Consider the following 57,671-nt stretch of genomic DNA (forward strand, 5'->3'; position numbering starts at 1 on the left):
TAGATGCTTTTTTGTTCCATTTAGTAATTGCCATACCTAATAACTTCCTATTCCAGCCTTTACCAAATCATCTTTTGTGATTTCGATTTTGGTGCAGCAATTCAGCAGTCTTCCGTTAACAGCAATGGCAGGAACTCTTGTAACCCCATATTCCTTCATTTTTGAAACACATATTTTACTTTCGCATTGCTCAGACAGATTATGAAATGTGATTTCGCAGTCCTTTCCTGCTGTCTCTTTTACTAATTGCACCACAGGCTCGCATACTGGGCAACCTGCTGTAAAAATCTCGATTTGTCGTTTCATCTTATTTAAAGTTTAAATTAATAATGGAACAAAGATGAGAACGTGAGGTAGGGGGTCACCAAAATTTTTTAGACATTTTTTTCGTTGTAGTTTTTTAATCTGGTTTCAATGATTTGGATTTCTTTTAAGCGATTGGTCAAATCAGATAATTCCAAGTTAGGGAATTCACTTTTTAAATATTCAATTTTATCTTCATTGCCACAATTTCCTGGGCAAGAGTCCACGGCCTTTACAATTCCAATAGCAAGCGATTTTCGATAGACTTCATCCAGCAGTAAGTAATGTGCTTTTTGAATCCCCTTATCGATGGATTTGAACTGTATGTTTATTTGTTCGGGGTCCTTTCCTTCATCAAGCATTTTAACAATGCCGCTTAATTGACCACTCAAAGTTTTTAATCTTGTTTTTATATCCAAGATTAAATCAGTGGGTAATTTGTGCTGTTCCATATTCATAATTTGTCCATTATAATGTTTAGCAACAACTTGAATTATTACATCTTTTATTTTCTTGAATTGGTGGGCAGGCCACAGTACCGTAAGAACAGAATACACAACAATCTCCCTCGTTTGGTCTTAATACTTCTTTGCAATTCTCGCATTCGTAAAAGAATTGACAAGCGTTCGTCGGCATTTCTTCTTCTGTTTTGTGGCCGCATTCAGGGCAGGTGATCGTAGATTTTAATATTGTAATTTCCATAAATAATAGTTAGAGCATATAGGTTAGGTCAGATGCCATTGTAGGATATGAAAATATCATTGTTCGCAAATCGCTTATGGTCATCTTAGTCTTTATCGCCATTGCGAAAAGATTGATGGTTTCCTCACAATGAGGTCCGATCAGATGCGCACCCAAAATGGTATTATTATTTTTATCGATGATTGTTTTATAAGCATATTCATCCACATTCAGGCGTCTCGCATTGAACCAATTATCCACTTTTTCAAAATTGACATTGATATCATATCCTTTTTCTTTGGCATCATCTTCCAATAGGCCAACGGTTGCCATAGTGGGCAAAGTGAAAACTACGGAAGGCATTGGGGGATAACTGACTTTTTTCTTATTTCCTTTAATGATATTTGAAGCTACGACGTGTCCTTCCAAAACAGCTACGGGTGTTAGGGGCAATCCTCTTGAGTCCGCTGCATCGCCAGCTGCATATATGTTCGCGTTCGATGTGCTCTGAAGGTATTCGTTGACCTCTATCCCCTTTTTTGAGAAGGATATACCTGCTTTTTTCAATTCTAAATCAAAAATGGCTGGGGGACGACCAGCAGAATTAAATACTTCTGCCGATTTGAAGTTAGTTTCCTTTCCGTTTGAAATTCCTGTGGTTATGTAGTTACCATCTTTACATTCAATTTTAGAAACTTCGGTTTCAAGAACGAGCTTGACACCTAAATTACGTGTGGCATCAACCAAATGTTTTACAATATCCTTGTCAAAGTTTTCCAATGGACGTTTGCCTCGATGTACTATTGTTACCTCGGCACCGGAACGTGCGGCAATATGAGCGAATTCAAAGGCGATATATCCACCACCGATGAAAAGCAGGGATTGGGGTAATTCCTTAAGGTTTAGAAAATCCGTACTCGTTTTCGCAAGCTGTCCGCCTTCAAAATCTAAAACTTTTGGTTTTGAACCTGACGCAATTACAACTTTATCAGCTTGAATGGTCTCGTTACCTACACTTAAGGTATTTTCATTTATAAACGTAGCGGAACTGTGAAAGGTATCGATGCCGTTCTTCTTATACCCCTTTTCTATTTTCCTCGGCATTTCATCGACAAAGGTCTGTTTGAACGCCATTATATCCTTCCAGTTGATATTCGGAATGGTATCAATGCCTTTCCCTTTAAGTCTTTTGGCGAAGTCGCGTACTTCGGTGGCACCGATAATCACTTTTTTTGGGTCACAGCCTCGTAGGGCGCAGGTGCCACCATAAGGTAGTTCATCAGTAATGCCCACCGAAAGACCTTTTGAAGCGCATTTATTTGCGATTGTCATACCGGACATACCCGAACCAATAATGAAAACATCATATTTTTTCATCTACTTATTTTCTTTAGTGGTTTTCTCGACAACTTTATAGCCGGTACTTTCTATAGCTTTTCGGATTGCGGTCAAATCGGTTTTGGTCTTGTCGAATTCCACTATGGTGTTGGCATTTTCGTAGCTGGCTTTGACCGAAATAATTCCGTCCAATTTATTGACTTCATTTTCTACGTGTGCCTCACAACCTGCACAGGTCATTCCAGCGACTTCAAAAGTCTGCTTTTTGATATTCGATTGAGAGACATAGACGATATCCTTGGTGGGCTGTGCATAAAATAGGTTGGAATAGTACGGAAAGGCCAGCATCAATGCGGCGAATAGTGTTACTATCAACAAGAAGTGTTTGGATTGCCAAAATGATGGTTTCGCATCATCTTCACAGGCGCAATCTATTTCTTCCTGTGCTTTCGGTCGCAGTTTCTGATACCAGGCAAACACCACGACAATAATGGTCAGAGCAATAAGGTAGGGTCTAAATGGTTTAATCCAAGAAAAGGTAGATGCGATTCCGCTTGTTCCGGCAATTAGTGCCAAAACAGGGGTTATACAGCATATTGATGCTACAACTGCGGTAAAAATGCCAGTATAGGCCGCGGTGTTTGAGGTTTTATTCGGTGCCATAATATAAAATTTCTAAGCTGTTTTCTTTCTTGTCGAAATTGAATTGAAAATTCCATTCAAAACATTGTCCTCACTCTTTACCAACGAATAATATAATGTTTGCCCTTCACGTCTCGATATAATAATTCCTGCATCCTTCATTTTACGGATATGTTGGGATACGGCAGGAACACTCATTTCAAGAATGTCCGCAATATCGCAAGGGCACAGTTCATTCTCTATGTTCAATAGGAATAGAATTTTCAGTCGTACCTCGCTTCCCGCAAGAGACAAAATTTTGCTTATTGCTTCTAAGCTACCTGAAGAATTCTCTATGGTTTCCTTGCATCTCGATATTTGCTTCTTGTCTGCTTCGTTCCGTGTACAAGTTATTTCCAAGCTCATCTTTTTTGATTTAAAGTGGCTGCAAATATATCATTATTATATTATTTAAGCAAATACTTAAATAATAACGGAACAAGTAACTTTGAACTTTTAAACAACCTTTGTTTTTTAATGTTCTTTAATTAAATCTCATCCAAGGATTTTCGGTTTTTTGTCACAGATTTCTTGAACTGCGTGGGTGTCATTCCTGTTACTTTTTTGAATTGATTGCTTAAGTACGCAACGCTACTATAATGTAATTGAAAAGCTATCTCACTCAAGGTTAATTCATCATAGACAATGAGTTCTTTTACACGTTCAATTTTTTGGTTGATGATGTATTGCTCGAACGTGATGCTTTCTACCGACGAGAATAGGGAACTTAAATATTTATAATCCAAGTTAAGTTCGCCAGTAACAATATCTGCCCATTTTAATTCGGTCTTTTCATTGGAATAATGTATCTTCTCAATTACCAAATTCTTCATTTGCTCGATAAGCTGACTTTTACGGTCGTCAATCAAACTAAATCCTGCATTTTGTAGCTTTTTTTGCAAAGATTTTTTTTCGAATTCATTGAGCATCGAAACCAATTCTACTTCTCCTAACTTGACAGCTTTGTAATCAATGTTCAATCCTACCAAAATTTCGGAAACCGCGGATATACATCTGGGGCAGACCATGTTTTTAATATGGATAGTATTGCTCATTTGATCCTATGTTAACCCTTGAGTTTTCATGTTGACTACCGAAAAGCGTTGATTAAAACTAATATTGTTGCTATCAAGAACAATAGTACTAAGGAAATTATACCATAAACTCTGTCTTTCTTACTAATACCATCCTTTGGCGATTTTCTTTCCTTTTTTCTTCTTTGCCTTCGATTTTCGCTCATCATCATCTGTTTAAAAATTCGGAATCGGCATGGGTTCAGAGCCGCTTCTCAATCTTCAATTTCTTGATACTACTATTTAACACAATTTAGACTTTCTCATATGAAGCCATGATGGGCAGCGTTACCAAAGTGTGTATCACAATAAATAGAATTATAGATATTAGAGTGTAAAGACCGTCTTTCTCAGCAAGCATGGTATTTGACATGGCTCTTGATTTTTCATTTTCTTACAATTGATTCTCTGAATATCTAATATGTTATCCTCTATCTTGCACTTGATTACTGTATTGTGGCCTTTACCTCTCCGCACGTTAACATCGCCTCTCCGTAATACGGATTACGAATCTCTTTCTCTAAACTCAACCAGTTTGCACCCTTGTTACTATCCGCCATTGGACAGTAATTGGTGTATACCGTTTGATCAATACCAAAAAGCTGTATGCCGCTTATCATATGGGCCGATAAATGCTTGAAATGATTTCTTTGTTCCTCAATTTCAGAAGCATTCGCAATTGCGTTGGCAGAGGCTTTTAATTCTTTTTGGATGGTCATCCAATGTTTATGGGCCTTCTCGTCTTCAAGTAATTTCATATCTACTTTGGAAAGGCTTTCTCCGATTTCTTTCGCTGAAGACTGGGCTTTACCCGCGTTGTCGGCGACCAAGGCATCTTTTATCAGTATGTACACTTCAAATACTTCTTTTAGTTGCCCTTGAAACTTTTTGGAAACCTCTAAACGCTCGTTCATTTTGGTATGGTCAACGGTAGGTTTAGACGTTTCGCCACTTTCCGGTTGCATTCCCAAATGCCCTTCGTGACCCGTCATTGTCTTACCACCTTCTGTATTCATCATCGATTTTTTTCCTTGCAATTGGGCAGCTGCATCCACAGTAAAGGTTCCGTTGGTCACTATTTCATCGCCGCTTTCAAGTCCGTTCAAAATGGTAAAGCTATCCCCGTTGGAATTTCCCAAAGCGACCTCCCTCATTTCAAAAATCGGTTCGTTGGGGTTGGTCTTTACGTAGACGACGGAACGTTCACCCGTCCACATCACGGCGGTCGAAGGAACGTTGATCACTTCATCGGACTCATCGTTCGGCATATCTATTCTGCCCTCTACGAACATGCCTGGTTTTAATAGGTCTTCCGAATTGTTGAGTACCGCGCGAACCATTACCGTTCTCGTAGCGGAGTTCAACAGTGGATCCACAAAAGATACCTTCGCCGTAAATTCTTTATTCGGATACGCATTGGTGGTAAGCTTTATCTCTTGACCTGTCTTCAGGGATGCTATCTGGTTTTCGTAGGCATCGAATACGGCCCAGACGGAATTCAGGTTTGCTATTTTATAAAGGGGCTGGCCCTGTTTGACATAGTCTCCTTCTTCGACCATCTTTTCGGTTACCGTTCCGGATACTGTGGCATATACGGGAAAGTTTTCCTGAACCTGCCCAGACTCCTCAATGCTATTAATTTGTTTGTCAGAAAGCTTCCATAATTTTAATTTGTTACGGACGGCCTTGTATAAAGCGAGCTGGGATTCTTTCAAGGATGCCGCCGTAAGTAATTCTTGCTGTGCCGATACCAGTTCAGGGGAATAGATTGTGGCAAGTAGCCTTCCTTTCGCCACCCTTTCTCCGGCATAGTTTACATATAGTTTTTCAATCCTGCCTGCAAAGTAAGTAACCTGTACGGCGTTGGCCTCTTCGTTTTCCCTAATCTTCCCTGATAGTTTCAAGGAATTTCCATCCACACCGCCCGTACCAACCACAGTAGTGCGTATGTTGGCCAAGGCCATGGCATTGTCGGTCATCTTGATTTCATTGGCACTAAGGCCGTCGGCCCCGGTCTCCGCAGGTATCAAATCCATTCCACAAATAGGGCAATCGCCAGGTTCGGGCTGCATAATCTGTGGGTGCATGGAGCAGGTCCACATTTGTTCGGCCGCTTCGCCAGAGTGGTCGTGCGTGTCCGACATATCCGACAAGTCCTTTACCGCCATCTCATCCTCCGACAAACTGCTGAAAATAAAGTATCCCGCTAACAGGCCAACGATAAGGGCCGTTCCAATATAAATGATGTTCTTGTTCATGATTTTAAGTATTAATGCTGTTTTATTGATGTAAAATTTTCAGTACAAATTGCTTGCCTAATTTTTGTTTTTCTTTTTAGTATTACTTCGTCTTTTGATTTTTATGACCGAAGGCGATGATACGTACCACAATAAAAACCCGCTCAAAACGGTTATTAGCCCTAAAAGCGAAAAGCCTCTAAGGACTATGGTATTAAAATCGTCCCTTCCCTGATAATCCATCGTATGGGTCATCCAAAGAAAATCGAACCAACGCCAATCGTGATGACGCAATGTTTGGAACGAACCATCTTTGACGGACACATAGGCTTTTATATTTTCGGGTGTTTCATAAGATATGGCAAATGCTGGAAGGGGTCTGCCTCGATATTCGCTATGACTCCCCACTTCCTCGATTCGTTCTATGCTTTTCACTTTCAGTTCGGGCAGCATATTTCTCCTCGCCACCTGAAGGGCGTCCTGTTCGGATATTTCAGCTTTTAAGTCACCTGTTTCTGCATTGACTAATTGACTTTGATTAATCCAATAATAAGGCTCTCCTGCTATTTCTCTTAATTCCAAAGAAGCTATGACATTGTCCTTGATATTTGTTGGACTAATCAAATCCGTATAAACAGCTTTTTCAACAGCTTCCTGTCGAAATTGGTCGCCGTGTATCTCATCGATATCCGTCCAACTGAAATACATGCCGCTGATGGTCCACATCAGGAACTGTATACCTAAGAAGATACCCAAGTAGCGGTGTGCTTTTCTAATCCATTTCGCTGTTTTTCTGTTGACCATTATTTTTTATCCTTTAATTGTCATTTAATTCACGAAAAATTTGACTAGTATTCCACCTGCCAACCATACATAACAGATATGGGCAGCATATTTTAAAACACTTTCAAGCACTGGGCTTTTCGGTGCCATTTCGCTCATTGAGTGCTCTACGTCTTTTCTCTTGAAAAAACCTAAGTAAATCAGATATCCTGAAATTGCGAGGAAAGCTATATTCAAATAGAAGGTATAGTCAATTTTGAAATGCTCTTTGTCCTGGATCTTGACCTGCGATGGGTCCGGTAACATACCCAACAAATCGAAAGAATAGTGTAAGGCCAAGGATGTTCCGATTAGTGCAGTAAACAGCAGGAACAAAATGAAAAATGACATCTTCCACCCGTAATATTTTGCATTGATTCGTAGTACCGGAAAGACTACCAAATCACTAAAGATGAAAGCCATGACCCCTGCAAAACTTACGCCCTTGCCAAAAAGTAATGCCGCCAATGGAATGTTTCCCATTGACCCTATAAAAGTCAGAAATGCAGCGACCGGGCCGACAATGATATGTTCCAATATTTCTAGAAAAGTGAAGTCCGTATTGCCCTGACCACTATTGACAAAGAGTGTCTGAAAGAAAGAATCGGGAACGAAGGCCGCTACGATTCCCGCAATGGTAAAGCCAACGGTAACGTCTTTCCATACCATCTGCCATTCCATTTTATATTTCTTGCCAACCCTTGCCCAACTATCTTCTTTCTTAATTTGTTTTTGCCAGTCCTTGGAATCATCCATTGCATCGTCATCTTCACCCTCTAAGTTTTTACGTGCCCTTTCTATAAGTTTTTTAGGATTGATTATTCGGATAAGAATCCAGCAAATGAGGATGAGCAATAGACCGCCTACATATTCCCCAACAACAAACTGCCATCCCAAAAAGATGGAAATTATGATTCCCAATTCGATGACCAAGTTGGTCGACGCCAATAGAAAGGTGATGGAAGAAACAAAGCTCGCCCCCTTTTTAAAAAGGGATTTTGCGCTAGCCAAGGCCGCAAAGCTGCACGAACTGCTTATAAACCCAAAAAAAGTACCCAAAAGCACACTTTTGGATTCGTTTTTGCCCATCGTTTTTTGCATCCGTTTTTCGGTCACAAAAATCTGTATCATACTACTGATGATGTAACCCAATATGAACGCCCAAAGCGCCATCCAGAAAAATCCGGTGGTCGTGTAGGCCGCTTCGCCCCATTGTTTTAGAAAATCGCTCATATTCAATCTTCGTTATTGATTCTTATCTGGTTAATATTCGCAATGCCAAAGACCAGCACAAAAAACCTTAAAGCAACCTCTAGCATTACCAATGTCTTTGAAAGTATCGATGATGGTACGATATCACCATAACCGACCGATGAAAACGTTATCGTACTGAAATAGAGGTATTCCAAAAAAACGGCTAGCTCCATACCATCGATATATTGTTCACTTTTAAAATTAGAGTCATTGAAGTGGTAGAGCGAGGTAAAATCGATGGCGAAGGATATGATTATAAGACTTATAAGCAATCCGAACAAGACCAAAATATGGCTCAACAAATGGCTTTGCCCGATTATTTTCATCAGTTGGTCAAAGGAAAGCCGGACTATGAAAAATGTCTTTATCATCGCGAAAACGAGAATCGACCAGGACAACCAGACATGACCCTTTAGCACTGGAACCACCCATAGGCTAATGACGGAAAGACCGGCAATTATAGCCATCGTCACCCAAGCCTTTGAAAAAAGCTGGGTGTAGAAAGCATCCGTATGTTCTAAATCTTTCGTATCACTCATTTTTTCTTTATATTCCCGGTCATTTCGTTATTAATTCTATTGATCAAAAATCTATTCTTCTTTAAGCAGCGCATCGACTTTCAGGTCGTGTCGGTCATTTACCTTTATAAATGTAAAGCTTGGACGCTCTAAACCGTAATCGGTAATCAATAGCGACCAGGAAGCGTTCAGTTGTATGCCTTTTTGCACGGGATTCAGTTCTAGTGGAACCGTTATTTGTCGGGTGGTTTCCGCCAAGGTAAAATCGCCTTTTGCCTTGACCTTCTGTTTAGACTTCTTATCCAGATCAAAATCGCCGACCAGTTTTCCCTCAAAAACGACCTTGGGATTTTTTTGCGCTTTTAGCAACTCGTACATGTGTTCATCACGTTTGTCTTTACCCGTCTTAATGGATTTTACAGGTACCGTAAAAGCTACTTTTCCAGTTTCAAAATTAATCGTTCCGTGTAACCGGTCAGACTCGCCGGTATAGGAATTAAGTGGCATTTTTGCCTCGAAGGAAGCATAGCCGTTTTCGGTGCCATACACCTGTGCGATTGAATGGTGAATACCCGTGAATAAGAGTAATATCAACAAATAAAAAATTAAAGTCTTGTACATAATTATGTTCTTATTAATAATTATTGCAAACTCATGTAAATTTCATCGTAAGTCTTTGTTTCGTTTTCGTTTATTCGTCTAACAATGTATTTTCTATGTATGCCCGTTCTATTTTCAAGTCCCATTGAACCCAGCAACTCCTTAAAGGCTTCCATTGTATTTTTGTGGTAATTCGCCACTTTGGTCTTCTTGTCTTCCACAACCAATGACTCTACCCTTGACGGTACCATTGTGGTAATGCCCGTGGGACAGGTGTCAAGATTACATTTTAACGATTGTACACAGCCCAGGGCTAACATCATTCCCCTTGCACTATAGCAGGCATCTGCTCCAAGTGCGAGCATACGATAGATGTCAAAAGCCGAAATGATTTTCCCTGCTGCCATCAACTTTATCTCATTACGCAGTTTGTATTTTGCTAAATTGGAATGTGCAAAATATAGAGCCTCCACTATGGGAAGACCTGCCCAATGTAGGGATTCCATATGGGCAGCTCCCGAGCCTCCTTCGGCACCGTCAATGGCAATGAAATCGGGATAATTTTGCTTTTCGGCAAAAGTTTGGACCATTCTTTCAAATTCATCCTTTTGCCCAATACACAGTTTAATGCCTATGGGTTTTCCATTGGAAAGTTTTCTCAATTTTTCAATGAAAAAAATCATTTCATTATCATTTCCAAAGGCAGAGTGATGTGGTGGCGATAGAATTTCGGTTCCCTTTTCAACATCCCTGAATTTTGCGATTTCCTCTGTGTTTTTCTTTGCAGGTAGTATGGCGCCAAAGCCTGGTTTGGCTCCTTGGGAAATTTTTATTTCAATCATTTTAACTACCTCGTGCAAGGCAATTTCCTGAAACTTTTCGGGGTTGAAATTACCTTTTTCAGTACGGCATCCGAAGTAACCGGTTCCGATTTGAAATATGATATCAGCTCCATACTCCTGATGATAGGGCGTAAAACCACCTTCACCCGTATTTTGGGCAAAACCAGCTATTTCAGCACCACCATTAAATGCCAAGATCGCATTTTTGCTTATTGAGCCGTAGCTCATTCCCGCAAGGTTCAGAATGCTTGCAGAATAGGGCTTGTCGCATTTGGAACTTCCAATTGTAACCCTTAAATTATCATTAACTTCTTTTACTGGATATGTTGAATGAACGAACCATTCCCGACCGACTTCGTCGTACGGTATTTGTGTACCAAAGGGTTGACTTTTATCGGCATCCGCCGCACGCTTATATACTATTTCCTTTTGTATCCAGTTAAAGGGCTTTCCTTCCGTCCTGTTAAGTAAAACAGTTTCTTGGACTACGTGGCGCTGTTTTTCCAGAAAGTTAGTTACTCTTCCAAATAATGGATAGGTACGCCTAATGTTATCTGATTTTTGAAAATAATCGAATAGTCCTAAAATCAAGAAAGGAGGTAATACCAATGCGAGCCACCACAACAATGGGTACAGAATGATTATGGCTGCTACTGCCAAAACCAATATGATGCTCGTAATGATAAATCCTTTTCTCATTATCGTTGTTTAATGTGAGTGCCCATCACTTTCATCGTGACCTTCTTCACTTTCGGTTTCGATATAATTTCCTTGTGGGCCAACTCCTTCTATATATACCAACTGCGAACCATAGTGTCCTGCCTCGGATACCGAATAGGCCGAAAAGGCCATAACTACAAAAACTGCTATTTCGAAACCACGTTTTAGTTTGGCCCAAAACAGGCTTACTATCTTCAGAATAGCTGCAAGAGCACTCGACCAAAGTGTCCAGTCGGCATATTTATCGTGTTGTTCCAGTACGCTTTTTGCCATTTCGGTAAGGCCTTCTGTGTGTGGATGTACAAACGTTCCGGCAACATACGCACCAATAAACCCAGAGCCTACCATTAAGAGGATGACCCAATCCATTGTCCGGTTCAAGGTAAACAGCTGTATCAGTTGTAAGACCACCGCTAACAGCAATAGTACAATAGGAAAATGTACGACCATAGGGTGCAGGTTGGGGAACGCATCAAAATCTGCTTTTACGGAATCTGACTGTGCAACCGAAGTTGAACTAGCTGATAATTCCATCTCATTGGGGTTATTTGGTTTTTCACTCAAGGCAAGGGAATTTGTCAAACTACCCAAAAAGGCAAAAATCAAAATGGCTGAAAAAAAATTTTTTGTTTTCATCTCTTACGGTTTTTAATTAGTCCCCAATTAGTTGCACTACCAAAGCCCCAAGAACTATAATGATTATGATAGCGTACACGATATAATTGAACCACTTTTTAAGTAGATATTTATCTTGCGCCTCGCTTTTACCCGTATTGCAACAATCTTTCATTTTATTTCTAGTTGTGCCTGTTGAGGGAAGGGCGGGGGAACAGACATCATCAAAAACACCAATCAGTCTACCCTTCCCGAAACAGGACTTTACCCTTTAATATCTTTGTCCGATCGGAAATGGAAACATGGGATGACAGTACATCGCAAAGACGTTCCAAGCCCGCCCGGAGCTATATCTTACCAAACTTTTTCCTTTATAAACTTCTTGCAAATCAAAAAAATCAGCCATGGCAATATTGTAAACTGAAGTACGGGAGACAGGCCCACTTCTACCATTGGCAATCGCGGCATGGCATCGGCATAGGCCCAATCGCCCCTGGCGGTATGCCATACCTCTGCTAGAATAGCCCCAAAAAATCCGACAAGGACCAAAAGCAATATTCTTTTCAACCCCCAATTTTGCATCCAATACACATCTTTATAAATCAGTCCGAAAGCAAAAAGCAGTATAAATACCATTAACATATCCGCAATGGATGCCAAGGCGCAAAAGGAAATATGTTTCAAATCGTATTCAAACCCTTCGTACAGTGGGCCCTGAGCTAGCTCCCATACAAAATTCAATGCAAAAGAAGTTACTGCCACTGCCATCACAAAACTCTTATATTCCCCTACGTCTTTTACCCGTCTCGTAAAATACAAATAGCCCAAAATGACCAAAGTCAACGCTATGGTGGGTACAACGAAAATGTCGAGGGTTAATTCTTCCATTTATTTTCTACTTAGATTTATTTTTTAAGACCACTAAATTGGCGTTCAATTCTTTGGCCAATACCAACCGGATATTACCTGAAAGGGAAGGGGCTAACCAACTAACCAAACTAAATAGCCCCTTCCCATAACAGGCTCTCATTATTCGATTACTTCCACCACTTTTCCGCAACTGAGCATTTGGGCACCGTAATAGGGATTACGGATGTCCTCAATTGATGACAACCAATAGGCGCCTCCATTCAAGGCCATAGGACAAAAGTCCTTATACAATTTACCCGATGTTATTTTTCCTCTTAAAAGAGCTTCCATTTCAGTACTTAATTCTGAAAATGCTTTTCGCTGTACCTTTAAGTTATCCGTATCGGCTATCTTTTGTGAGGCCGATAAAGCGGCATCGGCACCTTCAACTTTACCAAGTGCTTCGCTCAACATCTCCGCACCCTTTTGGGCATCTCCCGGATTTGAACCGACCAAATCATTTTTGATGTGTTCGTAATGTTCGTAGACATTGGCCACATTTTCATTGCTGAACTCAATAGGCGTTTGCTTCATTTCCATTTTGCTATGGTCATGGTTCAACTTTATCTTTTCCTGTGCGTAAGAAAAAGTGAGGGTCAGTAACAGTAGGGCTGAAACCCCGTTTTTCAAATTCTTCATTGTCATCCTTTTTAAATTATTCAATTATAGACTGTCCTTTAATTTTGATACCCAATCCAAAACGATTTTCTTTTCGGTGTCCGAAAGTCTTGCATCCCTGTGGATGAGCGTGTACGATGGAAGGGGCATTTCATCATCCTCGATTTGACTTATAATTGATTTTAACTTGCTATTCTTTCTTCGTGATGAATAGGAATCCCATTCATTAAAATTCAATTCTTCCTTGCCATGCTCCACATGGTCTTCCAAGTACCACGCAACCGGTTGTACCTTGTTGTACCAAGGATAGTCGGTATTGTTGCTATGGCAGTCATAACAGGAGGTTTTGATGACGCTCTCGATATTTTTTGGCACCTCGTTAACGACCATAAAATCCGTTTTGGGTATCAAATCGCTTTGATTGCGTTCGGTGGGCATAAACTGGATGCCCACCAACGCAACCAGCAAAATCCATCCTGTGACCTTTACCGCCTTCACTTAATTGATCTGCTTTTGTACACTACCGCAGGTCATCATTTTACTGCCGTAATAAGGATTCTTAATTTCTTCAGTGGCACTTAACCATTGTGCTCCCTTATTATCGTTGTACATAGGACAATAGGCTTGGTAAAGTGTTCTTTCCGAACCTGCTATGGCCAAAAGGTCAATGACATCTTTGCTCAATATATCAAAGTGCTCACGTTGATGCCCGATGTCGCTTTTGGCGATATGTTCCGCATGTTCTGTGGCATCTTCAATAATGTCTGTTAACTCGGCCCGTTGTTCGTCTGAAAATTTGCTCGTGTCAAAATCCTCAAGACTACCTTCCAGCTTTTCCCCTGCTGTTGCTGCACCGTCTTTGTCATCTGATACAAGGGCGTTTTTGAGCGTTAGATAATCCGCGACGACTTCTGATGACATCATGGCCATTCCGCCCTGGTTCATATTATCTTGCTCCATTTGCGAATGGTCTTCCATGGTACCGTCCATGTGGCCGCTGTCATCCATTTGTTCGGTATTGTGGCCTTCTTGGTTTTCTTGCTCCTTATTCTTGTCTTTACAAGATGTGGCCATTAGGGCTATGATTGCCATGGCCAAAATTCCAGTTGCTACATTTGTTCTTTTCATTTGTGATTTGATTTAAGATTTATTACAGTTTAAAATTTGTTCGTCCAATATTGTCAAGGACCTTCTTTAGATTTCCCTTCGTTTTTTTTGCTATTTCTTCGACATCCTTTTTAAGGGAAGAAGACCAGGTAACCGAAGTATCCTCCATTGAAACCTCTACCACCGATTCATCCTCTAACTCTTTAATGGTCACATTACAGGGAAACAAGATGCCCATTTGAATATCGTTGGCAATCAGGTCAGCGGCGGTATCTTGGTCACAGACCAAGAGAATAAGATGCTTGGGCATATCTTTCATTTTTGCGCCCAAATATTCCTTGACATCGAACTCGGACACGATATCAAGGCCCAACCTATCAAGTTGATTCTTCACATTTTTGACCGCTTCCCCAAAAGTGAGGTTATATCTTTCTGTGACACAATAGCGGGTATTCATGCTCTCGCTATAATCTTGAGTGGGAATTTCCTTTGTTTTGTCTTTGCCATTTTCCATCCTCTCGTTTTTAAAGTTTTTCGATCACATGCTCAAGCTTGGAAGTTATCTCATCGGCCACCTCGTTCAATTTTTCGTTTTCTACCGCTTGCATCGAGGCCATCGGGTTTACTGCGGCAACTTCTACCGTACCTTCCTCGATTTCCTGCACGATTACGTTACATGGCAGCATAGTGCCTATCTTATCTTCGGCTTCCAATGCCTTATGTGCATAAGGAGGGTTACAGGCACCCAGAATTTTATATTTTTTGAAATCGACGTCCAATTTCTTTTTCAAGGTCTCCTTCACATCGATTTCGGTCAGAATACCAAAACCTTCGTTTTTTAGTTCCTCGGTAACCTTTTCGATTACTTTGTCAAAGTCTTCGTTCAGCGTTTTATTGAAATAATACTTCATCATTTTAGTTTTTAGAGTTAATCGTTCGTTTTTGTTCTTCGTATTCATCTTTTGATATTTCGCCCTTTGCGAAACGGTTGTCTAGGATATCCATAGGATTTTCCTTGTTTTTAGAGCTTCGCGGACTTCCTCCTCTGAAAAGGAATATGGCCAATATCAAAATAATCGGTATCAGTATCCACCACCACATCATCATAACTATATCTTTTTAATTGTTAAATAAATTATTCTCATTGCCTATGAAGTTCTTGGATTTACTACCCTTAATTCTTCATTTTATCTTTCATTTTTTGCATCATTCCGGGATTTTTTTCCATCATCTTCTGCATCATTTCTTCCATCATTTCCGGATTCTCTTCCATCATTTTTTTCATTCTTTCCTTCATTTCCTTTTTCATCATTTCATTATTGTGCATTTTTTCCATCATCATCTTGCGGCCCTTTTCGCTTTCCATCATTTTATCCAGCATTTTGGAATGCATCTTTTTTTTCATTTCAGGGTTCTTTTCCATCATTTGCTGCATATGGGCCTGCATTTTTTCCTTCATTTCCGGATTCTTGTCCATCATCATTTTCATATTTCCCGATTCCATCTGTTCCATATGGGTCTTCATCATTATCTTTTTGGCATCTTCATTCTTTCGTGCCTCACTGATGAAATTTGTGAACTGAACAGGGTTCGAGATAATCTCTTGGTAAATGGCATTCCTGTTTTCCTCGACCTGCATGGTCTCGGAAGCATTGAAAGTTGATTTGCAACTTATTACTGTTCCTAGTATTCCAATTACCATCAAAAGTTTTACTGTTGTTTTCATTTTATTATTTTTTAAAATGTATAAATCGTCTATCTATTTTTCTTTTTCTTCACTTTTATTTTTCAGGAACCATTTTTCACCTAAAAAAATCAATACCATCAGTATTGCAGCTACAATTACGACCAATAGGTCACTAGAAGCCTTTATCCATAAGAATGCGGCCAAAACAATACAATCCAATAATATTGCAGTATATAGAATAGAGACACGGGCGTTTATGTCTTTTCTCATATTTTTAAGTACGCCCCAATGAATTCCTATATCCATAATTAGATAGAAAATAGCACCTAATGATGCAATTCTTTTAAGGTCAAAAAGAATGGTCATTGTGAGTGCCAATACCACAGTATAAATGAGCATATGTTTTTGCAACTTACCTGGTAGCCCAAAATGTTTATGGGGAATTAGATTCATCTGAGTTAGCATTGTAGTCATCCTTGACACTGCAAAAATGCTTGCCACCACTCCTGAGATAGTAGCTATGATTGCAATACCCACGGTGAACCACAATCCGTACTTTCCGAAAGCCGGCCTTGATGCCTCGGCCAAAGAATAGTCCTTAGCTTTGATTATCTCTTCAATAGTAAGATTAGAAGAAACAGCAAATGCAACAAGTAGATATACCACGGTACAGATAGCAAGTGATAGAATTATAGCACGTCCTACATTTTTATTGGGATTGGTGATTTCTTCACCACTATTTGTAATCGTAGTAAAGCCCTTATAAGCTAAGATTGAAAGGGCCAAGGCTCCTAAATAATTGGTAATAGGGTATTCCTTCAAACTCTCTGAAGGGACAACTTCAGAAAATGAAAATCCTGCCGCCCATAATCCACCAATAGCAAATATTGCTATCCCTCCAATTTTTAAGACCGCCATCGCAAAGGATGATTTACCGATAATAGTATTGCCAGAAATATTAATTAAAAAAGCAACGATTAATAGCAATACCCCAAGTATTGGCACCCAAACACTATTGTCATTAATATCAAATAACTGAAGCGTGTACGAACCAAATGTACGTGCTACCAAACTTTCATTGATGACCATTGAAAGTGCCATTAGCAACGCTCCTGAAGCTGTAACCGCACCTTTACCATATATCTTTTTTAGATAGGTAGCAATACCGCCAGCAGATGGATACGCATTGGAAAGTTTCACATACGTATATGCACTAAATCCTGAAATGATAGCACCTACAAGAAAAGCATACGGAAACCATTGCCCTGATAACTCAGCTACCTGTCCTAATAAGGCAAATATTCCTGCACCTATCATAACACCTGTACCAAGCGACACCGCTCCGGTTAAACTCAAACTATTTTTCTTGTATGGTGCCATTTCTTAAAATCTAACTAACAGACCGCCACCCCAGCCATAACGTTTATTGTAATTTCCTTGTATGGAAAAGTTTCTGGAAACGATGTATGCCAGCCCTACCAGCCATTGGGTTTCACTTTCAAAAGATTTATTGTTTTCCAAATCATTGACCCAACCAAAATCCGCTCTGTACTCATATTCTCCTTCCAAAAAAATTCTTGGAAAAATCAATAGTTCTCTATCCAAACGTATTCTTGGGCGCAGTTGATGGTCCATACTCACATCTACATTAAATCTGTAAGGCGTAAAGTATTTAATCCCAACCAATCCAACGGTATTAAATGTATCGTAAGAATCTGGTGTAGAAGTTTCGGTATTTACCCCTGCATACAGGCGTACCCAATCATTGAGGTATCGATTGTAGTTCACTTCTATCTCGGCATTTTGGTTATAATCAAACTCGCCACGTAGTCCAAATTCATTTCGGATGTTGCTAGACATCAAAAAAAGCTCATTAAAGTTTGAACCTACACGCGCAGCTCCCCAAGAATAATAGTGGTCTGTCTCGTCAATTAGTTTTTGAACTGGATAATCCTTCATTCTTTCATCCCTTGGTGTATCATAACTAAATACGCGTGCCATACCGCCCATCATATGATATAATACGTGACAATGAAAGAACCAGTCACCATATTCTTCGTTATAAAATTCGATGACCACTTTTTGCATCGGTGGTACATTAACAGTATGTTTTAAGGGCGAGCGTTCCCCGTTTTCGTTGATTACCCTAAAGTAATGTCCGTGTAAATGCATTGGATGGTGCATCATAGTAAGGTTGTTCAAGGTAATTCTTGTGACCTCCCCACTTTTGATTTTTATTTTATCAGTTTCTGATAAGGGCACGCCGTTCATACTCCAAACATAGCGTTGCATATTTCCTGTCAGATTAAGCAAAATGTCATTAACAGGTAAATCTGCTTCATATGTGGTTTTTTCTCTTGCCTTTAAAAAATCATAGTTGAAATAGGTTTTACGGGTACTGTAATCGAAAACGGAACTGTCTTTTTGCATTTTGGACATATCGTGATTCATGTGGTCATTCATTTTGTCCATTGTTTTATTATGGTTCATTGGCATAGAATCCTTTTTCATTACCATCGTATTGTCCATATTCATATTGCCGTCGTTCATGGGCATTTTCTCATCCATCTTCATGTTCATATCCATTTGCTTTTTCATTGCACCATCTTTCATGGACATCCTATCGGGCATATCCATGTTCATCTGTTCATCTTTCATATCCATCTTCATTCCATATTTCTGCATCAAAAACTCTGGTGTTTTTTTCTTTTGATTTCCTACCATTGCGGGCGCGCCCATCTTCATATCCATTTTTGCCATTTGCTTCATCATTGCCACTTTGTCCGGTCTGTCAATCGGTTTTGCAGGATAAAGTATACCTTGCCCTAAACGCACGGTAGTATGTCCGGAACCATCTTGGGCTGTAGCAGTAATTTCTAATGTGCCTTCGGGGATGGTAACGATAACATCGTAGGTCTCCGCAATGCCGAAAAGAAATCGGCTTTTGGATATAGGTTCCACATCTATACCATCACTTGAGACAACCATTGGGCTGCCTCCTCCAAAATCCATCCAATAATAGGTAGATGCTGCGGCGTTAATAAAGCGAAGCCTTACTTTTTCACCGGGTTGAAAATTTGGGTACTCTGCTAGTTTTTTACCGTTGGACAAAAAAGCAGGATAATAGACGTCTGCAATATCGGCACCTTCCATTCTATCGCGCCAAAACTTAAATTGAGCTCCCAATGCACCTTCTTTTATGACTCTACTTAATGGCACTGCAGTACCTTTTTTAACTTGGTACCATTCGTTACCCCTTTTAAGGTTACGCAAAACGTTCATAGGTTTTTCATTGGTCCAGTCAGATAACACTACAACCAAATCTTTGTCATAATCCAATGTCTTTTCTTTTGGATGAATGACTATGGAACCATAAACTCCCTTTTGCTCCTGCAACATTGTATGGGAATGATACCAATACGTACCCGATTGGTTAATAGGAATTCTATACTGAAATGTCTTACCAGGTTCAATTGGTGGTGTAGTTAAATAGGGTACACCGTCATAGAAATTTGGAAGTATCAACCCGTGCCAATGCACTGAAGTTTCTTTGTCCATTTTATTGGTTACATTGATTATGGCAAGGTCTCCTTCATTAAATTTTAACGTAGGGCCAGGAATACTACCATTTATAGTCATTCCATTGGCCGTTACGCCTCCAAGGGTGATCTCCTTTTGTTCCAGGGTAAGGTTATACTCTTTTACGGGACGCCCTTCTTCATTTCTGTCTTCTCCGTTTGTTCCGACTTGGGCAAATATTGAAGAGGTAAATAGTACTAGTGTGATTATTTTTAGTGTTTTCATTTTTATCGTGTGTGTTATAATTTCATGTTCCAAGGAAAATAACAGTTCAGTTGCCCGTCCCTTGCCCTATCCGATTCTATTTTTAACTTTTTTTAACTCTTTAAATAATTAATGTTGGCCGATTGTATATAATATCCTTTAATGGATTCTATTTGATTCGTCTGGAATTTCAATTGCAGTTCCTGAACATCGAGCACATCATTAAAATCAATGGTTCCCGTTTCGTAACTTTTAATAAGGATTTCCTCTGCGTCTTTGGCTTTTTCTATATTTCGCTGTTGCACATTAAATCGTATTCTATAAGCATCCCTTTGATTGATCGCTTCGCTCAATAAGGTTTCCAGTTTGTTTGTTCTTTCGGCCTTCTGCGCAGTAATCTCCTGTTGCCGAAGCTCGTTCTGTTTTGAAATGGATTTGTACTTGTTGTTGAAAATGGGTATGGACAAAGAAACCATCGGCATTATGATATCCTTTCCATTATCGCTGAAGTCCATCGCGGGCCGTTCGGCGACAGGTATATAATCAAGTCCGAAACCAAGATTTGGCAATGCCTCCTTCTGGTTCAATAGCTCGGATTTTTCTACGGATTCGTACAACTTATCGTATTTAACAAGTTCGGGGTGTAATTGAAGATTGTCGTCTACGAATACAGGATCCACTTCGGGTACGGTAAAACCGTCGTATGCATCGACCCGTGTATTTTCATCCCTGTTGAGTAGATTGTTGAACAGGGTTTGCTCGGCCTGATATTCCTCATTTAAGACCTCTTTACTCTGTTCCAGTTCATTCTGACGTATCTGTAGCCTAAGCACATCTACAGCGGAGGCATTGCCCACTTCAACCGAGGTCAAGGCCAGTCGTTCATAGGTTTTCAGCAATTCGATATTTTCATCGAGCACCTTTTGTTTTGCACGAATCGCATACAGGCGGTAGTAGGATTGGGAAACGGCCAAGGTCAATTTTCGTTTGGCGATGACCAGATCTTCGTACTGTGCCTCGGCCATTGAACTGGCATAGTTTTCCCGTGCGGTAATGGTGCCGAACCAAGGGATCATTTGCTTGGCGGAAAACCTTGCCTTTTGGGCACCTGTTCGGGTTTCCGGTTCACTGGCAAAGACTCCCGCACTAATTTCCGTGTTAGGAAGCGTATTGACCTCATTGATTTTTTCCGAGGCGATATTGTAGCGCAGTTCATAGGCCTGAATTTCGGGATTGTTCAATTCGGCCTGCTCGATCAAGCTTTCCAACTCCTGTGCATTTACAGAAGCTATGGACATGATTCCTAAAAAGAGTTGTACGTATTTTTTCATTTCGACAATCGTTTTAATTGAAACTCCGCTTTCCAACTATATAAGACAGGAACCACGAAAAGAGTAATCAACGCAATAAGCATCCCACCAAAACTTGGTATCGCCATCGGTATCATAATATCGCTACCACGGCCTGTGGAGGTCAATACTGGCAACAATGCCAAAATGGTAGTTGCCGTGGTCATCAAACAGGGACGGATACGCTTTTCGCCTGCTTCCACTACTGAATCCCGAATGCCGATAAGGGTATCCGGTTTGTTTCTATCGAAAGTCTGTGTCAGATAGGTGGCCATGACTACACCGTCGTCGGTGGCAATACCGAACAAGGCAATGAACCCGACCCAAACGGCAACACTCAGATTTATGGTGTGCATCTGGAAGAGGTCCCGAAGGTTTTCGCCAAAGAAATTAAAGTTCAAAAACCAATCCTGACCATAAAACCATATCATCAAAAACCCTCCTGCGAAGGCGACCGCTATACCTGTGAACACCATTAACGATGTACCAACGGAGCGAAATTGGAAATAGAGGATCAGGAAAATAATGGTCAATGCCAAAGGCACTACTACAGATAAGGTTTTTTCGGCCCTTAACTGGTTTTCATAGGTTCCTGTAAAGAGATAGTTGATTCCTTTGGGAACTACCAGTTCGCCGCTATCGATTTTTTCCTGAATTAAGGCCTGGGCGTTTTCGACCACTTCCACTTCCGCGAAACCGTCCAACTTATCGAAGAGTACGTAACCCACCAAAAAGGTGTCCTCACTTTTGATTACCTGTGGCCCTTGTTCGTAGTTGATGGTTACTAGCTCGCTCAAGGGAACAGGATTACCTTTTTCAACGGGCACATAAATTTCCTTTAGGTCTTGTGGGTTTTCCCTAAGTTCCCTTGGGTACCTGACACGAACCCCATAACGTTCACGGCCTTCAACGGTCTGGGTAAGCACCATTCCGCCAACGGCCACCTGCAATACACTTTGCACATCTTCAATGGTTATACCATAGCGGGCCAATCGTTCCCTGTCGATGTCTATCAAGAGATAGGGTTTGCCCACGATTCTATCGGCGAAGACCGCTTCGTCCTTGACCCCCTCGGCCTGTTTGAGAATGTCTTCCAATTGAAGACCGAAGGCTTCGATTTGTTTGAGATCCTGACCTTTGACCTTGATGCCCATGGGTGCCCGCATTCCGGTCTGCAACATGACCAGACGGGTTTCGATAGGTTGAAGTTTCGGGGCGGAAGTAACACCAGGGAATTTGGTTACCTTAACAATTTCCTTCCAAATATCGTCGGGCGACTTTATTTCGGGTCGCCAGTTTCGAAAATACTCGCCGTCCTCGTCAGGAATCAAATCCTTTTGCTGTACCGAGAAAGGGGATTTTATTGCTGATTCCTTATAATCCGCATCATCAGTATCGACCTCTAGATTCGGATTGGTCACAAAAGTACCGTCCCTCAGTTCGAACATGCCATCTTCATTGACCTTGTAGCGTTGCCACTTCCTATCTTCATTGAGCATGTATTCCGGTTTGTACTGAATAACATTCTCGTACATGGAGAGTGGAGCGGGATCCAAGGCCGATTCCGTTCTTCCCGATTTACCGACTACGGTCGCTATCTCGGGAATACTGGCCACGGCCATATCGAGTTGCTGAAGTACGCGTTTGTTCTCTTCCACCCCTGCGTGTGGCAACGATGTGGGCATCAGAAGGAAGGAACCTTCATTGAGTGAGGGCATAAATTCCTTTCCAGTATTACGCATAATCATCACACCGAACACAACTATCGCGGTCGGAATAGAGAGGAAAATAAGTTTGTTGCGCAAGGCCCAACGTAAGATTCGTGTATAATAATTTCTGAAAATCGTAAAGAAACCCAAAAGCCCAAAACAGATAAGTCCCACGAATATGAGATTCCAGAAAATGCTTTTGTCCAACCCCAAGGGCCTCCAGTATTCGGCGAGGACAAAAACAATGGCAAAGGCCGAAATGATGATATTGATTAAGTTGGCACGCTTATCGGAAATCGAGAATCCCGATGAAATTTTTGAGGCCAATTCGGGATATTTCAATAGACCTATCACACCAAAGGCTATCAGTATCAACCCTAACCAAGAGCCATAGACAATGGCAAGGATACCCAAAACAATAAGCACCCCATTGACACCATAGCCCAGCGTATTTCTTACACTCTTTTTACGAAACAGAAAAGCTGCAAAGGGTGGTATCAAGAATAAGGCGACGATAATGGATGCTGTCAATGCAAAGGTCTTGGTAAAGGCCAATGGGCGAAAGAGCTTTCCTTCTGCCCCGATCATTGTAAAGACCGGAATAAAGCTGATAATAGTGGTCATTACCGCCGTTAAAATGGCACCCGACACTTCCGCTGTTGCCGTATAGACAACTGTATTGATGGATTCTTTACCATCGGATTCATCCAAATGCCGTATAATATTCTCGGAGAGGATGACCCCTACATCGACCATGGTGCCAATAGCGATAGCGATACCCGACAGTGCTACGATATTGGCATCTACGCCAAAAAGTTTCATTGCTATAAAGACCATCAGCACTGCAACCGGCAAGAGTCCGGAAATCAAAATGGACACCCTTAGATTAAAGACCATGACGATAATGACCAAAATGGTAATCAGTATTTCCAAGGTCAATGCCTCATCGAGCGTTCCAAGTGTTTCCTGAATCAACTCGGTTCTATCATAAAAAGGGACAATGGTCAGTTGCGATGTCGTCCCGTCGCTAAGTTCTTTTGAAGGAAGCCCCGCACTGAGTTCGTTTATCTTTTCCTTTACATTATTAATGACCTCCATTGGGTTCGCACCGTAGCGCGCCACGACCACGGCGCCAACGACCTCTGCACCTTCCTTATCCAATATTCCTCTTCGGGTAGCCGGGCCATGTGTTACCCTGGCAATATCCTTAATACGTATCGAGGTAAAATCGCTCGAAGTAACCACGGCGTTCTCTAAATCAGACAATGATTTGACATAACCCAGTCCGCGAATCAGATATTCGGCCTGATTGATTTCCAATGTTTGCGCACCGATGTCCCTATTACTCTGTTTTACGGCTTTTACGACTTGTTGCAGACCGATACCGTACTGCTTCATCAATTCTGGATTTACGTCTACCTGATATTCCAGAACATACCCCCCGATGGAAGCCACTTCGGAAACTCCGCTCGCCGAAGAAAGGGCATATTTCACATAGAAATCCTGTATGCTACGAAGCTCCTGCAAGTCCCAACCTCCGGTAACATTGCCATCCTTATCACGGCCTTCAAGTGTATACCAAAAAATTTGGCCCAATCCTGTTGCATCGGGTCCCAGTGCAGGGTTGACACCTTCCGGCAACAATCCTGCCGGTAATGAATTCAATTTTTCAAGGATACGGCTACGGCTCCAATAGAACTCAATATCCTCCTCAAAAATGATATAGATACTCGAAAAGCCAAACATTGAGGAACTACGAATGGTCTTTACGCCAGGAATGCCCAATAAAGATGTGGTCAACGGGTAGGTTATCTGGTCTTCGATATCCTGCGGGGAGCGACCGTCCCATTTCGTAAATACGATTTGCTGATTTTCCCCAATATCGGGAATGGCATCAACAGCAACCGGATTTCTAGGTAGCGCACCGGTATTCCATTCAAAGGGTGCATTTACGATTCCCCAGCCTACAAAAAGGACCAGAAGCAAGACCGCTACTAATTTATTTTCTATGAGAAACTTTATGCTCTTATTTAGCATGATTTGGATAATTAAGTAATTGGAAATTCAAGTTGAAAATTCAACAAAAACAGCTTGACCCGAACAAAAATATGTTGGGCCTAAATGGTCAATTACTTAAAAATCAAATCAGAAAAGTCTGATCTAGAACTTGAACGTCCCGTATCAGTAGAGGGGGGGAATAATCTTTAAAAGGAACGATTTTCATATCGGATCCTTCGTAAAGATTTATGTAAGAATATATAAATGAAACAACAAAGAGTTGTTGCTCCGTGCTTAGTTTTTCAAATGAAACCTTTAAATCATCTTGGCCTGCAATGGCCAAGGTTTGATCTTCGCAACAACTTGTTTTATCCAAACTATGGTCATGTGATTCGCTGGCTTGTTGCATATCCATACCACAGGATTCCGCTTTGCCGAAAAAAGAAAAATCCACCAACTCATCGCCACAATAATGCTGATCAACGGCAAAGGAGAACGTCGATAACAACACTACCAGTGCCATTACAAAAGACGATATTTTGAAAAAACTCTTTTTCATTCGATATGCAAAACTACAACAATTTTAACAGGTCATTTTTGTTTAACACAATTTTAGTATTGAAAATTCGTGTTTTTTTTGTAGAATCAAGGCTAATGGAACTGATTTCTTTCCAACATGATTTAAATCATGTTCTCGCTTTGTATATTTTTTACCTTTGTATTCGGAGGGGTTGAAAATTAATTCATAATTGACTAAATTTCAGTTAATTATTAGCGAAGGAAAGTTGCCCCTTGTTGAACAATTCTTATTCAATTTAAAAAATTGAACCGCATTTTGAACAAAATATTGTCCGTTACATTAGCTTTCGCAGTGCTTTTTGCCACTACGTCATTTGCTGCGGAGATGCATTTTTGTTGCGACAAGCTAGTGGACATGGCGGTTTTCAGTAAGGCAAAGTCCTGTGCTGAAAAAATCCAACCAACAGAAAATTCTTCAAGAAAATGTTCTATTGGGGCAAAAGATTGTTGCAGCAATAAGACCTTTGTAAAACAAGGCGAGGATAATTTAAAGAAAACCAATTTTGAACAAAATATCCACGACTTAGTTTTTTTACACACTTTCTTCTATACTTATGTCAATCTATTTGAAAACCTTGATAAAAATGTAGTACCCTTCTTTGACTACGATCCGCCTTGGATTGAACGGGACCTAAATGTACTTCACGAAACTTTCTTGATTTGATTTTTATTTAAGCAGGTTAATGTTGTATTAATCTGTGCTTCCCATTGGCCAACAGTCCGTTGTTGGTTATCTATTGTCGCACCCATTTTCTAGCGACAACCTTTTTCGACCTGTATTTAATCGGATAATCAATCTTCCGACGGCTTTATAGTTTAGTTAAGAACATTAGCATTTTCATATATGGAATCCACTAGAATTTATTGGATCAAGAACATGGTCTGTAGACGGTGTCTGAAAGTTATAAAACAGGAACTTGAAGAAATCAATATCGAAGTACTTTCCCTTGAACTCGGAAAACTGACCGTGCGCGCATTCAACCTTGCCGATACCAAAATTGATGGTAAAGTGGCCGAGGTACTTCACACAAACGGGTTTGAAATCGCACGGAGCGAAGAGGATATGCTAGTGGAAGAAGTAAAGATCACTTTGATCGAACTCATCAATGATTTGCCCGCCCATTTAAAGGAAAAGACTTCCGAGCATTTGGCTTCTAAACTACATCGCGATTATAAAACGCTAAGCAAACTGTTCTCAAAAAACGAAAACACGACAATTGAAAAGTATTTCATCAAACTTAAGATCGAGAGAGTAAAAGAACTGATACAGCTTCAACAGTATACCTTTTCGGATATAGCCTATATGCTGGACTATAGTAGTGTAAACCATCTGTCGAGGCAGTTCAAGAACATCACGGGTATAAGCATGACCGATTATAAGAATGCTGAAGATTGGGAGCGCAAATTCTATGACGAAATTATATAAATAAGAAAGAAAGTTATGCAGATAAAGGTTCGGACGGTTACATACATTTATCCTGAGTGCTTGCTGTTACAAACACTACGCACTCACAGCTTTTAGTGATAAAAAGAATATTGAACCCGATAACGGAACAAAGGCGATTTGAGCAAATAAAATTCAATTAAAAAGTAAACCTTAAATCAAGTACAATGAAAACAGCGACACTATTTTTTTTGACGATCGGGTTGTTTGCCTTACATGGTTGCAACCAGAAAACTGACGTTAACGCAATGCTAGACAACTCCGAAACACGAAGTGAAATTTTTGATGCCATTGCGAACAACCACAAATACATGACCGGTTTTATGGACAACATGCAAGAAAGCGATCATGCAATGCAAATGATGCAGGGCAATACTAAAATGATGGGAAACATGATGCAGGCAGGCGGTATGCAGATGATGATGAAAGACAGTATGATGATTAAGAATATGATGAAGGACGGGAAGATGATGGGCAACATGATGAAAATGATGCACGAAAAAGGGATGATGAGCGAAGACTGTATGGAATCTTGTAAGAAAATGATGGAAGATAAGGGAATGGACATGAATGGAATGATGGGTAACATGCCATCGGGTTCTTCCAGTACCGATCACTCTGAAAATCACTAAAGTTTAATTTAAAAGAATACAGAACCATGAAAAATCACTGGTTATGGATGGTCATCGGATGTGGCCTACCCCTATTGCTAATTTTTTTCGCTCCCGCATTCGGAATCAAAGGCAACCTGACCCTATTCACTTTTATCGTAATCATGTTTGCCGTGCATTTGTTAATGCCAATGCGACACCGTGGCCACAGTCATGGTCTAACAGAGGATAACCTGAAAAGGAAAAGTGAAGAAAAACAGGACAAGGGCAAAGAACAGCACCAACATTGAAATCGAAAAACGGATGAAAAAGAAGTTTCAAATAGACGGGATAAGCTGTGGAGGCTGCATCACAAGGGTCAAGAAGGTTTTGGAAGCCCATGAGGCTATAGATGAGGCGAAAATATTCTTGAGTCCAAAAGGAGTTGCCAAAATCAATATGAACGAGAATCTTTCAATAAATGATTTGCAAAAACAACTCGATCAGCTTGACGGTTACACAATAACCGAAATAGATTAGAACAAATAAGTACTAACATTTAAAACAAAAAACTATGCATTATTTCGACGGACACTGGGGCGGTATGCACTTTATATGGTGGATCGTATGGTTGATCCTATTAGTCTGGATATTCTTTGTCCCATACGACATTCCTTATCGGAAAAACGAGAACGAGAACCCAAACGATATTCTTAAAAAGCGATTTGCCAAAGGCGAAATCTCGAAGGAAGAATATGAGGAATCAAAGAAAATTTTGGAATCTGATAAATAACAAAAAACGAAAATCATGAATCGAATCAACATAAAAAAATTAGGTTTTGCCATGGGGCTTACAGGAGCATTGGTATATCTGGGCTGTATGGTAGTAATGTTAACGGCCGGCCGTGAGGGAACAATAGATTTCTTCAACAGTTTGCTGCACGGGTTGGACACTACAAATATCATTAGAATGGATGTACCCCTTTGGGAAGCGGCTATAGGCATCGTTCAGACCTTTATCATAGGGTGGTTGATCGGAGCACTTATAGCGGCATTTTATAATGTACAGTTAAAAAACCAAAGAGTATGAAAAATATAGCAGTAATAGGATACGGTGTCATCGGAAAGAGAGTGGCCGATGCCTTAAAAGTACAGGACGATATGAACCTTGTCGGGGTATGCGACATCATTAGCGATTGGCGCATACAGACCGCCATAGAAAAAGGTTTTGCAGTGTTTGCCGCAACCAAGGAAGCCGATGAAGAAATGCGATCGGAGGGAATATCCGTTGCAGGTTCTATGCAAGAACTCTTGGAACGGGTGGATCTGGTTGTGGATTGTACCCCCAAAAAAATTGCGGCTAAAAATGTTGAAACCTATAAGAAAGAAGGCATCAAATTTATCGTTCAAGGTGGGGAAAAACATGAAACCACAGGCCATTCCTTTAGTGCCGAAAATAATTATGAATCGGCTATAGATTTGGATTCGACAAGAGTGGTTTCCTGCAATACCACATCCATCTTAAGAACACTGACCGCTCTAAAAAGAGCCGATTTGCTCGATTATGCAAGGGGCACTCTGTTAAGAAGGGCCACCGACCCTTGGGAAAGCCATTTGGGAGGCATTATGAATACCATGGTTCCCGAAAAGGAAATCCCTAGCCACCAAGGTCCGGATGCCCAAAGTGTAGATCCCGATCTCGATGTAATCACAGCGGCGGTAAAAGTACCCCAAACTTTGAGCCATATGCACTACTGGAACGTAAAGCTAAAGAAAAAGGCATCCAAAGAGGAAGTACTAGCTGCCCTTAAAACCTCGACCCGTATCAAATTGATACGCTACGATCAAGGGCTGGTCTCCAACAATACAATCAAGGAAATGTATCTGGATATGGGACGGCCTTGGGGCGATATGTACGAAGTTGCCCTTTGGGAAGACATGCTCAAAGTCGTGGGCGACGAACTGTTTTATGCCTATGTGGTAGACAACCAAGCTATCGTAATTCCTGAGACTATTGATGCCATACGGGCATTGACAGGTATCGAAAGTGATGGTCAAAAATCCATCGTCAAAACCAACGAAAGTTTGGGAATCAGTTAAAAAAAAAGACAATGAAAACATATGAACATATCGTGGAACTCTTGGGGGATAAAGCATCCCACTATCTGGACCACGTGAGCGAGAAAATAACCAAAGACGAATTGCAACTGCCTGAAAAAAATGTGGTGGACAAGGTATTTTTGAACAGCGACCGGAATACACGGGTCCTCGGAAGCCTATCTAAACTTTATAATCACGGCAACCTTGCAGGAACCGGATATCTGAGTATTCTTCCGGTAGATCAGGGCATCGAACATAGTGCCGCTTTTTCCTTCTATAAGAATCCCGATTATTTTGACCCTGAGAATATCATAAAATTGGCCATCGAAGCTGGCTGCAATGGGGTGGCCTCGACCTTTGGGGGCCTCGGCCTTTACGCTAGGAAATATGCGCATAAGGTTCCGTTCATCGTAAAAATAAATCACAACGAACTGTTGACCTATCCGAACAAATATGACCAAACGCTCTTCGGTACAGTGAAGGAAGCTTGGAACATGGGTGCAACGGCAATCGGTGCGACCATCTATTTCGGTTCCGAGGAAAGTAATCGGCAGTTGAGGGAGATTTCCGAGGCCTTTGCGGAAGCACACAGTCTTGGAATGGCCACCATTCTCTGGTGTTACACCCGCAACGAAGCTTTCAAAACCGATACGGAAGACTATCATTCATCGGCCGATTTGACTTCACAGGCCAATCATCTTGGGGTTACTATACAGGCGGATATCATCAAGCAAAAGTTGCCAACTACCAATTATGGATTCAAAAATATTGGATTCGGCAAATTTAACGATGCCATGTATGAAACCTTGACCACGGAACATCCCATTGACCTATGTAGGTTACAAGTGGCAAATTGCTATATGGGCAAAATTGGGTTGATCAATTCGGGAGGTGGCTCCAAGGGAGAATCCGACCTGACCGAAGCCATTATTACGGCAATCGTCAACAAACGGGCCGGAGGATCCGGTCTGATTCTGGGAAGAAAGGCTTTTCAGCGACCGTTCAAAGAGGGGGTTGAACTGTTACATGGCGTACAGGGCGTTTATTTAGAGAAGAAAGTAACCATAGCATAATGGATAATCAGGAATGTTCGATACGGAAATAAAATCACTGAAATCACTTAACCACTACCTGCAAAAATTGGTGGAAGATAGGTTATGGCTAAAAGTTATCATTGCACTGTTCCTTGGGGTCGGTCTTGGACTGTTGTTAAGTCCCCAAAATGGTTGGATAACCAAAAGCACTGCCGATGTTCTTGGCAATTGGTTGGCCCTACCTGGCATGCTCTTTCTCAAATTGGTTCAGATGATCATGATTCCCTTGATCGTTGCCTCCATCATTACAGGTATAGCAAGTAATGACAAGGAGAATCTGAAAAAGTTGGGTGGTGGGGTGCTCTTATATTTTATATCCACAACAATTATTTCGGTAACCATAGGTACAATCCTTGCCTTAATCTTTCGTCCTGGCAAGTATCTACATCAACAGGCCGTTGAGGATCATGAGGAGGCATTGGCCAATACTTCCGAAAGCACTGAATTATCATTCGGGATAAACGATATTCCAAATGCTATTACAAATTTGTTGCCCGACAATCCTTTGGCATCCATGGTAAGTGGCGAAATGTTGAGTATCGTCATTTTTACCATTATAATAGGTGTTGCCGTGTTGTCCCTTCCCGACGATTTGCTAAAACCTGTAAAATTATTGCTGAGTGCCATACAGGAAATCTGTATGACCGTGGTCAAGTGGGCCATGTTGTTGGTTCCAGTCGCCGTATTCGGATTAATGGCACAGCTGACCTCCAGTGTCGGTCTGAATTCACTTTCAGGTCTGGGCTTTTATGTGCTCGTCGTCTTGATAGGGTTATTGTTGTTGGTGGTAATTTACCTTATAGGTGTAAGCCTTTTAGGTAAGGGGAATCCGTTACAATTTTTACGTAAGATCAGGGATGTACAACTACTTGCATTCTCCACCACCAGCTCCGCCGCAGTAATGCCCCTTTCCCTTAAAACGGCTGAGGAAGAACTGGAAGTGGATCCTACCATTAGCAATTTCATAATACCCATTGGTGCTACCGTAAATATGGACGGTACGGCACTCTATCAGACCATAACCACCCTGTTTATTGCCCAAGCCTATGGATTGGAAATGGGATTGTTGAATGTCATTGTGGTAGTGGTTACCATCGTGGCAGCTTCCATTGGTACTCCGGCAATACCCGGAGGGGGCGTAGTGATTTTGGCTTCTGTACTGTCCGGTGCAGGTATACCAGCCGAGGGAATTATCATAATCATAGGGGTAGAACGGTTACTGGGAATGTTCCGGACGGCAGTTAACGTTACCGGAGACCTTACCGCCTGTATGGTGTTCAATCGATTTTATGGAAATCAGCCGGCCATAGGCTCAGATGGCGTATTAAAAAATCAAGAAGAGTATTCCACTGTTTAAAAACTAGAAAATGAAAAGAATGACCGATGACATGAATGTTTAACAAACAAAGATTGAACTATGGACACAAATATTAAACATATAGGCGTATTTACCTCTGGAGGCGATTCCCCTGGAATGAATGCAGCACTGTACGCCATTTCAAAAGCTGCCGAAATAAACAATATAAGATTAAGCGGTATCCGCAGAGGCTATGAAGGGTTGATCGACGGCGATTTTGTAAAGTTGAAACCTAATGAAATGCAAAAAATTGTCCATCGGGGCGGTACCGTATTAAAGACGGCACGAAGCTCACGTTTTTTGACTTTGGAGGGAAGAAAACTTGCTTTGGACAACCTTTTGAAAAACAAAATCGATGCCTTAATAGCGATTGGTGGCGACGGCACTTTTAAAGGTCTACTTGTTTTTTCGGAACTATGTGAACTACCCTTTGTGGGGATTCCCGGCACCATAGACAACGATCTGGCCGGTACCGATTTTACCCTTGGTTTTGATTCGGCGGTTAATACAGCCATTGATAATATAGATAAAATCAGGGATACGGCAGAATCGCATAACCGCATATTCTTGATCGAAGTAATGGGCAGGGATTGCGGGTACATTGCCATTAATGCCGGATTGGGGGTCGGTGCGGATGCTATTTTAATTCCTGAAAGTGGACAGGACTTCGTCCGTTTACTTGATAAGATTAAAAATTATGAAAGTGAAGATGCATTTATCGTAGTTGTTGCCGAGGGCGATGAACTGGGGGCTGAAATTACAGCATCAAAAATTAAGGAATTGAACCCCGAAGTAGATCTGCGCATTACAAAATTGGGTCACGTACAGCGTGGTGGTAATCCGTCTGCTCTTGATAGGATGTTGGGCATACGGCTCGGGGCAGCTTCCGTAACCGCCCTCATGAATGGTGAAAGAAATGTAATGGCAGGAATCCTTGATAACCAACTAAAATTTACCCCATTTGACAGCGTGGTAAAGCAGCATCAGGTAAATGAAGAGCTATATGAATTATTGAAAACTTTGAACACATAAAAGATGAAAATGACCGTATTCAGCACCCATCAATTTGAAAAACCGTATTTGGAATCTGCGAACAATGATACGCATGAACTCAAACTGCTCGAAGTACGATTATCTGAAAATACGGTTTCCTTGGCACAGCATGCTGAAGCCGTATGTTTATTTACGGGCGACGATGCATCGGCGCCTGTTTTGGAAAAACTAAAGGATCTCGGGGTAGCATATATAGCACTTCGTTCGGCAGGTTTCAATCATGTGGATATTAAAAGAGCAAATGAACTGGGCCTAAAGGTGGCAAGAGTTCCGGCCTATTCTCCTTATGCAGTGGCCGAACACGTGTTGGCTCTGATCCTAGGCCTGAACAGAAAGCTCACAAGGGCGCATAACAGGGTTCGGGAGCAGAACTTCTCCCTAAACGGATTAATAGGTTTCGATATGAACGGCAAGACCGCCGGAATAATAGGAACGGGAAAGATCGGGGCCGTCTTGACAAAAATCCTACATGGTTTTGGATGTAAGATACTGGCATATGATGTTGAAAAGGATGAGAAGTTGGTCAAAGACTATGGAGTCCAATATACGGACTGTAAAACGCTTTGTAGCAAATCCGATATCATCAGTCTTCATATCCCCTTGACTTCCGAAACAAAGCATTTGATCGATGATGACCATATTGCCTTAATGAAGAAAGGGGTCATGCTAATCAATACGAGTAGAGGGGGCCTAGTGGATACCAAAGCCGTCATCGAAGGATTGAAAACGGGTAGGATCGGATATTTTGGAATGGATGTTTACGAGGAAGAAGAAGGATTGTTCTTCGAAGACCGCTCGGACGAAATACTACAAGATGATGTCATTGCGCGTCTAATGACTTTCAACAATGTTTTGATAACCAGCCATCAGGCTTTTCTGACCGACACGGCATTGACAAATATTGCCGAGACCACAATCTACAATTTGGATTGCTTTGAGAAAGGAAAGAATTCTGAAAATGAAGTTTTTTAATTAAGAAAAAAATACGAACACAATAGTTATATAAACTTAAAATATGGATCGAGTAAAGAATAAAGTGGCCATTGTCACGGGAGGTGCCTCCGGCCTAGGAAAATCAAGTGCTATTTTGTTGGCGCGGGAAGGAGCAAAAATAGTTGTAACCGATATAGATGAAGAAAATGGAAATGAGGTAGTTCAACACATAAGGAATAGTGGCGGTGAGGCCATATACATTGAACAGGATGTATCCAAAGAAAATCAATGGGAAATGGTTATCGAAACTACGCTCAAAAAATTTGGAAAGCTACATGTCGTAGCTAATGCCGCAGGTATTGGACTCGGTGGAACGGTAGAAGAAGTTAGCCTTGAAGATTGGAAAAACCTTTTGGATATAAATCTGAACGGCACCTTCTTAGGCACCCAATATGGCATCAAGGGGATGAAAGAGACCGGAGAGGGCGGCTCAATCATCAATTTCTCGTCTATCGAAGGACTTATTGGTGACCCCAATCTACCAGCATACAATGCGAGTAAAGGCGGTGTTACCATATTTACCAAATCTGCTGCGCTCCATTGCGCCAAACAAGGTTACAAGATTCGGGTCAATTCTATTCATCCAGCTTATATCTGGACACCGATGGTAGAAAATTTTCTGAAAGCCCAAGGTGATGTAGAAGAAGGTAAAAAACAATTGGAAAGTTTACACCCCGTCGGACATTTGGGAGAACCCGATGACATAGGTTATGGCGTAGTATATCTGGCCTCTGATGAATCTAAATTCATGACCGGCTCCGAATTGGTAATCGACGGGGGTTACACAGCACAATAAATATTATACCCAAAAAATTAGAAAGAATGAAAAATATACTTGTACCCACAGATTTTTCCGAAAACTGCACTAAAGCTGCCAATCTCGGAATAGCCATGGCCAAACTTTTTGATGCCGAAATCCATTTTTTCCATTTGATACAGACCCCTGTGGATTGGGTAAATCTGGACAAGCAAAAGGAAAAACGGTATCCTGAAACCTTAAAAAAAATCGGTAGTGCAAAATCCGCTTTACGCGAGCTGGAAAGGAAGGCCGAAAAGGAACATCTAAAATGTCAAACTTTCTTGCAATATCAGGTAAGCACCAGTAATATTTTAGAACATTCGGGGCATTTCGACCATGATTTTATCATCACGGGGAGCAGTGGCACCAAAGGCACGGTTAGGGAATTGTTCGGTAGCAACGTTGAGCAAATAGTACGAAAATCGGATGTGCCGGTAATCGTGGTCAAAGAGGAAGAGGTTTCATTTCCATTTAAGAATATCGTGTTCGTTTCTGATTTTGAAGAGGATGTAAGTGAAGCCTTTAAGCATGTAATCTCCATCGCTGACAAATGTAATGCACATATCCGTCTATTGCGCGTCAATACCAAAACGGATACTAATAGTATCGAAGCGGGACTAAATCCGATTAAAACTTTCCTTGAAAAGTTCCCAGACCTGAAAAATTATTCCATGTTCGTCAATAATGAACCTTCGGTAGAAACGGGGATCAATACCTTCTTAACCTATGAACCAGCTGATTTGATTGCCATGTGCACGCATGGAAATACTGGTTTTTTAAGCTTGTTTTCCAAAAGTATCGCAGAGGGTGTGGCAAATCATTCCACGCTTCCGGTAATGACGATTAAAATTTAAATAAACCATATCAAAATGTCGGGAAGCTTACTTCAAATACGAGAAAAACCCTTTTACAAATTATTGTTGGGAAGAACGATTTTGCCCCTTGTTACTATTTTGGGTATTGGTATCCTGTATGTTGTTTTAATGTCAATGGTCGATCATAAATCGTTGCCATTCCACATTATCATTGTAACAGCAGCATTGAGTAAGACCATCGTCATTACGATGACCACTTTAAAACGGTTATCAAAATTGATAAAAATTTGTCATTCATTGGAGCGATTGCTATGGGTTTTTGGTTTGATAATCATCATAAGTATTTTTTCTTTTGCGACTGATTATGCATGCCTTTTTCAATTCAGCCATTCTACATTTGAAGGCGTACCCGATTATTCAAATTCGTACCTGTACAATTTGTACCACTTTTTCTACTTCAGTGTGATAACTTTTTCAACGGTGGGCTACGGCGATATAATTCCAACGTCCGATGTAGCCCGGTTCGTTGTTATGCTCGAAATATTCTTAAGTTTTTTCTTGATCGTCTTCGCTTTGGCCAATATTAAAAAAATACACATCAATGGATAAGATAAATATCATAAAGGCAAGCGGCGAGAAAGCACCTTTTGAAATAGAAAAAGTGATACGTTCATTAGAACGGGCGGGTGCCGATAAATTGTTGGTCAAAGAGATAGTTCAAGATATTGATAAAAAAGTTCATGACGGAATGACTACCAAAAAGATATATCAAATGGCCTTTAACACATTAAAGAGAAGGTCTAGGGTTAGTGCTTCAAAATACAAGCTCAAAAAAGCTCTAATGGAACTGGGGCCATCAGGCTATCCCTTTGAAAAATTTGTTGGCAAAATTTTGGAGCACGAAGGCTTTGATGCAAAAGTCGGGGTGATCGTACAAGGAAACTGTGTACAGCACGAAGTGGATGTGATTGCCCAAAAGGAGAATAAACACTTTATGATTGAATGCAAATACCATAGTGACCAAGGACGGTTTTGCAATGTGAAAATCCCGCTCTACATCCAATCTAGATTTTTGGATGTCCAAAAGCAATGGGAAAAGCAAGAAAGCCACAAAAACAAATCACATCAAGGCGGTGTGTACACTAATACCCGTTTTACGACCGATGCCATGCAATATGGAAACTGTGTCGGGTTGATGCTGACCAGTTGGGATTATCCTAAAGGAAGAGCGTTAAAGGATAGAATAGACAAAGCTGGCCTGCATCCCTTAACCTCACTGACCACGATTACCAAATCGGAGAAATCGAAATTGTTGGAACAGGAAATCGTACTCTGTAGGGAAATAAAGGACAATCCCGATGTGTTGAAAAAAGTTGGGATTGATGGGGCCAGACGAAAAAAGATTCTAGCGGATTCACAAAGTCTATGCGAAACCCATCAACCAAACACTTGAATTATGACCGATAGCACTATTAATATCCATTTTTTAGGAGCGGCCGGTACTGTTACCGGCTCCAAATATCTTTTGGACACAGGGGATAGAAAAATACTTATCGATTGCGGTCTATTTCAGGGGATCAAAGAACTACGCTTAAAAAACTGGGAATATCCACCTGTAAACGTCAACGAAATTGATGCCGTATTGCTTACCCATGGCCATTTGGACCATACGGGCTATCTGCCAAGGTTGGTAAAGCAAGGCTTTAGGGGACCCATTTATGGCACCTACCCCACTCTGGACATCGCCAAGATTATATTGAACGATAGTGCCAAAATACAAGAGCAAGAAGCCGAACGTGCCAATAAGGAAGGGTATTCAAAGCACGATCCGGCAAAACCCTTGTATGATTTAAAGGATGTTGAAAAGACTATTCTGTATTTCAAGGGAGTACCGCCCGGCCAGTGGCTCCCCCTGTTAAAGAACGTAAAAGCAAGATTTCAGTATAACGGGCATATTCTCGGGGCAATCCATATTGAATTGGATGTGCAGGGTAAACGATTCGTTTTTTCAGGGGATATTGGTAGAACAAACGATTTGCTCTTGTATCCCCCAGTAAAGCCAAAAAGGGCGGATGTGTTGTTTATGGAATCAACGTATGGTGGCAGGTTCCATCCCGAAGAGGAAGAGGCCATCCCTCTCATAGAAAAATTGGTCAACGAAACCCTTACACGGGACGGTAGTCTTTTCATTCCAAGTTTTTCGGTTGAACGCGCCCAATTGATGATGTTGATATTTTGGAGGCTATTAAAAGAAAACAAAATTCCGAAAGTCCCCATGATAATGGACAGTCCCATGGGGGCCAATGTCTTGGAACTATTTCACAGAACGCGGGACTGGCATAGGTTGGAAGATGACGAGTGTGACAAAATGTGCTCCCACTTTACCGTTGTTAGCAGCTACCGTGAAACTATGGAACTGAGAAGTGATGATAAATCAAAAATTGTCATTGCCGGAAGCGGAATGCTCACAGGCGGCAGAATGTTGAACTATCTGGAAACCCAGGCACAAAATCCTGATAACACCTTACTCTTTGTTGGCTATCAAGCGGAAGGTACCCGTGGAAGAAAATTATTGGAAGGAGAAAAGGAATTAAAAGTGTATGGAAAGACCGTATCCTTCAAAATGCAAGTGGCCGAGATTGAAGGACTTTCGGCCCATGCAGACCATGCCGAATTGTTGGATTGGTTGAGTGATGTAAAGGAACCGCCAGAGAAAATATTTATAGTTCATGGCGAAAAAGAAGGGGCCGAGGCCTTAAAACAGGGAATCAAGGAAACCTATGGTTGGAATAGTGAAATTCCTCAACTCTATGGTATCGAAAAGTTAAAGTAGGTAAGAAATTACGAAAGAATAACATGGAAATGGAAAAAAAATCAAACATCCTCAAATACAAATCGCTAGGCATTTACACGCAAAATGAAAACGTTGTGTATATGCGAGAAGATTGTCATGTCTGTATTTCAGAAGGGTTTGAGGCATTGACCCGAATAAGGGTATCGAACATGAGCACCTCAGTAATTGCAAGCCTCCATATCATTACTTCGGATGTACTTAGGCAGGGCGAAATAGGGCTGTCACAAATAGCAGCAAAAAAACTCAACGTATCTGACGGCGAAACGTTATATGTATCCCATTTGGAACCCATTGAATCATTGAGTTTTGTAAGGGCGAAAATTTATAATCAAAGACTCGATTACAAAGCCTACACGGATATTATTACGGATATCATCGAAGGGAATTATTCAAACATCCATCTATCGGCATTCATTACAGCATGTGCAGGCGACCGAATGGATTTAGATGAAATCTCGGATCTTACCAAGGCAATGATTACCTCGGGAAAACAACTGGATTGGAAGAAGAAAATAGTGGTGGACAAACACTGTATCGGGGGGTTGCCGGGCAATAGAACTACACCTATCGTTGTAGCAATTGCCGCCGCTTACGGGTTGACCATGCCCAAAACGTCCTCACGGGCCATTACCTCGCCTGCTGGTACGGCCGATACCATGGAAGTATTGACGAATGTGACCCTTTCTGGCGAAGAAATCAAACGTGTCGTGGAACAGGAGGGCGGCTGTTTGGTATGGGGCGGCACTGCGGAATTAAGCCCAGCGGACGATATTCTTATCAAAGTCGAGAAAGCACTCGATATTGATAGCGAAGGCCAGCTAATCGCCTCCGTACTGTCCAAAAAAGCGGCTGCAGGTGCTACCCATGTGGTCATCGACATTCCTGTTGGGAAAACGGCCAAGGTGCGCAGTGAAGAGGCCGCGCAAAAACTCAAGGAACATATGGAAGCCGTAGGCAATGCAGTAGGGCTTAAAATAAAGGTGGTCATTACCGATGGCAGCCAGCCCGTGGGAAGGGGTATCGGCCCTAATTTAGAGGCGGTTGATGTGCTAAGTGTTTTGCAGAATAAGAGGGATGCGCCACAAGACCTAAAAGAACGGGCATTATTGTTGGCGGGGCACCTCTTGGAACTATCGGAAAAAGTGGAAACAGGAAAAGGCCTTGATACAGCGAAAGAATTGTTGGAAAACGGAAAAGCTTATCAAAAATTCGAGGCCATCTGCAAGGCCCAAGGAAGATTTTCAAAAACCTATGTTGCCCCTTACCAATTTGAGATGCATGCACCTAAACGTGGTAAGGTCAAAAAAATAAACAATCGAAAGATTGCAAAACTTGCAAAGCTATCGGGGGCGCCACAATCCAAATCGGCAGGCATTTCGATGAACGTCCGGTTGGGCGATGAGATAGAAAAGGGGGAATTGCTCTATATACTCCACGCGGAAACAAATGGCGAACTGAACTATGCCTTGGAATATTATGAGAATCATGATGATATAATTACAATCCAATAAAAAGAACTTATGCAAACGATATTGTTTAGCCTTCCCGGCAACCAAGAACTAACGGAACTCTTGGCAAAGAAAATGAATGCTGAAATCGGGGAATGTGCGATACGTAAATTTCCCGACGGCGAATCCTATACCCGTATCCTTTCCGATGTGAAAGGAAAATGTGTGGCAATGGTCTGTACCCTTCACGAACCCGATGAAAAGTTGTTGCCACTTTACTTTTTGAGCCATACGGCCAAATCATTGGGGGCAATGTGTACCTGTTTGGTGGCACCCTATTTGGCTTATATGCGCCAAGACAAGGTTTTTAACGAAGGTGAGGGGGTTACCTCCACCTATTTTGGAAAATTGATTTCGGGCTTTGCCGATAGTATCACGACCGTCGATCCCCATTTGCATCGCATAAGTTCTTTAGGCGAGGTATATGATATTCCGAATAGGGTTATCCATGCCGCGGATGCCATCTCCAAATACATCAAGGAAAATATACACAATCCGGTATTAATAGGCCCTGATTCCGAAAGCGAGCAATGGGTCTCCGATGTGGCGGAAAAAGCCGGAGTTCCGTTTACCGTATTGCAAAAGGTGCGCCATGGCGATCGTGATGTTGAAGTTTCCGTTCCCGATGTAGACAAGTATGAGGATTGCACACCTGTTTTGGTGGATGATATTATATCTACGGCCCGGACTATGATAGAAACCACAGAACATTTGAAAAATGCCGGAATGAAACCAGCAATATGCATAGGTATACATGCCGTTTTTTCCGGAAATGCCTATCAAGACCTTTGGGATGCCAATGTAGAGAATATCATTACGTGTAATACAATTCCACATCAATCCAACGGCATTGACTTGAGTGATATCATTGCCAAAGAAGTAACTGAACTGATGTACCATACATGAAAAGTACCATTGGCATATTGACCGTTTTATTGTCATCCTTTTTTTCACAGGCACAAGAAGAAATGCTTATAGGCCAACTCGCCGACAGATTGGTCGTAAGGGAAAATTATGATGAAAATGGCGCTTTTCTTAATAAGCAAACCTTTCAGGCGGGAGGGTTAATAGAAACGGATGGATATTATGAAATTGAGGTAGAAACCGAATTCTTTGATGAAAATGGGAAATCAACGGATAAATACTCCACCACCTATCGCTGTCGGCCAGAAGCATCGAGCGTTATGGTAATGGCATTTCCATTTTCAAATCGAAAATCAAAAGAAACCGAAATAAACACCAGTTCCAAAAATTTCAAGGATTTATACGACATGGACAATTTGAAAGATGTTGAACTCGAAATAAGTTTTGATTCGGGATTACTGGATTTTTTCGGCTCAAAAAGTAAGATCAACATTTTTGACAGAAAGCTGAATACTGAAACAAAGGAAATCCAAATCAATTCAAAACTCACGGCGAAAGCCTATACGTGGGGTATACGCATTAAGGAACTTGAGTATTCGGTACTTGAAAAAATATCGAAAAAAGGGCTGCTGTCCTTTCAAAAATTCGAAGAAAACGATGGCAGCTATTTTACGATAATCTATAAATAAAAACAAAGAAAATGAAGAGTTACGATACACTTTCAGAGGCGATAAACGCACTTCAAAATAGAGGGTATACCTATGATTTCAACCTCAACCCCCACTGTTTGGAATGTGCCGCCCTAAAATTGGAAATAAATCCCGAAGATTTTGAGGTGGATGAAATGCACCGCTTTGAAGGAATGAGCAGTACCGATGACAACAGCATCCTGTATGCAATTTCATCCAAAGACGGAATCAAGGGCACTCTAGTCGATGCCTATGGGGTATATGCACAGAACATCTCCGAAGAAATGCGAAAAAAACTACGATAACACTTAAATAAAGAACATGGAAAATCACGAGCATCACAAGCACAATCATAGCAAAAGAAGTAAGGATTCCGCAAAGGAAAAGGCAGTAGATAAAAAGACCGAATTGAAAGATTCACTGGCCGAAAAAACCGAGCATGGCCATACCAAAGCCATGGATAAGGAACACAAAATGAGCCATGACGACCATTCAGGCCATAATCCGAAACATGGGCAGATGGGTCATGACCACCATAAGATGATGATCGCTGACTTTAGAAAACGTTTTTGGGTAACCTTGGTACTTACCATACCTATTCTATTTCTGTCGCCGATGATCCAGGAATTTTTCGGCTATGAATTTTTGCTGCCGGGCAATCCGTACATTCTATTTGCGCTATCGTCCATAGTGTATTTCTATGGTGGCTGGCCATTTTTAAAGGGGTTCTGGTCTGAGGTAAAAAAAGGTGCCCCGGGAATGATGACCCTGATTGCCATGGCTATAAGTGTGGCCTATTTTTACAGTTCGGCTACCGTTTTTGGTCTTGAAGGTGTTGATTTCTTTTGGGAACTGGCTACCCTTATAGCTATTATGCTCGTAGGCCATTGGATAGAGATGAAGAGTGTTCTGGGAGCTTCTAAAGCCTTACAGCTATTGGTTAGTATGATGCCCGCCGAAGCACACCTCGTAAAAGGCGATACGATAGAGGACATAGCACTGGAAGATTTATTGAAAGGTGATCTGATCCTGATAAAACCAGGAGAGAAAGTTCCTGCGGACGGTATTATCGTAGAAGGTTCCAGTTATTTGAACGAATCGATGCTTACAGGAGAATCCAAACCTGTAAAAAAAGAACTGAACGACAAAGTGATAGGTGGTTCGGTAAACGGGAACAGTAGTTTAAAGGTCAAGGTGGAACATACCGGTAAGGATAGTTATCTAAATAAAGTGATAACCATGGTCGAGGAAGCCCAAAAAACAAAATCCAAAATGCAAAACCTTTCAGATAGGGCTGCCAAATGGCTTACCTATATTGCATTGGCGATTGGTTTTGGCACATTGGCTGTTTGGCTAGTATTGGGCTTCCCCTTTGTATATGCCTTGGAACGGATGGTTACGGTTATGGTCATTGCCTGTCCTCACGCACTGGGTCTTGCCATTCCATTGGTGGTAGCCATTTCCACAGCAGTTTCTGCACAGAACGGATTATTGATCCGCAACAGGACGGCATTTGAAGAATCCCGAAAAATATCCGCTCTGCTTTTTGACAAGACCGGAACGCTGACCAAAGGAGATTTTGGCGTTACCCGTATAGAATCGGTAGATAATAACTATTCCTCTGACGAAGTCCTACGGCTTGCCAGTGCCCTAGAACAAAGTTCCGAACACCCCATTGCAGTTGGCATTATCAAAAAAGTCAAAGAGGATAAGATAACAATCCCTAAACCTGAAAATTTTAATTCCATTACCGGAAAAGGTGTTGAAGCGACTGTAGAGGGCAAAAAGATAAAAGTGGTAAGCCCCGGTTATTTACGGGATGAAAAAATAACCATTCCAGAAGATGCTTACAGCGATGCTGCGGAAACGGTGGTTTTTGTCCTTATCGATGGAAAATTGGTGGGATATATCGCCCTTGCCGATGAGATCAGACCGGAATCCGCCGAAGCGATTAGAGTATTCAAAAAGAACAATATAAAAGTACTCATGGCAACAGGAGACAATGAAAAGACCGCAAAGGCAGTAAGTGAAAAACTGGGGCTTGACGGTTATTATGCCGAAGTTTTGCCCCACCAAAAAGTTGAAATCGTAGAGCAATTACAAAACAAAGAAGAATTTGTTGCCATGACCGGCGATGGGGTAAACGATGCACCTGCACTGGCAAAGGCCGATGTGGGAATCGCAGTTGGCTCGGGCACCGATGTTGCCGCAGAGACCGCCGATATTATTCTGGTCAACAGTAATCCGCAGGACATAGCCAACCTGATTTTATTCGGCAAGGCCACTTACAACAAAATGATCCAAAACCTGATTTGGGCAACCGGTTATAATGTTGTGGCTATTCCCTTAGCAGCTGGAGTCTTGTATTCTTCAGGATTTGTCCTAGGTCCGGCGGTCGGTGCTGTTTTTATGAGCCTGTCTACTATCATTGTGGCCATCAACGCTCAATTACTAAAGAGGAAAATTGCGAAGAAATAAATGGACAAGCCACAAAAACTTGGCAGGATATTTTTGATTCTGCTAAGTTTATTTGTCGTTATGCTAGGGTACGGGATACTGCTGCCCATACTCCCCTACTATACCGAAAGACTGGCATTAAAGGATAATTTAGATGCCGACCGGATTAACTTCCATATCGGCATGTTGACCAGCATTTATCCGTTATTCCAACTCATATTCGTAATTGTATGGGGCAGACTTTCGGATAAGTATGGTCGTAAGCCCATAATTCTAGTGGGCCTTATCGGATTTATAGCAATGAACTTGCTGACCGGACTGGCCACTTCGCTTGCCATGCTCTATGCCGCCCGTATCTTAGGGGGAATATTCACTTCATCTGTCATCCCTGTAAGCAATGCCTATCTAAGTGATATAACCTCGCAAAAACGAAGAACCAAAATAATGGCATGGTCAGGTGTTGCAATTAGTTCTGGTGTTATTTTCGGCCCTGTTTTGGGCGGCCTCTTATCCCAGACCAATATACATTGGGAACTTTCTTTTTGGGTATTTCATTTTAACCGATTTTCGGTTCCATTTCTCTTTGCAGCCGTATTAGGTTTTATCGTGTTGCTCGTAATTGTAAAATGGTTGAAGAATACAGCCGTTGCGACCAAGATCAGAGAAAAATCGACAAAATTCAGTTTCTCCTTTAGTCATTATTTTATGGTACTATTAGCACTGTCTTTTGTCATGCAATTTGTTGTGACCCTCTTTGAAACCGTATTTTCAATTTATGGCAAGGATGAATTAGCGTTCAATAGTAATCAAGTCGGTATTGGCTTTATGCTTTGCGGTTCTGTGATGGCAGTCTTACAGCCTGTTTTTGCTACTTATGGGGAAAAGATAATGACCTCGAAACAGCAAATCACGTTAGGCTTATTGATAACAGGGGTATCGCTCGTAGTATTCCCCTTTTTACAAAATGAGCTATCTGTATATGGCATGATAATACTATTTGCCAGTGGCGGTGCCATGGTAACCCCAAACCTGCTTTCGGCGGTCTCTATGTTATCCAAGGAAGATACGGGAAGTAATATTTCCATTCAAAGCTCCACGAACAGTATCGGACAGATTTTGGGACCTGTGTTGGGAACATGGTTGTTGGCAGGTGGCTTTTATTATCCCTTTATAATTGCAGGATTAGTCGTTTTGGTTGCAATAGGATTGGTTTATTATCTACAACCAAAAAATTAGGGATTCTTATTATTGTGATAAAAAAGTAACTTTATTTTATATGGGATATGAAAAAGGAATAATATGTTTATTGGTCTTGTAAAGTTAAGTTGTTTACTAGATTAATATTTTAAAATCGAACAAATAACGAACTAATTTAAAAGATTAAATTTTTAAAATATTTAAAATCAATTATTTATCATCGTTAAGATGATACACAGAACGTATATCACACCATGAAAGAATAGCTTTGTACTCAGAATACTTAATTGAGGTCGCTTTAAGCGGCCTTTTTTGATGGTCTGAAATATGAAAGCTGAAAGTTAGGTGCCATTTATCAACTATTGATGCGATTGAAAATAGATTATTTTGTAACGGGTATCTTGTTGGTCATACTATTGGCCTATCTTTTTCCACATGTGATAACTGGGGGTACAGTTGAACTTTTAAATACTGTAAGTAGCATTGGAATTTCTTTAATTTTCTTCTTTTACGGACTAAAACTAAGTCCTGATAAATTAAAGTCTGGGTTAGGTAATTTTAAGTTACATCTCTTAATTCAGGGTGCAACCTTTCTACTGTTTCCGGTATTAGTGCTGTTCTTTAGACCATTAATAACTACAGAGGAGCAAGAAACCCTATGGCTAGCCTTCTTCTTTTTGGCCGCCCTACCCTCTACGGTAAGCTCGAGTGTTGTAATGGTCTCCTTGGCCAAAGGAAATATTCCTGCTGCTATTTTTAACGCCAGTATTTCAGGTATTATTGGAGTTCTGGTCACTCCTTTATGGATGGGATTTTTTTGGGATAATTCTGAAATCAATTTTAATCTAAAGGAAATATATATCAATCTCCTCCTTCAGGTTTTGGTTCCGGTATTTGTGGGGATGTCACTTCAACGGTTTTTCGGCGCCATTGTACAGCAAAATTCCAGTAAACTCGCCACCTTCGATAAAGCGGTCATCCTACTGATAATCTATAAAAGCTATGTAAAATCGTTCAATGAAGATTTATTTGGAAATATTTCTTGGATGGACTTAGCACTACTCTTGGTGGGGGCAGGCATTTTATTCGTTGTAGTTTATTATTTGCTACAATTTATTTCAAAATTCCTGGGCTTCTCAATGGAAGACAGAATCACCGCACAATTTTGTGGCACGAAAAAGTCATTAGTACACGGTACCGTGTTTTCAAAAATTCTATTTGGCAGTATGGCCATACAGGGAATTATATTATTGCCCTTAATGGTGTTTCATATTATGCAAATGATTGTTATTAGTGCAATTGCAAATACATACGACAGAAGAAATTAAAACAATCCTTAATAAGCAATATACTTAGAAAAAGCGGCTCAATGAGCCGCTTTTTACCACTACTAACTAATAAAACCTAAAACAACCAAATACTATACTAATAGGTGGTTAGTGTAAAAGCATAGAGCTATATGATCAAAACTGTTGTATATATTTTGGGGTATATACGAACTGTTTGCAAATTGGTTTTAAAAAAGATGATTTTTTTTAGTAAGCATAATAAAAAAGAGGCCTAAAAGACCTCTTTAATTAGATAGTAAAAAATTTAACGTTGTATTATCAAAGTGCGGGAATAACTCGTACCCTTTTTATCTATTACTTTTAAAAGATATTGACCTTTGGAATACTGGCTGACCTCTATGCCGTACGAATCTTCATTTTTTACCTCCTTGGGAGCGTACGATTGAAGTAACCTTCCAGACATATCAAAGAGATAAATAGCCGTTAATATAGTTGGTTTATCAAAACTAATGTTGGTACTAACAGAGGCTTGGTTGGGATACAGTAGCATTTCATTCACTGAAGCAGTTAAATTGGTCTGTTTCAATTCGGAACTTTCAGCTATCGTAGATAATCCATTTAAAGAACCACGAATTATCTCAATACCATTGATGACCGGATGGCGCTGTCCACCTACCTCGTCACGTGAATCAAAATCTATATTCAATTCTCCATCGGTTACCGTTACCGTATGGGTCTTGACCAACATGGCCTCTGCACCAACTTCTGCATAAATATCCAGGTCATTTTCTACTAGATTGCTTTCCAAGCTTACATCAAAGACACGTAAACCTGTACCACCGGTTCCACCACCTGTTGCCCCGAACCAAAGTTCCGCAAAATGAAGTTTGACGGTATATTCACCATCCGGTACCGGTATAGTATACCCCATCTGCTGTGAACGGCTAAACCTAAAGGTCTGGTAAGGTTCGGGCAAGCCTGTTTGAGGGCGGTCTAAAGTCCTGCCAGTATCGTAGTATTGGTCATCCGCGAAGGTCTCATTATTGTAGGTAGTTGAAGTTCCACCTGTATTGATCCGGAGGGCAAAATCTTGTGTATTATCACAATCTTCGGTTTTTCCGGCATCGTTGATTTCCCACCCATAGGCATCGATAAGATGCTGTCTGGCCTCTTCGGCATCGCAATATTGGTTTTTGGGGGCATCCAAGGTAACCCCGTTTTGCAACGAGGCTAGCTGGCTCCATCCTATTAGTATATTGTCATAATTCTCGTTGGAAAGACCAGAGTTTTCGAACATAACTTCCATATTTGCCACGTTCGATATATCCCAATCCCCGATATCTTGGTTAAAAGAACCTGCAAAGAAGAACATGGCGGACATATCCGTCACGTTCGAAACATTCCATCCCTCAATATTCTGGTTAAAAGACCTGGCGACCCAGAACATGCGCGTCATATCGCTTACGCTGGAAACGTCCCATCTCCCTATATCTTGGTTAAAAGCATCGGCACTGAAGAACATATAGCTCATATCAATCACGTTGGAAACGTTCCAATCGCTGAATGCCGGTGTGCCAATTAGATTATCACAATCGCCGAACATTCCGTTCATCGATGTCACCCGTGAAAGATCGGGTACGTCGGTGGCCACTACGTCAAGTGAGGCGCAATCAAAAAAAGCATTTTGCATGCTACTCCATTCGATATCGCCCCATTGTTCGACAGTAAGTAGCTTTAAACCGTCGGTCTCAACATACTTATCAGCAGGAAAAACATTTAAATCAATCCTTGGGAAATCACCGTTTATTGATACCGTATAGATACCGGGAGCTTTATAGGTATGGGTAATATCTCCTGTCACATTTTCAGAAGTGGATCCATCACCCCAATCTACATAATAATTATAGGTTTCCCCAGAATAAGTAGTTATGGTAATCTGGTTGTCTTCCGAAATTCCAAAATTATCGGTTTTCCAAGTGGTTACAAAGGGTCGTTCTTCTGGTTCGATAACTTGACCTAAAATTTCAATGGCATTGATCACCGGGTGGCGTTCTCCGCCAACTTGATCCCTTGAATCAAAATCAATATTCAACTCGCCATCGGTTACAGTTACTGTGTACGATTTTTTAAGTATGGCATCCGCCCCAACCTCAGCAAAGATGTCCAAATTATCTTCTGATAAAATTCCTTCAATATTTACATCAAAAATTCGGCTACCTACTCCACCTGGCCCCCCGTCAGTGGCCCCAAACCATAATTCTGCGAAATAAAGGTTAACCGTATACTCGCCATCGTCCAAAGGAATGTTATAGCTCATCTGTTGGGAGCGGCTGTACCTAAAACTGCGATAAGGATCTGGCAAACCTGTTTGCGGCCTATAAAGCGTACTGCCCGTATCAAAGTAGTTATCGGCTTCAAAAGCTTCACCGTTATAGGTTGCTGATGTACCGCCTGTGTTGATACGGAAAGCGAAATCGTTGGGTTTTGAGCAAGGGTTTTGTGTTCCTATTTCAAAAGTCTTAATGCTATCAGCATTATTTGTGCGATCTTCACAACTAATTTCATAAATACCATGAGTAAGATTTCTTGCTATAAAATAATCATGCTCATCATCATATACCCAAATCTCGTCTAAATTAGACGCATACCTAGAATTATTTCCTGCTGCATCTAAAAGTATTGCATAACCATCAGCCGCATCACATGATGAAGCACTATAGGTTTCAATAGAAATAGCGTCACAATGGTTAACAATCTCATAGTTTATTGTCAATGAATTGCCTTCCAACCCTCCTTCATTTATTTCTGAAAATGGTGTTGCTGTTATCTTATGAATGCCAAAATCTGCTCCTTCGTTCCAAATTGGTTCTGAATTATCTAAGTTGCGGGATATTGTTTTAGTACCTAAAGGTCCTTCTAACTCATAACGTATACTTTTAACATTATTAGATACCACCGCTTCAAATCCTGCAAAAAATGCACCATCTTGAAACTGGTAAAGCTTGTCACCATCATAAAGCCCGCCTACTAAATTTGGCGCACTACCGCTAGACCTATAATACGCAAAACCTTCTATGGCCATATCTTGAATCGGTGGTACCACATCAACGGCCACGATATCAAAATTCATATCGTTTTCATCATCCATTACTGTAAGCCTAAATACATAATTACCTTCTGCCAAGTTTGAAACCAACAACTGACCATCTCTAGGGTTATCTAACACCGCCTGGTTGGGTCCACTAACTTGCGACCATTGGTATACCACAAAACCACCATCGGGGTCATTGCCCGCTCCGTTCAACATTAAAGAATCTGTGGTTAGTTCCCATTGTAGATCGTCACCTGCATTTGCCGTTGGTGGTAACATGGAATTGGTTGCCAGCGGTAACGACAGTGTTTGGTCAATAATCGTATTGCTATGGGTAATAGGCCTTCCTCCAGCTACAATAAGCTCATTATCAAAAGCCTGCACTGCAGCCTCCTCTAAACCGTTCCCGGGAAGCTTACAAATTTCCGACCATGAATTTGTGGCTGCATCATATTCCGAAATATCAGGAATCACAACCCCGTTCTGAACACCACCGCTAATAAGTATCTTTCCATTGTGCCAAGTGGTTGCCGCTTTAAAATGAGATCGAGGTCTGGCTAAATCTGCTAAACGGGTCCATTGATCGGTAGTTGGATTATAAGCATGTACGAACTTGGTATCATAACGGGGACCGTCATGCCCTACCTGACCTCCAATGGCATAAATGAGTCCATTCAAAGCAATACCGCTATGGTGATTTCGCGGTTCTGGCATTGGGGCCAGAGATGACCAACCAGCTTCCTCATTCTTTAAATCCAATACTAAATGATCTCCAACAACTGTTTGCCTATCCGGTAATAAACCCCCAAAGTGATATATCTTATCTCCTAAAAGAGCCGTGGCTCCGGACCCCATATCCCTTGGTAATTCGGGTCCCATTCTCCAAGAATCGGTAAGCACATTGTATATCTGAACCACATTTGTGGCAACACCGGGGTTATCTCCTGCAAAACCACCAATTAACCAAATTTCATCCCCTGTAGCAACCGCAGCTGTATGCGTCACTGGTAATGGCATTGATGCACCAATTTGCCATGAATCGTTCGGTACATTATAAATCTCCGTTTCTGGAACTACTTTTATTCCTCTTTTAAAACCTCCTAGAACATATAGTTTATCTCCAATTTTTTGACTAACTCCTTCAAATCTTTCGATATGCGAGTCCGCCATTTCAGTCCATTCGCAACTAGCTTGAGTAATGGTCCATATGAAGGACTGTGATTTTGAACCTACCCCTTGTTGCGAAACGGTAACCGTTACGTCGTGTATTCCATTTTTATTTTCCCCACCTGCGAGAGCCAATTCTGTAATGGTTCCAGTTAAATTTCCTGAAGAATCAATTGTAATACCATCGGGTTGACCAGAAATTGAATAAGTATAATTCTGGGTCGGGTCTCCACCGGAAACTATAACTTGATCATTAACAACATCATTCACGTCATCAATTTTATTAGAAATAGGCTGCAAATTCAATTCTTGATCTTGAGTTTGCTCACCCAGTACTTCAATAGCGTTGATCACCGGGTGGCGTTCGCCGCCCACTTGATCCCTTGAATCAAAATGAATGTTTAAAGTACCATCGGTCACGGTAATCGCATAAGTCTTTACCAACATGGTCTCTGCCCCTACCTCTGCAAAGATATCAAGGTTGTCCTCGGCCAATTGCCCTTCAAGGCTTACGTCAAAGACGCGCTTGCCGGCACCGCCCTCTCCACCGCCGGTGGCCCCGAACCAGAGTTCGGAAAAATGGAGGTTAACAGTATATTGACCATTGGGAACGGGTACATTATAGGTCATCTGTTGCGATCTGCTGAACCTAAACGAGCTATAAGGTTCCGGAAGGCCTGCTTGAGGTCTATTTAAAGTACTACCCGCGTCAAAAGCGAAATCGTTGGAAAATTTTTTTCCAAAATAGGTAGTTTCATTACCTCCTGAGTTAATACGCACTTCATAATTATTAGTCTCAGGTTGTTGTGCTCTTAGACCAAAAAAGAAAATAAAGAGAAATAGAACATTGAGTAGTTTGGTTTTCATAAAGTGTTAGCTTGGTGTTTATTTGACATCTAAAGTAATGACATTAAATAATTTACAAGCGTTAGGTCGATGAAATAGAAATTGACTCGACAAACTGTTTTTTTAAACCAATTACAGTAAATCTTTATTTATACTTACATTATCAGGTTAAAGCAAAAAAAATCCGGTTTCGTTTCGAAACCGGATTTTCAATTATTAAGTGTCTACCTTAATTATTGTAAAGGTAAATAGAAGAAGCATTCATCAAATCATTACTAACTGTTGGAGCGACATCACCGTTACTGTCCAATGCGTTGGCAAAGCCAAGAACTTTTCCGTTTCCAACTTCCGCAATAAATACCGTGTCCGTTTTGTGATCATAAGCTACATCAATTGGGTTACCCATCATAGTAGACGGTCCTGCAACCCTACTCTGACTAGCCATGGGAATGGTTGCTCCATCTTCCAAAGCATCAATAACCAAGGTAAAGTCCTGTATCACATGAAAACCTCCATCTGTGTTAGCATCTGAAGCTGCACCTATATCCGTCATTACCAATACATCTGAAGCTTCACTGTAATCAATACCATGGGTTCTTACAATTCCTTCAACGGTCACCTGCTTATCTGGCATTATGGAACCATCCATCATATTCATTTTTATGAAATCATTGAAAATAGCCAAATCACTAGTGTTATCTACAACGGCCAATAAATTATCTCCCATAAACGTAATTCCCCATAGGTCAAAATCTACCTGTAATGTATTTTGAAGTATAAAAGAGGAGCCGTCAAAAGTATAGACGTAGAGCTTATTTTCACCATTATCGGCTACTACAACATTATAACCTGACACTGCTATTTCCCTGGGACTCATTAAATCCGCATCACTCATAAAAGCCGCTTGTACCGTACTAGCATCTGTCAAAGATGAAAAGTCTGCATAGCTTTCTAGCATAAGACCGGAACGGGAAGCTTGTAGAATATCATCGCTCAGAGGTGAATAGTAAATACCTTCAGTAGATGTAGAAGCAGAAACAATAGTTTTCATGGATGCACCCATTCCATCATAAACAGTAATATTACCATTTGCCGTACTAGTAGCGTATAGTCTGGTTTCTTGCCCCATGGTTTCCATACCCATGTCCATATCCGTCTCATCACTTGAAAAATAAATAGAAGAGGCCGCTTCCAAATCTTTATTAAAAGATGGAACTAAATCCCCTCCATTGCCTATGGAAGTAAATCCTAAAACTTTTCCGTTTCCAACTTCAGAAACGTAAACGGCATCCGTTTCAGAATCATAAGCCACATCAATTGGATTACCCATCATAGTAGATGGCCCTGCCACCCTTATTTGCATACCAACTGGTAGCACATCTCCGTCAGATAGCGCATCGAATTTAGAACTGAATTCATTAATTACATGAAAACCCCCATCATCGGCAGTATTGGCAGCATCACCAATATCCGTCATCACCATTGTATCATCCTCAGCACTGTAAGTAAGGCCATGGGTTCTAACAATACCTTCTATCTTCACCCTCTTGGAAGGTCTTAACAGACCGTCTTGGGCGTTGGCTGCAAAATCATAGAAAACCGCCAAATCACTGGTAGTATCTACAACAGCATATAAGTCCTTACCCTTAAAGGTAATTCCCCAAACTGGAAAAGGGATGTCCAACGTGGCCGTCAACATAAAGCTATCCCCGCTTTTGTCATAGACAAAAAATTTGTGTGAGCCTGTATCCGCTACCACATAGGTAGTACCACTAACAGCCAACTCCCTTGGACTTTCTAAATCCATTGCTCCATTAAAAGCAGCTGTTACATCCATATCTTCCATAATCATGGAAGTTTCCTTAAAGGCTTCCAATTGCATGCTAGACCTAGAGGCTTGAACCAATAAATCCTCTTCCTTGTTATAATAAATACCCTCCGCTGCATCTGATGCCGTTCTATAGGTAACCAATGAATCACCGGTAATGCTGTACTTAGTAATATCTCCATTGGAATTATTGGTAACGAAAAGTTCCGTTCTTCTACCCATTTCCATTCCATCTTCGCAAGGCGTACATGCAGTTCCACCGCAATCAACCCCTGTTTCATCACCGTTCATAATACCATCTGAACAGGTTGGGATTTCTTCGCCCATCATGTCCCCATTGTCATCGTCATCACAGGAAACCGCAAAAAGTAAACCGAGCGTCAAGAAAAGACCAGCCATCGGTTTTGTAAAGTTCTTTTTCATAATCATTAAGTTTTTAAGTGTGTAATGGATGTACTACGATAGCCATCCAAGCGTACTTACGAGACTTTATGAAAAAGGTTTGGTTTTATAACAATAATTTATTTTTCCAGAGAATCAAGGATTAATGACCGGAAAATATCTTTTAATGACGAAAACCTTTAACATCCTTAAAGAATGAATAGTAAGTCTCAAAATCCTCCTCTACTATTCCTGTAGTATGTAAAGGTTCGGAAAATTTTATCTGTTTCTTACCGAAATCGAAAGCAACCAAGACAATAGGTACGTTGGCCGCCTTGGCGATATAATAGAACCCAGTTTTCCACCTTTCCACCTTTTTGCGAGTACCTTCTGGCGCAATGGTCAAACGAAAAACATCGCGTTCTTCAAAAATTCTAGCCGTGGCAGTAACCGTATCGTTTTTTTTTCCTCTATCAATAGGCGCACCGCCTAACCATCTAAATAGCCAGCCATAGGGTGCATTGAAAAGGCTTTTTTTTCCAATCCAGTTTATGGGTTCATTCAAAACCGCCCTTACTAAGACTCCTAAAAAAAAGTCTACATTACTGGTATGAGGAACAACAGCTACCACAAACTGCTTAAGATGTCCTGGAAATTTCCCCACCATCTGCCACCCTATAATTTTATAAAAAATAAATTGGGCTATCTTTTGCATCTGGTCCGGAAATGAAATTTGGTTTTAAAATGTAACCAATAATTGGTTAAGGAAGATTAGATTTTGCGATAAATAGATTCCAATTTTTCTGGGGTAATGATATTTCTCCATTCACTTCCTAAAGCATTTTCCCACAGAGGCTCCATACCCAATGAAACCTGTATCATTTTATCGAAATCATCACTTGTAAGGCCGGAGCAAATTCCCGTGGGTAGCTCAATATGATGTTTTTGTTGCATTTTCTTAAAAAGCGCCACTCCTTCCGGATAAAACTCTTCCAAATGTTGGAAAACAAGACAGTTGCCTATTCCATGTCTTACGCCTAACAAAAAGCCTAAACCGTAACTCATGGCATGTGCAACACCCACTTGAGAATAGGCTATACTCATTCCTCCATGCCAAGATGCCATCATTAATTTGTCCCTAGATTCCGAATCCTCTAAATCTTCTAAGTACACTTCTTTGCATAAATCCATTGCTTTTTCGCCATAGCTTTGACTAAAAGCATTCAGGAACGTACCTTCTAGAGATTCAACACAATGTATAAAGCAATCCATTCCTGTATAAAACCATTGGTCCTTTGGAACCCCTTTGGTTAAATCCGGATCTAATAGTACTTGATCAAAGGTGGTGTAATCAGAATTAATTCCCAGTTTTTTTTCCGGACCCAGTAAGACAGCAGTTCTTGAAACTTCTGCTCCAGTACCACTAATGGTGGGAATCCCAACATGGTATACTGATGGCTTTCCTACCAAATCCCATCCTTGATATCCAGTGGCACTTCCCTTATTGGTCAACATTATTGAAACGGCCTTGGATAAATCTAATAAGGTTCCTCCTCCTATACCCACAACGCCAGAAGGTAAATCACTGTATTCTTCCTTTATTTTTTTGACCAAGATATCTACCTGCCCTGTTTTGGGTTCTTCATCTGCGGAAATAAAGATTATTTGGTCATTGAACAACAAGGGAATTCTTGAAACGAGTTCCATTCCTTCAAAAACATCATCCACCAAAAAAATGAAAGGCGCCTCTGAATGTTTTCTTTTGGATAATAGGATATCTCCCAATTGATCAAAACATCCGGCTCCAAAGACCACCCTTGGAACCATGGGAAAGTTCTTGAACGTCAATTTCTTCTCCAATGTTACCTCACTAATCCCCAAATCCTTCTTAAATTCCATATAATCTTCAACCTAAATTAGCCAACCTCCCTTTTCTAAGATACTAGATGAAGGCTACGGCAAATACTCCAAAATTTCTGAGAGTTTACCAATTTTTAAATAATCATATTCTCCTTCTTCCGTTTTCACCTCCTCGTGTTGCCAAGTGGTATGAAAAGGTACATGAACGGCCTTTGCCCCAATATTTAGTAAAGGAAGTACATCGGACTTTAATGAATTACCGATCATCAAAAATTCGTTCACATTAATTTGTAAATGATCTAATAAGTGCTGGTAATTCTCCTCTTTTTTATCACTTAAAACTTCTACATGATGAAAATAATTGGAAAGTCCAGATTTTTCCAATTTACGTTCTTGATCCAACAAATCTCCTTTAGTTAAAACTATGAGTCTGTATTTACCGTTTAGCGCCTCCAACACCTTTGTTACATCATCTAACAACTCCACGGGTTGTGTGAGCATTTTTTTCCCTAGATCTAAAATGCCGGAGATTGTTTTTTGAGAAACTTGATTGTTGGATAAATCCAATGCCGATTCAATCATGGATAGCACAAACCCCTTAATTCCGTAGCCATACAGGTCAAGGTTCTTTATTTCCATTTTAAAGAGCTCCTGGTCTATTTTGTTCTTGGTCTCATACCCTTCCAGAAGATTGGCAAATTCTTCTTCCGTATCCCTAAAATACGTTTCATTTACCCAAAGGGTATCATCGGCATCAAATCCAATTACTTTTATATTGCCAAAATCTACTTCCATGCCTTCTGCGCTTTCTCCAAATCATCCGGAGTATCTATTTCTATTCCAGTAACTGTAGTTTCTACCATTTTAATTTTCTTTCCATATTCCAAATACCGTATGGCCTCAATTTTCTCTGTGGCCTCCAAAGGCAACATAGGAAGTCTATGGAAGTCCATCAATGCATCCTTCCTAAAGGCATAGATGCCCTTATGTTTAAAATAAATGGGGTCTATTTCTGTATTTCGATGATAGGGAATAGGGGAACGGGAAAAATACAATGCAAAGTTCCTGTTGTCAACTATGACTTTTACGGTATTTGGATTTTTGATTTCTTCGTCTTCATCAATTCGTACCATTAATGAAGCCAAATCGATTTCTTTCTCAGAATCCGTTTTAAAAACCTCTAATACGCCAACCAGACTTTCACGGTCCGTAAAAGGTTCATCACCCTGCACATTCACGATAATATCTACATCCATATCCGCAACCGCTTCGGCAATACGATCGCTACCGCAATCATGTTCTTCCTTGCTCATCATGGCTTTGCCACCCGCTTGGGTAATGGTATCAAATATTACAGGACTATCGGTCACCACAAAAACGTCATCAAATAAATTTGTTTTTACAGCTGCTTCGTAAGTGCGAAGTATTACCGGTTTTCCGGAAAGGTCCTGCATTAATTTGGCAGGGAATCTTGAAGCGGCATAACGGGCCGGAATCATTGCAATTATTTTCAAATCCAAATGCTAGTTTAATCCTTTAATTTAAGGGGCCAAAATTTGTCCCTTTTCTTTTATTCCACTTTGGGCCGTGGTCGTAACTTTCTATAAATCCTAAAAATTATCACCAAAATGATAATGACCAAAACTGCTGCCACTATGGGCATAAAGATGGAAGCTGTGGAAACTACCATCGCTGTTCCGGTTTCTACCGTTGACACAATAGGATTTCCCAAACCACCAGTAGTAGCGGTTGACGCCATTCTACTAGCAGCACCGGCACCTTTGATGGCAGTTGCCGTTCCTCCACCCGCAATAATTGCCAAAGACCAAGTGACCACAGGGTCTAAATCCGCTACCGTGGAAACCATAACAGCGGTTCCCGCAATTGCGGCCAATGGAACCGCAAAACTATCTAAAAGATTATCAACCCAAGGAATAAAATAGGCAAATATTTCAACAATCGTAGCAACGCC

Annotated in this window: 60 protein-coding genes (2 of these 60 only partly in view); 24 read left to right on the forward strand and 36 right to left on the reverse strand. The window is 41.0% G+C overall.

Features of this window, described 5'->3' with window-relative positions:
- From IL355_RS11625 to IL355_RS11760, 29 genes are all read right to left on the reverse strand, one after another.
- Positions 1-34: the 5' portion of a mercuric transporter MerT family protein gene (locus tag IL355_RS11625; protein WP_192462293.1), read on the reverse strand. 581 nt of this gene lie to the left of the window's left edge; the window shows 34 of its 615 coding nt (coding positions 1-34); its start codon is at positions 32-34; its stop codon lies off the left edge, out of view.
- Positions 35-36: 2 nt separating this feature from the next.
- Complete coding sequence (locus IL355_RS11630; protein ID WP_192462294.1) at positions 37-306, reverse strand: thioredoxin family protein; 270 nt, start codon at positions 304-306, stop codon at positions 37-39.
- Between the two features lie 68 nt (positions 307-374).
- Positions 375-755, reverse strand: coding sequence for a metal-sensing transcriptional repressor (locus IL355_RS11635; protein WP_225621214.1), 381 nt, complete (start codon positions 753-755; stop codon positions 375-377).
- 25 nt (positions 756-780) lie between these two features.
- Positions 781-1,005: a GDCCVxC domain-containing (seleno)protein gene (locus tag IL355_RS19215; protein ID WP_225621215.1), complete on the reverse strand. Its 225-nt coding sequence runs from the start codon at positions 1,003-1,005 to the stop codon at positions 781-783.
- 9 nt (positions 1,006-1,014) lie between these two features.
- Positions 1,015-2,361: a dihydrolipoyl dehydrogenase family protein gene (locus tag IL355_RS11640; RefSeq protein ID WP_192462296.1), complete on the reverse strand. Its 1,347-nt coding sequence runs from the start codon at positions 2,359-2,361 to the stop codon at positions 1,015-1,017.
- Positions 2,362-2,985: a mercuric transport protein MerTP gene (merTP, locus tag IL355_RS11645; protein ID WP_192462297.1), complete on the reverse strand. Its 624-nt coding sequence runs from the start codon at positions 2,983-2,985 to the stop codon at positions 2,362-2,364.
- 12 nt (positions 2,986-2,997) lie between these two features.
- Positions 2,998-3,369, reverse strand: a complete 372-nt coding sequence (locus IL355_RS11650; protein ID WP_192462298.1) for an ArsR/SmtB family transcription factor — start codon at positions 3,367-3,369, stop codon at positions 2,998-3,000.
- 122 nt (positions 3,370-3,491) lie between these two features.
- Positions 3,492-4,058 carry a helix-turn-helix domain-containing protein gene (locus IL355_RS11655; RefSeq protein ID WP_192462299.1) on the reverse strand — a complete coding sequence of 189 codons (567 nt, stop codon included), beginning with the start codon at positions 4,056-4,058 and terminating at the stop codon, positions 3,492-3,494.
- Positions 4,059-4,522: 464 nt separating this feature from the next.
- Positions 4,523-6,334: an efflux RND transporter periplasmic adaptor subunit gene (locus tag IL355_RS11660; protein ID WP_192462300.1), complete on the reverse strand. Its 1,812-nt coding sequence runs from the start codon at positions 6,332-6,334 to the stop codon at positions 4,523-4,525.
- A gap of 57 nt (positions 6,335-6,391) precedes the next feature.
- Positions 6,392-7,117 (reverse strand): PepSY domain-containing protein, encoded by a 726-nt coding sequence (locus IL355_RS11665; RefSeq protein WP_192462301.1) that lies wholly within the window; start codon positions 7,115-7,117, stop codon positions 6,392-6,394.
- Positions 7,118-7,141: 24 nt separating this feature from the next.
- Entirely contained in the window at positions 7,142-8,368 is a 1,227-nt protein-coding gene (locus IL355_RS11670; RefSeq protein WP_192462302.1) for a permease, read from the reverse strand.
- 2 nt (positions 8,369-8,370) lie between these two features.
- Positions 8,371-8,928, reverse strand: a complete 558-nt coding sequence (locus tag IL355_RS11675; protein WP_192462303.1) for a potassium channel family protein — start codon at positions 8,926-8,928, stop codon at positions 8,371-8,373.
- 51 nt (positions 8,929-8,979) lie between these two features.
- On the reverse strand, positions 8,980-9,528 hold the full coding sequence (locus tag IL355_RS11680) for a YceI family protein (RefSeq protein WP_192462304.1): 549 nt from the start codon (positions 9,526-9,528) through the stop codon (positions 8,980-8,982).
- Positions 9,529-9,548: 20 nt separating this feature from the next.
- Positions 9,549-11,048 (reverse strand): FMN-binding glutamate synthase family protein, encoded by a 1,500-nt coding sequence (locus IL355_RS11685; protein ID WP_192462305.1) that lies wholly within the window; start codon positions 11,046-11,048, stop codon positions 9,549-9,551.
- Between the two features lie 9 nt (positions 11,049-11,057).
- The gene (locus IL355_RS11690) at positions 11,058-11,705 is read right to left on the reverse strand and encodes a DUF2231 domain-containing protein (protein ID WP_192462306.1); all 648 of its coding nucleotides are present in this window, start codon (positions 11,703-11,705) and stop codon (positions 11,058-11,060) included.
- 16 nt (positions 11,706-11,721) lie between these two features.
- Positions 11,722-11,859, reverse strand: a complete 138-nt coding sequence (locus tag IL355_RS11695) for a hypothetical protein (protein WP_192462307.1) — start codon at positions 11,857-11,859, stop codon at positions 11,722-11,724.
- A 179-nt stretch (positions 11,860-12,038) separates the two neighbouring features.
- Positions 12,039-12,572 (reverse strand): hypothetical protein, encoded by a 534-nt coding sequence (locus IL355_RS11700; protein WP_192462308.1) that lies wholly within the window; start codon positions 12,570-12,572, stop codon positions 12,039-12,041.
- A 141-nt stretch (positions 12,573-12,713) separates the two neighbouring features.
- Complete coding sequence (locus IL355_RS11705) at positions 12,714-13,232, reverse strand: DUF3347 domain-containing protein (RefSeq protein ID WP_192462309.1); 519 nt, start codon at positions 13,230-13,232, stop codon at positions 12,714-12,716.
- A 24-nt stretch (positions 13,233-13,256) separates the two neighbouring features.
- The gene (locus IL355_RS11710; protein ID WP_192462310.1) at positions 13,257-13,709 is read right to left on the reverse strand and encodes a heme-binding domain-containing protein; all 453 of its coding nucleotides are present in this window, start codon (positions 13,707-13,709) and stop codon (positions 13,257-13,259) included.
- Positions 13,710-14,339 (reverse strand): DUF3347 domain-containing protein, encoded by a 630-nt coding sequence (locus IL355_RS11715; RefSeq protein ID WP_192462311.1) that lies wholly within the window; start codon positions 14,337-14,339, stop codon positions 13,710-13,712. It abuts the gene before it with no gap.
- A gap of 22 nt (positions 14,340-14,361) precedes the next feature.
- Positions 14,362-14,832: a DUF302 domain-containing protein gene (locus tag IL355_RS11720; protein ID WP_192462312.1), complete on the reverse strand. Its 471-nt coding sequence runs from the start codon at positions 14,830-14,832 to the stop codon at positions 14,362-14,364.
- 10 nt (positions 14,833-14,842) lie between these two features.
- Positions 14,843-15,229 (reverse strand): DUF302 domain-containing protein, encoded by a 387-nt coding sequence (locus IL355_RS11725; RefSeq protein ID WP_192462479.1) that lies wholly within the window; start codon positions 15,227-15,229, stop codon positions 14,843-14,845.
- Positions 15,230-15,233: 4 nt separating this feature from the next.
- Positions 15,234-15,425, reverse strand: coding sequence for an SHOCT domain-containing protein (locus IL355_RS11730; protein ID WP_192462313.1), 192 nt, complete (start codon positions 15,423-15,425; stop codon positions 15,234-15,236).
- 67 nt (positions 15,426-15,492) lie between these two features.
- Positions 15,493-16,044 carry a hypothetical protein gene (locus tag IL355_RS11735; RefSeq protein WP_192462314.1) on the reverse strand — a complete coding sequence of 184 codons (552 nt, stop codon included), beginning with the start codon at positions 16,042-16,044 and terminating at the stop codon, positions 15,493-15,495.
- 33 nt (positions 16,045-16,077) lie between these two features.
- Complete coding sequence (locus tag IL355_RS11740) at positions 16,078-17,385, reverse strand: APC family permease (protein WP_192462315.1); 1,308 nt, start codon at positions 17,383-17,385, stop codon at positions 16,078-16,080.
- Between the two features lie 3 nt (positions 17,386-17,388).
- The gene (locus IL355_RS11745; protein WP_192462316.1) at positions 17,389-19,809 is read right to left on the reverse strand and encodes a multicopper oxidase domain-containing protein; all 2,421 of its coding nucleotides are present in this window, start codon (positions 19,807-19,809) and stop codon (positions 17,389-17,391) included.
- Positions 19,810-19,901: 92 nt separating this feature from the next.
- Positions 19,902-21,119 carry a TolC family protein gene (locus IL355_RS11750; RefSeq protein ID WP_192462317.1) on the reverse strand — a complete coding sequence of 406 codons (1,218 nt, stop codon included), beginning with the start codon at positions 21,117-21,119 and terminating at the stop codon, positions 19,902-19,904.
- The gene (locus IL355_RS11755; RefSeq protein ID WP_192462318.1) at positions 21,116-24,883 is read right to left on the reverse strand and encodes an efflux RND transporter permease subunit; all 3,768 of its coding nucleotides are present in this window, start codon (positions 24,881-24,883) and stop codon (positions 21,116-21,118) included. The genes IL355_RS11750 and IL355_RS11755 overlap by 4 nt, the downstream gene beginning before the upstream one ends.
- Positions 24,884-24,986: 103 nt before the next feature.
- Entirely contained in the window at positions 24,987-25,403 is a 417-nt protein-coding gene (locus tag IL355_RS11760) for an HYC_CC_PP family protein (RefSeq protein WP_192462319.1), read from the reverse strand.
- Positions 25,404-25,679: 276 nt separating this feature from the next.
- On the opposite strand from IL355_RS11760, the gene IL355_RS11765 reads away from it, so the two are divergent.
- The 24 genes from IL355_RS11765 (at position 25,680) to IL355_RS11880 (ending at position 46,565) form a co-directional block, all read left to right on the forward strand.
- On the forward strand, positions 25,680-26,087 hold the full coding sequence (locus tag IL355_RS11765) for an HYC_CC_PP family protein (protein ID WP_225621217.1): 408 nt from the start codon (positions 25,680-25,682) through the stop codon (positions 26,085-26,087).
- Positions 26,088-26,267: 180 nt separating this feature from the next.
- Positions 26,268-26,849 carry a helix-turn-helix domain-containing protein gene (locus IL355_RS11770; protein WP_192462321.1) on the forward strand — a complete coding sequence of 194 codons (582 nt, stop codon included), beginning with the start codon at positions 26,268-26,270 and terminating at the stop codon, positions 26,847-26,849.
- A 185-nt stretch (positions 26,850-27,034) separates the two neighbouring features.
- Positions 27,035-27,499 (forward strand): hypothetical protein, encoded by a 465-nt coding sequence (locus tag IL355_RS11775; protein WP_192462322.1) that lies wholly within the window; start codon positions 27,035-27,037, stop codon positions 27,497-27,499.
- Positions 27,500-27,525: 26 nt separating this feature from the next.
- The gene (locus tag IL355_RS11780) at positions 27,526-27,768 is read left to right on the forward strand and encodes a hypothetical protein (RefSeq protein ID WP_192462323.1); all 243 of its coding nucleotides are present in this window, start codon (positions 27,526-27,528) and stop codon (positions 27,766-27,768) included.
- A 13-nt stretch (positions 27,769-27,781) separates the two neighbouring features.
- Positions 27,782-27,997: a heavy-metal-associated domain-containing protein gene (locus IL355_RS11785; protein WP_192462324.1), complete on the forward strand. Its 216-nt coding sequence runs from the start codon at positions 27,782-27,784 to the stop codon at positions 27,995-27,997.
- 34 nt (positions 27,998-28,031) lie between these two features.
- Positions 28,032-28,250 (forward strand): SHOCT domain-containing protein, encoded by a 219-nt coding sequence (locus tag IL355_RS11790; protein WP_192462325.1) that lies wholly within the window; start codon positions 28,032-28,034, stop codon positions 28,248-28,250.
- A 15-nt stretch (positions 28,251-28,265) separates the two neighbouring features.
- Positions 28,266-28,547, forward strand: coding sequence for a DUF5676 family membrane protein (locus IL355_RS11795; protein ID WP_192462326.1), 282 nt, complete (start codon positions 28,266-28,268; stop codon positions 28,545-28,547).
- Positions 28,544-29,557, forward strand: coding sequence for a type II glyceraldehyde-3-phosphate dehydrogenase (locus tag IL355_RS11800; protein ID WP_192462327.1), 1,014 nt, complete (start codon positions 28,544-28,546; stop codon positions 29,555-29,557). Before IL355_RS11795 ends, IL355_RS11800 begins: the two co-directional genes overlap by 4 nt.
- Before the next feature lie 11 nt (positions 29,558-29,568).
- Positions 29,569-30,630: a class I fructose-bisphosphate aldolase gene (locus IL355_RS11805; protein WP_192462328.1), complete on the forward strand. Its 1,062-nt coding sequence runs from the start codon at positions 29,569-29,571 to the stop codon at positions 30,628-30,630.
- 13 nt (positions 30,631-30,643) lie between these two features.
- The gene (locus IL355_RS11810) at positions 30,644-32,008 is read left to right on the forward strand and encodes a dicarboxylate/amino acid:cation symporter (protein WP_192462329.1); all 1,365 of its coding nucleotides are present in this window, start codon (positions 30,644-30,646) and stop codon (positions 32,006-32,008) included.
- A gap of 60 nt (positions 32,009-32,068) precedes the next feature.
- The gene (locus tag IL355_RS11815; protein ID WP_192462330.1) at positions 32,069-33,040 is read left to right on the forward strand and encodes an ATP-dependent 6-phosphofructokinase; all 972 of its coding nucleotides are present in this window, start codon (positions 32,069-32,071) and stop codon (positions 33,038-33,040) included.
- A 3-nt stretch (positions 33,041-33,043) separates the two neighbouring features.
- Positions 33,044-34,033 (forward strand): 2-hydroxyacid dehydrogenase, encoded by a 990-nt coding sequence (locus IL355_RS11820; protein ID WP_192462331.1) that lies wholly within the window; start codon positions 33,044-33,046, stop codon positions 34,031-34,033.
- A 43-nt stretch (positions 34,034-34,076) separates the two neighbouring features.
- Positions 34,077-34,850 (forward strand): SDR family oxidoreductase, encoded by a 774-nt coding sequence (locus IL355_RS11825; protein ID WP_192462332.1) that lies wholly within the window; start codon positions 34,077-34,079, stop codon positions 34,848-34,850.
- Between the two features lie 26 nt (positions 34,851-34,876).
- Positions 34,877-35,707 (forward strand): universal stress protein, encoded by an 831-nt coding sequence (locus IL355_RS11830; RefSeq protein ID WP_192462333.1) that lies wholly within the window; start codon positions 34,877-34,879, stop codon positions 35,705-35,707.
- A 15-nt stretch (positions 35,708-35,722) separates the two neighbouring features.
- The gene (locus IL355_RS11835) at positions 35,723-36,277 is read left to right on the forward strand and encodes a potassium channel family protein (RefSeq protein WP_192462334.1); all 555 of its coding nucleotides are present in this window, start codon (positions 35,723-35,725) and stop codon (positions 36,275-36,277) included.
- Positions 36,270-37,121, forward strand: coding sequence for an ATP cone domain-containing protein (locus IL355_RS11840; protein WP_192462335.1), 852 nt, complete (start codon positions 36,270-36,272; stop codon positions 37,119-37,121). Before IL355_RS11835 ends, IL355_RS11840 begins: the two co-directional genes overlap by 8 nt.
- A 3-nt stretch (positions 37,122-37,124) precedes the next feature.
- Complete coding sequence (locus IL355_RS11845; protein ID WP_192462336.1) at positions 37,125-38,501, forward strand: MBL fold metallo-hydrolase RNA specificity domain-containing protein; 1,377 nt, start codon at positions 37,125-37,127, stop codon at positions 38,499-38,501.
- Between the two features lie 29 nt (positions 38,502-38,530).
- Positions 38,531-40,033, forward strand: a complete 1,503-nt coding sequence (locus tag IL355_RS11850) for a thymidine phosphorylase family protein (RefSeq protein WP_192462337.1) — start codon at positions 38,531-38,533, stop codon at positions 40,031-40,033.
- A 9-nt stretch (positions 40,034-40,042) separates the two neighbouring features.
- Positions 40,043-40,936, forward strand: a complete 894-nt coding sequence (locus IL355_RS11855; RefSeq protein ID WP_192462338.1) for a ribose-phosphate pyrophosphokinase — start codon at positions 40,043-40,045, stop codon at positions 40,934-40,936.
- Complete coding sequence (locus tag IL355_RS11860; RefSeq protein WP_225621218.1) at positions 40,933-41,583, forward strand: hypothetical protein; 651 nt, start codon at positions 40,933-40,935, stop codon at positions 41,581-41,583. The genes IL355_RS11855 and IL355_RS11860 overlap by 4 nt, the downstream gene beginning before the upstream one ends.
- Before the next feature lie 11 nt (positions 41,584-41,594).
- On the forward strand, positions 41,595-41,888 hold the full coding sequence (locus IL355_RS11865; protein ID WP_192462339.1) for a phosphoribosylpyrophosphate synthetase: 294 nt from the start codon (positions 41,595-41,597) through the stop codon (positions 41,886-41,888).
- A gap of 151 nt (positions 41,889-42,039) precedes the next feature.
- On the forward strand, positions 42,040-44,061 hold the full coding sequence (locus IL355_RS11870; RefSeq protein WP_225621226.1) for a copper-translocating P-type ATPase: 2,022 nt from the start codon (positions 42,040-42,042) through the stop codon (positions 44,059-44,061).
- Complete coding sequence (locus IL355_RS11875; RefSeq protein WP_192462341.1) at positions 44,062-45,276, forward strand: MFS transporter; 1,215 nt, start codon at positions 44,062-44,064, stop codon at positions 45,274-45,276.
- Positions 45,277-45,602: 326 nt separating this feature from the next.
- Positions 45,603-46,565, forward strand: a complete 963-nt coding sequence (locus tag IL355_RS11880; RefSeq protein ID WP_192462342.1) for a bile acid:sodium symporter family protein — start codon at positions 45,603-45,605, stop codon at positions 46,563-46,565.
- Between the two features lie 265 nt (positions 46,566-46,830).
- Here the strand turns inward: IL355_RS11880 and IL355_RS11885 are convergent, their stop codons facing one another.
- The 7 genes from IL355_RS11885 to IL355_RS11915 form a co-directional block, all read right to left on the reverse strand.
- Positions 46,831-51,651 carry a malectin domain-containing carbohydrate-binding protein gene (locus tag IL355_RS11885; protein WP_192462343.1) on the reverse strand — a complete coding sequence of 1,607 codons (4,821 nt, stop codon included), beginning with the start codon at positions 51,649-51,651 and terminating at the stop codon, positions 46,831-46,833.
- A gap of 208 nt (positions 51,652-51,859) precedes the next feature.
- A complete protein-coding gene (locus IL355_RS11890) occupies positions 51,860-53,881 on the reverse strand; it encodes a YncE family protein (protein WP_225621219.1) in 2,022 nt (673 codons plus the stop codon).
- A 142-nt stretch (positions 53,882-54,023) separates the two neighbouring features.
- Positions 54,024-54,554: a 1-acyl-sn-glycerol-3-phosphate acyltransferase gene (locus IL355_RS11895; RefSeq protein WP_192462344.1), complete on the reverse strand. Its 531-nt coding sequence runs from the start codon at positions 54,552-54,554 to the stop codon at positions 54,024-54,026.
- A 56-nt stretch (positions 54,555-54,610) separates the two neighbouring features.
- Positions 54,611-55,738, reverse strand: a complete 1,128-nt coding sequence (locus tag IL355_RS11900) for an iron-containing alcohol dehydrogenase family protein (RefSeq protein ID WP_192462345.1) — start codon at positions 55,736-55,738, stop codon at positions 54,611-54,613.
- Between the two features lie 54 nt (positions 55,739-55,792).
- Entirely contained in the window at positions 55,793-56,494 is a 702-nt protein-coding gene (locus IL355_RS11905) for an HAD family hydrolase (protein ID WP_192462346.1), read from the reverse strand.
- The gene (kdsB, locus tag IL355_RS11910; RefSeq protein WP_192462482.1) at positions 56,485-57,198 is read right to left on the reverse strand and encodes a 3-deoxy-manno-octulosonate cytidylyltransferase; all 714 of its coding nucleotides are present in this window, start codon (positions 57,196-57,198) and stop codon (positions 56,485-56,487) included. Before kdsB ends, IL355_RS11905 begins: the two co-directional genes overlap by 10 nt.
- A gap of 71 nt (positions 57,199-57,269) precedes the next feature.
- Positions 57,270-57,671: the 3' portion of a DUF4126 domain-containing protein gene (locus tag IL355_RS11915; RefSeq protein ID WP_192462347.1), read on the reverse strand. 171 nt of this gene lie beyond the right edge of the window; the window shows 402 of its 573 coding nt (coding positions 172-573); the start codon falls outside the window, past its right edge — the gene reads right to left on this strand; the stop codon is at positions 57,270-57,272.

The organism is Euzebyella saccharophila (assembly GCF_014855495.1).
Classification (GTDB): Bacteria; Bacteroidota; Bacteroidia; order Flavobacteriales; family Flavobacteriaceae; genus Euzebyella; species Euzebyella saccharophila.

Excerpts from the sequence above, each read along its gene's own strand:
- IL355_RS11720 (WP_192462312.1), bottom strand. The coding sequence starts at position 14,832 with ATGGAAAATGGCAAAGACAAAACAAAGGAAATTCCCACTCAAGATTAT.
- IL355_RS11745 (WP_192462316.1), bottom strand. The coding sequence starts at position 19,809 with ATGAAAACACTAAAAATAATCACACTAGTACTATTTACCTCTTCAATA.
- IL355_RS11775 (WP_192462322.1), top strand. The coding sequence starts at position 27,035 with ATGAAAACAGCGACACTATTTTTTTTGACGATCGGGTTGTTTGCCTTA.
- IL355_RS11695 (WP_192462307.1), bottom strand. The coding sequence starts at position 11,859 with ATGAAAGATTGTTGCAATACGGGTAAAAGCGAGGCGCAAGATAAATAT.
- IL355_RS11730 (WP_192462313.1), bottom strand. The coding sequence starts at position 15,425 with ATGATGATGTGGTGGTGGATACTGATACCGATTATTTTGATATTGGCC.
- IL355_RS11875 (WP_192462341.1), top strand. The coding sequence starts at position 44,062 with ATGGACAAGCCACAAAAACTTGGCAGGATATTTTTGATTCTGCTAAGT.
- IL355_RS11690 (WP_192462306.1), bottom strand. The coding sequence starts at position 11,705 with ATGAAAACAAAAAATTTTTTTTCAGCCATTTTGATTTTTGCCTTTTTG.
- IL355_RS11860 (WP_225621218.1), top strand. The coding sequence starts at position 40,933 with ATGAAAAGTACCATTGGCATATTGACCGTTTTATTGTCATCCTTTTTT.
- merTP (WP_192462297.1), bottom strand. The coding sequence starts at position 2,985 with ATGGCACCGAATAAAACCTCAAACACCGCGGCCTATACTGGCATTTTT.
- IL355_RS11880 (WP_192462342.1), top strand. The coding sequence starts at position 45,603 with ATGCGATTGAAAATAGATTATTTTGTAACGGGTATCTTGTTGGTCATA.
- IL355_RS11650 (WP_192462298.1), bottom strand. The coding sequence starts at position 3,369 with ATGAGCTTGGAAATAACTTGTACACGGAACGAAGCAGACAAGAAGCAA.
- IL355_RS11850 (WP_192462337.1), top strand. The coding sequence starts at position 38,531 with ATGGAAAAAAAATCAAACATCCTCAAATACAAATCGCTAGGCATTTAC.
- IL355_RS11635 (WP_225621214.1), bottom strand. The coding sequence starts at position 755 with ATGGAACAGCACAAATTACCCACTGATTTAATCTTGGATATAAAAACA.
- IL355_RS11725 (WP_192462479.1), bottom strand. The coding sequence starts at position 15,229 with ATGAAGTATTATTTCAATAAAACGCTGAACGAAGACTTTGACAAAGTA.
- IL355_RS19215 (WP_225621215.1), bottom strand. The coding sequence starts at position 1,005 with ATGGAAATTACAATATTAAAATCTACGATCACCTGCCCTGAATGCGGC.
- IL355_RS11805 (WP_192462328.1), top strand. The coding sequence starts at position 29,569 with ATGAAAACATATGAACATATCGTGGAACTCTTGGGGGATAAAGCATCC.
- IL355_RS11630 (WP_192462294.1), bottom strand. The coding sequence starts at position 306 with ATGAAACGACAAATCGAGATTTTTACAGCAGGTTGCCCAGTATGCGAG.
- IL355_RS11735 (WP_192462314.1), bottom strand. The coding sequence starts at position 16,044 with ATGAAAACAACAGTAAAACTTTTGATGGTAATTGGAATACTAGGAACA.
- IL355_RS11825 (WP_192462332.1), top strand. The coding sequence starts at position 34,077 with ATGGATCGAGTAAAGAATAAAGTGGCCATTGTCACGGGAGGTGCCTCC.
- IL355_RS11830 (WP_192462333.1), top strand. The coding sequence starts at position 34,877 with ATGAAAAATATACTTGTACCCACAGATTTTTCCGAAAACTGCACTAAA.
- IL355_RS11815 (WP_192462330.1), top strand. The coding sequence starts at position 32,069 with ATGGACACAAATATTAAACATATAGGCGTATTTACCTCTGGAGGCGAT.
- IL355_RS11870 (WP_225621226.1), top strand. The coding sequence starts at position 42,040 with ATGGATAAGGAACACAAAATGAGCCATGACGACCATTCAGGCCATAAT.
- IL355_RS11905 (WP_192462346.1), bottom strand. The coding sequence starts at position 56,494 with ATGGAAGTAGATTTTGGCAATATAAAAGTAATTGGATTTGATGCCGAT.
- IL355_RS11885 (WP_192462343.1), bottom strand. The coding sequence starts at position 51,651 with ATGAAAACCAAACTACTCAATGTTCTATTTCTCTTTATTTTCTTTTTT.
- IL355_RS11855 (WP_192462338.1), top strand. The coding sequence starts at position 40,043 with ATGCAAACGATATTGTTTAGCCTTCCCGGCAACCAAGAACTAACGGAA.
- IL355_RS11790 (WP_192462325.1), top strand. The coding sequence starts at position 28,032 with ATGCATTATTTCGACGGACACTGGGGCGGTATGCACTTTATATGGTGG.
- IL355_RS11715 (WP_192462311.1), bottom strand. The coding sequence starts at position 14,339 with ATGAAAAGAACAAATGTAGCAACTGGAATTTTGGCCATGGCAATCATA.
- IL355_RS11675 (WP_192462303.1), bottom strand. The coding sequence starts at position 8,928 with ATGAGTGATACGAAAGATTTAGAACATACGGATGCTTTCTACACCCAG.
- IL355_RS11750 (WP_192462317.1), bottom strand. The coding sequence starts at position 21,119 with ATGAAAAAATACGTACAACTCTTTTTAGGAATCATGTCCATAGCTTCT.
- IL355_RS11795 (WP_192462326.1), top strand. The coding sequence starts at position 28,266 with ATGAATCGAATCAACATAAAAAAATTAGGTTTTGCCATGGGGCTTACA.
- IL355_RS11835 (WP_192462334.1), top strand. The coding sequence starts at position 35,723 with ATGTCGGGAAGCTTACTTCAAATACGAGAAAAACCCTTTTACAAATTA.
- IL355_RS11770 (WP_192462321.1), top strand. The coding sequence starts at position 26,268 with ATGGAATCCACTAGAATTTATTGGATCAAGAACATGGTCTGTAGACGG.
- IL355_RS11660 (WP_192462300.1), bottom strand. The coding sequence starts at position 6,334 with ATGAACAAGAACATCATTTATATTGGAACGGCCCTTATCGTTGGCCTG.
- IL355_RS11785 (WP_192462324.1), top strand. The coding sequence starts at position 27,782 with ATGAAAAAGAAGTTTCAAATAGACGGGATAAGCTGTGGAGGCTGCATC.
- IL355_RS11760 (WP_192462319.1), bottom strand. The coding sequence starts at position 25,403 with ATGAAAAAGAGTTTTTTCAAAATATCGTCTTTTGTAATGGCACTGGTA.
- IL355_RS11665 (WP_192462301.1), bottom strand. The coding sequence starts at position 7,117 with ATGGTCAACAGAAAAACAGCGAAATGGATTAGAAAAGCACACCGCTAC.
- IL355_RS11865 (WP_192462339.1), top strand. The coding sequence starts at position 41,595 with ATGAAGAGTTACGATACACTTTCAGAGGCGATAAACGCACTTCAAAAT.
- IL355_RS11800 (WP_192462327.1), top strand. The coding sequence starts at position 28,544 with ATGAAAAATATAGCAGTAATAGGATACGGTGTCATCGGAAAGAGAGTG.
- IL355_RS11900 (WP_192462345.1), bottom strand. The coding sequence starts at position 55,738 with ATGGAATTTAAGAAGGATTTGGGGATTAGTGAGGTAACATTGGAGAAG.
- IL355_RS11845 (WP_192462336.1), top strand. The coding sequence starts at position 37,125 with ATGACCGATAGCACTATTAATATCCATTTTTTAGGAGCGGCCGGTACT.
- kdsB (WP_192462482.1), bottom strand. The coding sequence starts at position 57,198 with ATGATTCCGGCCCGTTATGCCGCTTCAAGATTCCCTGCCAAATTAATG.
- IL355_RS11640 (WP_192462296.1), bottom strand. The coding sequence starts at position 2,361 with ATGAAAAAATATGATGTTTTCATTATTGGTTCGGGTATGTCCGGTATG.
- IL355_RS11670 (WP_192462302.1), bottom strand. The coding sequence starts at position 8,368 with ATGAGCGATTTTCTAAAACAATGGGGCGAAGCGGCCTACACGACCACC.
- IL355_RS11895 (WP_192462344.1), bottom strand. The coding sequence starts at position 54,554 with ATGCAAAAGATAGCCCAATTTATTTTTTATAAAATTATAGGGTGGCAG.
- IL355_RS11705 (WP_192462309.1), bottom strand. The coding sequence starts at position 13,232 with ATGAAGAATTTGAAAAACGGGGTTTCAGCCCTACTGTTACTGACCCTC.
- IL355_RS11680 (WP_192462304.1), bottom strand. The coding sequence starts at position 9,528 with ATGTACAAGACTTTAATTTTTTATTTGTTGATATTACTCTTATTCACG.
- IL355_RS11655 (WP_192462299.1), bottom strand. The coding sequence starts at position 4,058 with ATGAGCAATACTATCCATATTAAAAACATGGTCTGCCCCAGATGTATA.
- IL355_RS11685 (WP_192462305.1), bottom strand. The coding sequence starts at position 11,048 with ATGAGAAAAGGATTTATCATTACGAGCATCATATTGGTTTTGGCAGTA.
- IL355_RS11840 (WP_192462335.1), top strand. The coding sequence starts at position 36,270 with ATGGATAAGATAAATATCATAAAGGCAAGCGGCGAGAAAGCACCTTTT.
- IL355_RS11890 (WP_225621219.1), bottom strand. The coding sequence starts at position 53,881 with ATGAAAAAGAACTTTACAAAACCGATGGCTGGTCTTTTCTTGACGCTC.
- IL355_RS11755 (WP_192462318.1), bottom strand. The coding sequence starts at position 24,883 with ATGCTAAATAAGAGCATAAAGTTTCTCATAGAAAATAAATTAGTAGCG.
- IL355_RS11810 (WP_192462329.1), top strand. The coding sequence starts at position 30,644 with ATGTTCGATACGGAAATAAAATCACTGAAATCACTTAACCACTACCTG.
- IL355_RS11740 (WP_192462315.1), bottom strand. The coding sequence starts at position 17,385 with ATGGCACCATACAAGAAAAATAGTTTGAGTTTAACCGGAGCGGTGTCG.
- IL355_RS11820 (WP_192462331.1), top strand. The coding sequence starts at position 33,044 with ATGAAAATGACCGTATTCAGCACCCATCAATTTGAAAAACCGTATTTG.
- IL355_RS11780 (WP_192462323.1), top strand. The coding sequence starts at position 27,526 with ATGAAAAATCACTGGTTATGGATGGTCATCGGATGTGGCCTACCCCTA.
- IL355_RS11700 (WP_192462308.1), bottom strand. The coding sequence starts at position 12,572 with ATGGAAGAATTAACCCTCGACATTTTCGTTGTACCCACCATAGCGTTG.